Source organism: Sphingobacterium sp. MAE (assembly GCF_056711605.1).
This window is the reverse complement of sequence record NZ_CM160044.1, coordinates 4,899,652-4,957,322: the sequence shown is the minus strand read 5'-3', so window position 1 is coordinate 4,957,322 and position 57,671 is coordinate 4,899,652. Positions and strand designations below refer to the sequence as shown.

The 57,671-nt window shown below is 36.5% G+C and carries 57 protein-coding genes (2 of these 57 only partly in view); 53 read left to right on the top strand and 4 right to left on the bottom strand.

The window, feature by feature from the left end; genetic code table 11:
* Positions 1–931: the 5' portion of a UDP-glucuronic acid decarboxylase family protein gene (locus AC06G9_RS21090; RefSeq protein WP_480957147.1), read on the bottom strand. 5 nt of this gene lie to the left of the window's left edge; 931 of the gene's 936 nt are visible here — the first part of the coding sequence; the start codon lies at positions 929–931; its stop codon lies beyond the left edge, outside the window.
* A gap of 191 nt (positions 932–1,122) precedes the next feature.
* On the opposite strand from AC06G9_RS21090, the gene AC06G9_RS21085 reads away from it, so the two are divergent.
* Positions 1,123–2,505, top strand: a complete 1,383-nt coding sequence (locus AC06G9_RS21085; protein ID WP_434439094.1) for a nucleotide sugar dehydrogenase — start codon at positions 1,123–1,125, stop codon at positions 2,503–2,505.
* A 39-nt stretch (positions 2,506–2,544) separates the two neighbouring features.
* On the opposite strand, the gene AC06G9_RS21080 is transcribed toward AC06G9_RS21085, so the two are convergent.
* The 3 genes from AC06G9_RS21080 to AC06G9_RS21070 all read right to left on the bottom strand — a co-directional run bounded on the left by AC06G9_RS21080 (position 2,545) and on the right by AC06G9_RS21070 (position 5,046).
* Positions 2,545–3,156 carry a response regulator transcription factor gene (locus AC06G9_RS21080; RefSeq protein WP_434439090.1) on the bottom strand — a complete coding sequence of 204 codons (612 nt, stop codon included), beginning with the start codon at positions 3,154–3,156 and terminating at the stop codon, positions 2,545–2,547.
* The gene (locus AC06G9_RS21075) at positions 3,147–4,601 is read right to left on the bottom strand and encodes a sensor histidine kinase (protein ID WP_480957146.1); all 1,455 of its coding nucleotides are present in this window, start codon (positions 4,599–4,601) and stop codon (positions 3,147–3,149) included. The genes AC06G9_RS21080 and AC06G9_RS21075 overlap by 10 nt, the downstream gene beginning before the upstream one ends.
* Positions 4,602–4,764: 163 nt before the next feature.
* Positions 4,765–5,046, bottom strand: coding sequence for a hypothetical protein (locus AC06G9_RS21070; RefSeq protein WP_480957145.1), 282 nt, complete (start codon positions 5,044–5,046; stop codon positions 4,765–4,767).
* Positions 5,047–5,546: 500 nt separating this feature from the next.
* Here AC06G9_RS21070 and AC06G9_RS21065 point away from each other — a divergent pair, with 500 nt between their 5' ends.
* From AC06G9_RS21065 to porK, 52 genes are all read left to right on the top strand, one after another.
* Positions 5,547–5,840: a hypothetical protein gene (locus AC06G9_RS21065; RefSeq protein ID WP_434439084.1), complete on the top strand. Its 294-nt coding sequence runs from the start codon at positions 5,547–5,549 to the stop codon at positions 5,838–5,840.
* 397 nt (positions 5,841–6,237) lie between these two features.
* Positions 6,238–6,714, top strand: coding sequence for a hypothetical protein (locus tag AC06G9_RS21060; RefSeq protein WP_346568788.1), 477 nt, complete (start codon positions 6,238–6,240; stop codon positions 6,712–6,714).
* A 148-nt stretch (positions 6,715–6,862) separates the two neighbouring features.
* Entirely contained in the window at positions 6,863–7,915 is a 1,053-nt protein-coding gene (rfbB, locus tag AC06G9_RS21055) for a dTDP-glucose 4,6-dehydratase (RefSeq protein WP_480958200.1), read from the top strand.
* A 183-nt stretch (positions 7,916–8,098) separates the two neighbouring features.
* Positions 8,099–8,449, top strand: coding sequence for a four helix bundle protein (locus AC06G9_RS21050; RefSeq protein WP_480957144.1), 351 nt, complete (start codon positions 8,099–8,101; stop codon positions 8,447–8,449).
* Positions 8,450–8,549: 100 nt separating this feature from the next.
* Entirely contained in the window at positions 8,550–9,110 is a 561-nt protein-coding gene (rfbC, locus tag AC06G9_RS21045; RefSeq protein ID WP_480957143.1) for a dTDP-4-dehydrorhamnose 3,5-epimerase, read from the top strand.
* Positions 9,058–9,963 (top strand): dTDP-4-dehydrorhamnose reductase, encoded by a 906-nt coding sequence (gene rfbD / locus AC06G9_RS21040; protein ID WP_480957142.1) that lies wholly within the window; start codon positions 9,058–9,060, stop codon positions 9,961–9,963. The genes rfbC and rfbD overlap by 53 nt, the downstream gene beginning before the upstream one ends.
* Positions 9,964–10,163: 200 nt before the next feature.
* Complete coding sequence (gene rfbA, locus AC06G9_RS21035; RefSeq protein WP_480957141.1) at positions 10,164–11,024, top strand: glucose-1-phosphate thymidylyltransferase RfbA; 861 nt, start codon at positions 10,164–10,166, stop codon at positions 11,022–11,024.
* 35 nt (positions 11,025–11,059) lie between these two features.
* Positions 11,060–13,573, top strand: a complete 2,514-nt coding sequence (locus tag AC06G9_RS21030) for an SLBB domain-containing protein (protein WP_480957140.1) — start codon at positions 11,060–11,062, stop codon at positions 13,571–13,573.
* A 1-nt stretch (position 13,574) separates the two neighbouring features.
* Positions 13,575–14,648 (top strand): lipopolysaccharide biosynthesis protein, encoded by a 1,074-nt coding sequence (locus AC06G9_RS21025; protein WP_480957139.1) that lies wholly within the window; start codon positions 13,575–13,577, stop codon positions 14,646–14,648.
* Positions 14,649–14,651: 3 nt separating this feature from the next.
* Complete coding sequence (locus AC06G9_RS21020) at positions 14,652–15,839, top strand: UDP-N-acetylglucosamine 4,6-dehydratase (RefSeq protein WP_480957138.1); 1,188 nt, start codon at positions 14,652–14,654, stop codon at positions 15,837–15,839.
* Between the two features lie 2 nt (positions 15,840–15,841).
* The gene (locus AC06G9_RS21015; RefSeq protein WP_480957137.1) at positions 15,842–16,984 is read left to right on the top strand and encodes a LegC family aminotransferase; all 1,143 of its coding nucleotides are present in this window, start codon (positions 15,842–15,844) and stop codon (positions 16,982–16,984) included.
* Positions 16,974–17,600 (top strand): acetyltransferase, encoded by a 627-nt coding sequence (locus tag AC06G9_RS21010; protein ID WP_480957136.1) that lies wholly within the window; start codon positions 16,974–16,976, stop codon positions 17,598–17,600. The genes AC06G9_RS21015 and AC06G9_RS21010 overlap by 11 nt, the downstream gene beginning before the upstream one ends.
* A 1-nt stretch (position 17,601) precedes the next feature.
* Positions 17,602–18,612 (top strand): N-acetylneuraminate synthase, encoded by a 1,011-nt coding sequence (neuB, locus tag AC06G9_RS21005; RefSeq protein WP_480957135.1) that lies wholly within the window; start codon positions 17,602–17,604, stop codon positions 18,610–18,612.
* Positions 18,612–19,766: a UDP-N-acetylglucosamine 2-epimerase gene (gene neuC, locus AC06G9_RS21000; protein WP_480957134.1), complete on the top strand. Its 1,155-nt coding sequence runs from the start codon at positions 18,612–18,614 to the stop codon at positions 19,764–19,766. The genes neuB and neuC overlap by 1 nt, the downstream gene beginning before the upstream one ends.
* Positions 19,763–20,812: a nucleotidyltransferase family protein gene (locus tag AC06G9_RS20995; protein WP_480957133.1), complete on the top strand. Its 1,050-nt coding sequence runs from the start codon at positions 19,763–19,765 to the stop codon at positions 20,810–20,812. The genes neuC and AC06G9_RS20995 overlap by 4 nt, the downstream gene beginning before the upstream one ends.
* Before the next feature lie 86 nt (positions 20,813–20,898).
* Positions 20,899–21,627 (top strand): acylneuraminate cytidylyltransferase family protein, encoded by a 729-nt coding sequence (locus AC06G9_RS20990; RefSeq protein WP_480957132.1) that lies wholly within the window; start codon positions 20,899–20,901, stop codon positions 21,625–21,627.
* 202 nt (positions 21,628–21,829) lie between these two features.
* A complete protein-coding gene (locus AC06G9_RS20985) occupies positions 21,830–22,045 on the top strand; it encodes an SDR family oxidoreductase (RefSeq protein WP_480957131.1) in 216 nt (71 codons plus the stop codon).
* Positions 22,046–22,075: 30 nt separating this feature from the next.
* A complete protein-coding gene (locus AC06G9_RS20980; RefSeq protein ID WP_480957130.1) occupies positions 22,076–23,173 on the top strand; it encodes an N-acetyl sugar amidotransferase in 1,098 nt (365 codons plus the stop codon).
* A gap of 6 nt (positions 23,174–23,179) precedes the next feature.
* Positions 23,180–23,728 (top strand): acyltransferase, encoded by a 549-nt coding sequence (locus AC06G9_RS20975; protein WP_480957129.1) that lies wholly within the window; start codon positions 23,180–23,182, stop codon positions 23,726–23,728.
* 12 nt (positions 23,729–23,740) lie between these two features.
* Positions 23,741–24,889, top strand: coding sequence for a hypothetical protein (locus tag AC06G9_RS20970; RefSeq protein ID WP_480957128.1), 1,149 nt, complete (start codon positions 23,741–23,743; stop codon positions 24,887–24,889).
* Entirely contained in the window at positions 24,879–26,168 is a 1,290-nt protein-coding gene (locus AC06G9_RS20965; RefSeq protein WP_480957127.1) for a lipopolysaccharide biosynthesis protein, read from the top strand. Before AC06G9_RS20970 ends, AC06G9_RS20965 begins: the two co-directional genes overlap by 11 nt.
* 58 nt (positions 26,169–26,226) lie before the next feature.
* Positions 26,227–27,309 carry a glycosyltransferase family 4 protein gene (locus AC06G9_RS20960; RefSeq protein WP_480957126.1) on the top strand — a complete coding sequence of 361 codons (1,083 nt, stop codon included), beginning with the start codon at positions 26,227–26,229 and terminating at the stop codon, positions 27,307–27,309.
* Between the two features lie 2 nt (positions 27,310–27,311).
* A complete protein-coding gene (locus tag AC06G9_RS20955) occupies positions 27,312–28,403 on the top strand; it encodes an EpsG family protein (protein WP_480957125.1) in 1,092 nt (363 codons plus the stop codon).
* Positions 28,404–28,409: 6 nt separating this feature from the next.
* Positions 28,410–29,462: a glycosyltransferase family 4 protein gene (locus AC06G9_RS20950; RefSeq protein ID WP_480957124.1), complete on the top strand. Its 1,053-nt coding sequence runs from the start codon at positions 28,410–28,412 to the stop codon at positions 29,460–29,462.
* Between the two features lie 95 nt (positions 29,463–29,557).
* Positions 29,558–30,997: a DUF4838 domain-containing protein gene (locus tag AC06G9_RS20945; protein WP_480957123.1), complete on the top strand. Its 1,440-nt coding sequence runs from the start codon at positions 29,558–29,560 to the stop codon at positions 30,995–30,997.
* An 11-nt stretch (positions 30,998–31,008) separates the two neighbouring features.
* Complete coding sequence (locus tag AC06G9_RS20940) at positions 31,009–31,839, top strand: glycosyltransferase (protein ID WP_480957122.1); 831 nt, start codon at positions 31,009–31,011, stop codon at positions 31,837–31,839.
* Positions 31,840–32,512: 673 nt separating this feature from the next.
* Positions 32,513–33,514: an MraY family glycosyltransferase gene (locus tag AC06G9_RS20935; protein WP_480957121.1), complete on the top strand. Its 1,002-nt coding sequence runs from the start codon at positions 32,513–32,515 to the stop codon at positions 33,512–33,514.
* Between the two features lie 41 nt (positions 33,515–33,555).
* Complete coding sequence (locus AC06G9_RS20930) at positions 33,556–33,981, top strand: WxcM-like domain-containing protein (protein WP_480957120.1); 426 nt, start codon at positions 33,556–33,558, stop codon at positions 33,979–33,981.
* A gap of 242 nt (positions 33,982–34,223) precedes the next feature.
* Positions 34,224–34,742 carry an ArsR family transcriptional regulator gene (locus AC06G9_RS20925; protein ID WP_480957119.1) on the top strand — a complete coding sequence of 173 codons (519 nt, stop codon included), beginning with the start codon at positions 34,224–34,226 and terminating at the stop codon, positions 34,740–34,742.
* A gap of 13 nt (positions 34,743–34,755) precedes the next feature.
* Complete coding sequence (locus AC06G9_RS20920; RefSeq protein WP_480957118.1) at positions 34,756–35,724, top strand: SDR family oxidoreductase; 969 nt, start codon at positions 34,756–34,758, stop codon at positions 35,722–35,724.
* A 57-nt stretch (positions 35,725–35,781) separates the two neighbouring features.
* A complete protein-coding gene (locus AC06G9_RS20915; RefSeq protein ID WP_480957117.1) occupies positions 35,782–37,065 on the top strand; it encodes a nucleotide sugar dehydrogenase in 1,284 nt (427 codons plus the stop codon).
* A 64-nt stretch (positions 37,066–37,129) separates the two neighbouring features.
* Positions 37,130–38,161: a polysaccharide biosynthesis protein gene (locus AC06G9_RS20910; protein ID WP_480957116.1), complete on the top strand. Its 1,032-nt coding sequence runs from the start codon at positions 37,130–37,132 to the stop codon at positions 38,159–38,161.
* Positions 38,162–38,168: 7 nt separating this feature from the next.
* Positions 38,169–38,591, top strand: coding sequence for a WxcM-like domain-containing protein (locus AC06G9_RS20905; RefSeq protein WP_480957115.1), 423 nt, complete (start codon positions 38,169–38,171; stop codon positions 38,589–38,591).
* Complete coding sequence (locus tag AC06G9_RS20900) at positions 38,588–39,706, top strand: polysaccharide biosynthesis C-terminal domain-containing protein (protein WP_480957114.1); 1,119 nt, start codon at positions 38,588–38,590, stop codon at positions 39,704–39,706. The genes AC06G9_RS20905 and AC06G9_RS20900 overlap by 4 nt, the downstream gene beginning before the upstream one ends.
* A gap of 14 nt (positions 39,707–39,720) precedes the next feature.
* Complete coding sequence (gene wecB / locus AC06G9_RS20895; RefSeq protein WP_480957113.1) at positions 39,721–40,860, top strand: non-hydrolyzing UDP-N-acetylglucosamine 2-epimerase; 1,140 nt, start codon at positions 39,721–39,723, stop codon at positions 40,858–40,860.
* A gap of 13 nt (positions 40,861–40,873) precedes the next feature.
* The gene (locus AC06G9_RS20890) at positions 40,874–42,067 is read left to right on the top strand and encodes a glycosyltransferase (protein WP_480957112.1); all 1,194 of its coding nucleotides are present in this window, start codon (positions 40,874–40,876) and stop codon (positions 42,065–42,067) included.
* A gap of 5 nt (positions 42,068–42,072) precedes the next feature.
* Positions 42,073–43,197, top strand: coding sequence for an EpsG family protein (locus AC06G9_RS20885; RefSeq protein ID WP_480957111.1), 1,125 nt, complete (start codon positions 42,073–42,075; stop codon positions 43,195–43,197).
* Positions 43,194–44,330, top strand: coding sequence for a glycosyltransferase family protein (locus AC06G9_RS20880; protein ID WP_480957110.1), 1,137 nt, complete (start codon positions 43,194–43,196; stop codon positions 44,328–44,330). The genes AC06G9_RS20885 and AC06G9_RS20880 overlap by 4 nt, the downstream gene beginning before the upstream one ends.
* Complete coding sequence (locus AC06G9_RS20875; protein WP_480957109.1) at positions 44,323–44,871, top strand: acyltransferase; 549 nt, start codon at positions 44,323–44,325, stop codon at positions 44,869–44,871. Before AC06G9_RS20880 ends, AC06G9_RS20875 begins: the two co-directional genes overlap by 8 nt.
* 12 nt (positions 44,872–44,883) lie before the next feature.
* Positions 44,884–45,102, top strand: coding sequence for a hypothetical protein (locus tag AC06G9_RS20870; RefSeq protein WP_480957108.1), 219 nt, complete (start codon positions 44,884–44,886; stop codon positions 45,100–45,102).
* Between the two features lie 55 nt (positions 45,103–45,157).
* Positions 45,158–45,883 (top strand): hypothetical protein, encoded by a 726-nt coding sequence (locus tag AC06G9_RS20865; protein WP_480957107.1) that lies wholly within the window; start codon positions 45,158–45,160, stop codon positions 45,881–45,883.
* A gap of 89 nt (positions 45,884–45,972) precedes the next feature.
* The gene (locus tag AC06G9_RS20860; protein WP_480957106.1) at positions 45,973–47,493 is read left to right on the top strand and encodes an oligosaccharide flippase family protein; all 1,521 of its coding nucleotides are present in this window, start codon (positions 45,973–45,975) and stop codon (positions 47,491–47,493) included.
* Positions 47,494–47,508: 15 nt separating this feature from the next.
* Positions 47,509–48,777 carry a glycosyltransferase family protein gene (locus AC06G9_RS20855; RefSeq protein WP_480957105.1) on the top strand — a complete coding sequence of 423 codons (1,269 nt, stop codon included), beginning with the start codon at positions 47,509–47,511 and terminating at the stop codon, positions 48,775–48,777.
* Positions 48,774–49,346, top strand: coding sequence for an acyltransferase (locus AC06G9_RS20850; protein ID WP_480957104.1), 573 nt, complete (start codon positions 48,774–48,776; stop codon positions 49,344–49,346). The genes AC06G9_RS20855 and AC06G9_RS20850 overlap by 4 nt, the downstream gene beginning before the upstream one ends.
* Positions 49,339–50,511: a glycosyltransferase family 4 protein gene (locus AC06G9_RS20845; protein ID WP_480957103.1), complete on the top strand. Its 1,173-nt coding sequence runs from the start codon at positions 49,339–49,341 to the stop codon at positions 50,509–50,511. Before AC06G9_RS20850 ends, AC06G9_RS20845 begins: the two co-directional genes overlap by 8 nt.
* Positions 50,504–51,109, top strand: coding sequence for a sugar transferase (locus tag AC06G9_RS20840; RefSeq protein WP_480957102.1), 606 nt, complete (start codon positions 50,504–50,506; stop codon positions 51,107–51,109). The genes AC06G9_RS20845 and AC06G9_RS20840 overlap by 8 nt, the downstream gene beginning before the upstream one ends.
* Positions 51,110–51,119: 10 nt before the next feature.
* Positions 51,120–51,707: an acetyltransferase gene (locus tag AC06G9_RS20835; RefSeq protein ID WP_480957101.1), complete on the top strand. Its 588-nt coding sequence runs from the start codon at positions 51,120–51,122 to the stop codon at positions 51,705–51,707.
* A 20-nt stretch (positions 51,708–51,727) separates the two neighbouring features.
* A complete protein-coding gene (locus tag AC06G9_RS20830) occupies positions 51,728–52,864 on the top strand; it encodes a DegT/DnrJ/EryC1/StrS family aminotransferase (RefSeq protein WP_480957100.1) in 1,137 nt (378 codons plus the stop codon).
* A gap of 367 nt (positions 52,865–53,231) precedes the next feature.
* Positions 53,232–53,927: a polysaccharide biosynthesis/export family protein gene (locus AC06G9_RS20825; RefSeq protein WP_480957099.1), complete on the top strand. Its 696-nt coding sequence runs from the start codon at positions 53,232–53,234 to the stop codon at positions 53,925–53,927.
* A gap of 8 nt (positions 53,928–53,935) precedes the next feature.
* A complete protein-coding gene (locus tag AC06G9_RS20820; RefSeq protein ID WP_480957098.1) occupies positions 53,936–56,335 on the top strand; it encodes a GumC family protein in 2,400 nt (799 codons plus the stop codon).
* 261 nt (positions 56,336–56,596) lie between these two features.
* The gene (locus AC06G9_RS20815) at positions 56,597–57,280 is read left to right on the top strand and encodes a hypothetical protein (RefSeq protein WP_480957097.1); all 684 of its coding nucleotides are present in this window, start codon (positions 56,597–56,599) and stop codon (positions 57,278–57,280) included.
* Between the two features lie 50 nt (positions 57,281–57,330).
* Positions 57,331–57,671, top strand: partial view of a T9SS ring complex lipoprotein PorK/GldK gene (gene porK, locus AC06G9_RS20810; protein ID WP_480957096.1) — the beginning only. The gene runs 943 nt beyond the window's last position; 341 of the gene's 1,284 nt are visible here — the first part of the coding sequence; its start codon is at positions 57,331–57,333; the stop codon falls past the right edge of the window.

Genomic DNA, 57,671 nt, shown 5'->3' with positions numbered 1-57,671 from the left:
CGATGCTTTTAAAATAAGCAATCGTCTTTTTAAGACCTTCCTCCAACTGGATCTTGGGCTCCCAATTTAATTTGGATTTTGCCAGATCGATATCCGGTTTTCGTTGTTTCGGATCATCAGAAGGTAAAGGCTGAAAGATGATCTTTGATTTTGAACCCGTCAGTTCGATCACTTTTTCCGCAAGCTCACGGATACTAAATTCATTTGGATTACCCATATTGATCGGACCGATCGTGTCATTTGGACTTGCCATCATCTTGATCATCCCCTCGACCAGATCATCCACATATTGAAAACTTCGGGTCTGCGAGCCATCTCCATAGAGTGTGATATCTTGGTTGTTCAAGGCCTGAATGATGAAATTAGATACCACGCGCCCATCATTAGGATGCATGTTGGGTCCATAGGTATTGAATATCCGGATGATTTTGATCTTGACATGATTCATGCGGTGATAGTCCATAAACAGCGTTTCGGCACATCTCTTGCCTTCATCGTAACAGGAACGGATACCGATGGGGTTGACATTTCCCCAATACGATTCTGTTTGCGGATGCACGATCGGGTCACCATAGACCTCACTGGTAGAAGCTTGCAATATTTTGATGTTTAACCGTTTTGCCAATCCCAACATATTGATTGCGCCCATTACCGAAGTTTTCACGGTTTTGATTGCATTAAATTGATAATGTATAGGTGAGGCAGGGCAGGCCAGATTATAGATTTCATCTACCTCGATAAAGTAAGGCATCGTGACATCATGTCGGATGGCCTCAAAGTATGGATTTGATAATAGTGGCGCTATATTCTCTTTAGACCCTGTAAAATAGTTATCCAAAGAAATGACCTCATTGCCCTCATCGAGCAATCTTTTGCACAAGTGCGAGCCAATAAAACCAGCTCCGCCCGTTATCAATATTCTTTTTTTCATGTATATTCTTTTATAAGAAGTTGAACATTACGAAGATATAGATATAGCAGTTGTCAGACAAATTTATTCCGCTTCGTATTGAAATTTAGTAAATAATTCACTAATTTCGATACATGCACGTATCTACGGTAACCGCCTTATATGTTGAGAGTTAAAAATGGTTGCCGATGATGTTGTTTTAGTATACTTAGATGAGAGAAATTAAGAGAATAGCCTGTGTTGGAGCAGGGTATGTAGGTGGTCCGACCATGTCGGTTATTGCTCAAAAAAATCCAAATATTACCATCACTGTTGTTGATTTAAATCAGGCCCGTATCGATGCTTGGAATGACCCCGATCTAAACAATCTTCCTATATATGAGCCCGGTCTGGATGCGGTCGTTGCTGAAGCCAGAGGTCGCAATCTTTTTTTCTCGACCGATGTCGATAAAGCGATTGAAGAGGCCGACATGATCTTTATTTCGGTCAATACCCCAACCAAGACCTATGGCAAGGGCAAGGGACAGGCGGCTGATTTAAAATATATCGAGCTTTGCGCACGTCAGATTGCGCGAGTCGCCAAAGACGATAAGATTGTCGTCGAAAAATCCACCCTGCCCGTCCGTACAGCCGCTGCTCTCAAGAGTATCTTGGACAATACCGGAAATGGTGTTAATTTCCATATTCTTTCCAATCCCGAGTTTTTGGCAGAAGGCACAGCTGTGCCCGACCTGCACAGCCCCGATCGCGTATTGATCGGTGGAGAAGATCAGGAAGCCATAGAAGCTTTGGTGCAGATTTACGAAGCTTGGGTGCCCAGAGATCGCATATTGACCACCAATCTATGGTCTTCCGAATTGTCAAAACTCGTAGCCAATGCTTTCTTGGCACAGCGCGTATCTTCGATCAATGCCATTTCCGAGCTGTGCGAAGTGACAGGAGCCAATGTAGATGAAGTGTCACGTGCCATCGGTTATGATTCGCGTATCGGATCCAAATTTTTAAAAGCATCCGTTGGATTTGGAGGGTCATGCTTCCAAAAAGATATTCTCAACCTGGTTTACATCGCCCGCACCTATAATCTGACCGCTGTAGCAGATTATTGGGAGCAAGTGATTCTGTTAAACGATCATCAGAAAGACCGATTTGCGCAAAAGATCATCCAGACCATGTACAATACGGTCAATGGTAAGCAGATTGCATTCTTAGGCTGGGCGTTTAAAAAAGATACCAATGATACCCGCGAATCGGCAGCGATTTATGTCGCCGATCACCTCTTGGATGAAGAAGCCGAGATCGTGGTGTACGATCCCAAGGTTTCGGCCGAGCAGATCTATCGCGATCTGGATTACCTCGGTACGCGTTCTCCGGCAGAAAACCGCCGTTTATTGACGGTTGTAAACGAGCCTCATCAAGCCCTGACAGGAGCACATGCGGTAGCGATATTGACCGAGTGGGATGAGTTTAAACAATACGATTGGGCACAGATAAAAGAAGGAATGAAAAAACCAGCTTTTGTATTTGATGGCCGCAAGATTTTAGATAGAAAGCAGCTCGAAAGATTCGGTTTTCAGTACTATGCTATTGGCGAGTAGCAGTACGCAAGTTGTTTAGGATCCTGTCCTAAACAACTTTCAATTTTCCAGCATATGCTGATGTTCGATCGCCCAGGTCAATAGCGCATTATTTTCCTCCTCCAGAGAAAGCTTCCTGCAGATGCGGTGACGTGTGTTTTTGATGGTATATGGACTTAAGCACAGTTTATCTGCGATATGTTTGGTGGTGTAGCGATTGGCGATGAGTTTGAGTACCTGTATTTCGGCAGACGTCAGTTCAGACAGATTAGGGCTTATTTTTCGGTTTTTCTTATCCTGAGCGATACGTTGTATAGCGATATGGGTTCCAGCATATAGCCGACTTTCATTCAATGGTTTTATAATATAGTTTTCAGCATTGACCGCGATGGTCCGATCGATGCAGTGTTTCGAGTCATAAGAAGTGATGAAGATCAGCGAGAATTGCTTTTCAGCCTTATATTTCACCATCAGGTCGATCCCGTCGCAATCATCCTGCAGCTGAATATCGCAAAGCACCAGATCCGGCTGCTGCTCCCGCATGTAGTTGTCCACCTCTTCCACAGAAAGTGCGATATTGATCTCGATATTTTGGTAGAAGGCATAAAAATGTTGCTCGATAAAACGTGCAATGATCATTTCATCTTCAATAATTAAGATCTTTATTTCCATAGTCCTTTTTTAAATTCAAAATGATAGTGATACCCATTTTTAGGGTTGATACTGATCTCACCCTTGATCTGGCGGGCAAGATCCCTGATCAGCGCTATACCTAAGGACGAGTCTGCGACCAAGGTATCCGAACCTACGCCATTGTCCCAAAATACGATCGACAATTTGTCCGTTGACTGTGTGATCTCCAGCGTGATTGTAGGGGACTCCTGCCGTTCAGTCGGAAAGGCATACTTGTAGGCATTGGTCAGCAGCTCCGTGATGATCAGTCCCAGTGAAGTTGATATATGGGTCGGGATCCAATAGTCGAGCACACAGTACAGATCGATCGCTATCCTCTGTTTGGGATCATACAGCATCTGCAGGTAGCTGATGGTTTCCATCACCAATTGATCCAGTTTCAATTTATTGCCCTTGTTGTGCACCAGGAGCTGATTGACCAGCATCATGGTATGGATCCGGCTTTGCATCTCCTGAATAGCAGGGTTGCTGGTCACACTATTTTTATCCCCTTTTTGATATAGGCTGCCCAGACTGTACAGCAGTTGTAGATTATTTTTGACCCGGTGGTTGAGCTCATCGATCAAGGTTTCGATATATGTATTCTTTTCCAAGAGCTCCGATTGCTGCTTACTTAAGGCTGTATTGGCCATGTGGAGTTCAGCGGTGCGTTCTTCCACACGAATCTCGATCGATTTATGGTATTCCAGTTCCTGCTTACGGATGCGCAGTCGGATTGCAATCAGAAAGATAATCGTGATGCTCAGTACAAAAAGCTGGATCACGGCAGGGATATAGAGGAGTGATTTTTCATCCATTTTGATCAGCAAGATCACAATGAGCCCGATCCCTAATGAAAAACAGGTTGTGCCATAGGCAAGGAATCGCTGTGGTTCATCCACCTTTTTCCAGAGATATATAAATAGAGTCGACAGATACACAATATGTATCGCGCCCAAAATAAAATTAATACGGTTGGAAAGATAGTAATTTGACGTGGTATAGCAGTAGATAAAGCTGAAAACAGCAAAAGAGACCACCAATAAGCAGATGATGAGTGCCAGTTTATAAAACAGCGGGCTCAATTTTTTCAGATTTAGAAAATCCAGGAGCAGCAGATAGAAACTGATGGTTCCGAGCCGATAGAACAGCGGACCTATGGTCCATCCCAAGCGCGGGTTTTCAGCAAAAAACAAGTCTATAAAGTCTTTCTGCAAGGCAAAACTATACATGCCCACAGCCATTAAAAAGGTAAAGATCCAGATATAAGGTCGGTAGCGTGACACGATCCATGCCAGTGCAATATACAGGAGCAGTACGATGATCGCGCCTTCTAAGAAAGCGTAGATATTGGATTCCTTTTGCTCCCGTTTCAGGTAGCTCAGTTGATCTTCGATGTAAAAATCCAGCTGGGGGCTATAGCCTTTGATATGATGGATTTTCAACAGGCAGGTGTAGGTTTTGGTGACATCGATCTCCAGTGTAAAATGATTCCGGTCATCGCCTGGGGTGATCTCTTTGAGAGGTCTGAACAGTCCCGCTTTTCGGCTATCGATCGCGACACTGCTGCGGTCGTCGATCAGGGTCAGGTCCACATAGGTCAGGTTGTTAAACGAAAGAACATAAGTTTTCTTTTTTATAGTCTTTACTGGCCGGGATATGGATACGCAGCCAATAGATACCTTTCGCATCAAAATCATCCTGCTTGATTTTAGGGTTTTTGAAAATGGATTTATTATGGTAGTAAAACAGCGGACTGTCTTCGTTCAGCTGTTCCTGGGCAATGAGTACCGTTGGAATTTCATTTGTGCGCTGTATTCCTGCAGACCCTTTTAAAGATACTACAAGTAAAAAAAACAGCAAAAAAGGGGCAACGAGGTCAGGTTTCATTTGTCCCTACAAATGTGCATTATTTACCTGAATATTGAAGTTTATTACTGTGATTTTTTTTAAACTAAAGTTAAAAGAGACCCCAGGGTCTCTGTTATAACACCAATATTCACCCTACTTTTGATAGAAATTAGGAACTGTTTCACATTAAGTCTTTTAGATGTCTGGCAAAAGACCGCCAAAGTGGTGTATTATTTTTTATGAACAGCCTGATATGTTATTATTTGAGTGCGCTCACAATCGTACAAAGATTTTGTTTTATTGTTTAACATATACGAGGTATGATGATTTATGTTGTTATTTTAGTTTCCCTTGCTGCCTGTCTGCTATATTATATATATCAGGACAAGTACAGGCGTTCACAGTTTGAAGAGCACGTTACATTAAGTGCTCAGTACCGCATCCAAGATCACGCAGGTCAGTACAGCGGCAATCTCAAAAGTCGTTACGGATCCCTTATTTTCAATGCATCCCGCAGGGATGAGCAGCTCAGGGCCGTTGTGATTAGAAAAGTTAAGATATATCATAGAGGCGTATCGGTCAAATTAAATCAGTCCGCCATTATCCCCTTTGTAGAAAATAAAGATCAAGGATTAGCGATTTCGGTCCGTTTTCGAATCACTTCAGATCGGCAGAGCGTCGATCTTTCAGGTTGTCAAGTGTTGTTGGCTGGTGTATTAAACCTGAAGGGCGGCGACCGGGTTCCTTTCAAAATGAGCATGCCCATCGAAAATGTCTATCAGCACGAAGAAGAAGTCCATATCCAGCAGTTGGATCTACCGATATTCCATTAACCTAGTTTGTTTCCAAATTATGATTTAGTTGCTTAGTGCCTTGCTTGTCAAGGCACTATTTTTATGTTTCAACAACAGATCCACATCGCGATATCTGGAGCATTAAACGATGAATCCATGCTGATGATTTAATATTAAATAATGATTTGCTTCATGTTCAGCAGCTATATTTGTGATCGGAGGTACTGCAGTATTTCATCATCTTAACAGAAACAGTTTTTAGTTGAAGTGAAAACTTTATAAAAACAATTTGATTCGATACGATGTTAAACTTCACGACGTTAATAATATAGGTGATTGCAAGACAAAGTAGCCGTCCACTACGTTACTTGGTCACTGCGTCACTATTTTACTTGGTCACTGCGTCACTATTTTACTTTTTAATCCTTAAACCACCATGCTATTTATCCCATTGATCGCCCTATTGTTAATAGGCATTTATTACTTCTGGAACGCAAAGCAAACAAAAAACCAATTGGCTCAGCATGGCGCGATGTCCGTGAGCTATCTTTTTCAAGAACATCCGGGACAGTACAGTGGTGACCGGACTGTGAAGAGTGGGGTGATTGTGATCCATACCTCCAGTCACAATCAAAAATTAAAGCATGCTACATTAAAACGTGTTTCCGTCAAACATCCCGATCTACATATCCAGCTTGATCAATCGCTTTCACTTCCATTTCATTCTGAATTATTGCCCAAGCCCGAAGTCTCTATCCGTTACAAGTTGACCAATAAAGCACTGAGCAAGCTCGACTTGACCGGAGTCCCGACTTGTATTTCTGGTAAACTTCACTTTGAAGGCGGAAAGACCAGGCCTTTTCAGGTTATGGTTCCCATTTCGGGTTTGTACCATCAGCAGAGCAATCATTAGAGCGTTTGTCATCGTCCAGGCTAACTATTGTAGACGGTTTTACTCATCTCGCTTTATTGTTTGTTCATAAAATCTTATTACTTTTGATGCCATTCCCTTAATTACAGTTAGGGGGTTTTAAGCTGTTAAGAAATATTTGCACATCATGATGACTAAAACGATCATTATTACAGGTGGAGCGGGTTTTATAGGTTCGCATGTAGTCCGCACTTTTGTACATCAATATCCAGATTACCATATTGTCAATTTAGATGCATTGACCTATGCCGGCAATCTTGAAAATTTACGGGATATCGAAGATAGACCCAATTACACGTTTGTTAAAGAAGATATTACCGACGCTGCGGCCATGTTTCGTATTTTCACCACATTTCAACCTGATGGTGTGATCCATCTGGCAGCAGAGTCTCATGTCGATCGCTCCATTGCAGATCCTTCCGCGTTTGTGATGACCAATGTTATTGGTACGGTCAATTTACTAAATGCTGCCCGCGAAATCTGGAAAGATAATTTTGCAGGAAAACGTTTTCATCATGTTTCTACCGATGAGGTATTTGGTGCATTAGGAGCCGAAGGATTATTCACAGAAGAAACCGCTTACGATCCACATTCCCCTTATTCAGCCTCCAAAGCCAGTTCCGATCATTTTGTTCGCGCTTATCACGATACTTACGCCTTACCGATGGTATTGACCAATTGCTCCAACAATTATGGTCCCAATCATTTTCCAGAGAAACTGATTCCCTTATGTATTCACAATATCCTAAACAATCAACCCTTACCGATCTACGGTGATGGTAAGTACACCCGCGATTGGTTATTTGTGATCGATCATGCAACAGCTATTGATCTGGTATTTCATGAAGGAAAGAATGGCGATTCGTACAATGTTGGCGGATTTAACGAATGGCAAAATATTGATTTGGTCAAAGAACTGTGTAAGCAGGTAGATGAAAAATTAGGTCGACCAGTAGGAACTGCGGAGCAATTGATCACTTTTGTGAAAGATCGCCCGGGTCACGATTTACGTTACGCCATTGATGCCACCAAGATCAATCAAGAATTAGGCTGGTACCCTTCTGTTACTTTCGAACAAGGGCTATCCAAAACCATCGACTGGTTTTTAAATAATCAAGAGTGGCTGGACAATGTCACCTCAGGAGATTATCAGAAATATTTCGATCAGCAGTATAAAGGTTAGTTTAGTTAGTTAGTTAGTTAGTTAGTTAGTTAGTTAGTTAGTTAGTTAGTTAGTTAGTTAGTTAGTTAGTTAGTTAGTTAGTTAGTTAGTTAGTTAGTTAGTTAGTTAGTGAGATAGCTAGAAAAATTCTAACCTTCTAACCTTCTAACCTTTATCTAACCTTCTAACTTTAATATTTTAATTATGCTCGAATCTCATAAAGACTTAAAGGTTTGGCAGGAATCGATGATTCTTGTGGAAGATGTATATAAAATAACAGCTACATTTCCGAAAGAAGAGCTATTTGGTTTGACTAGTCAGTTAAAACGGTCGTCAGTATCAGTGCCATCTAATATTGCAGAAGGAGCTGGACGTAGGGGTAAAACTGAATTTATACGTTTTCTATATATTGCGATGGGTTCTTTAAGTGAATTGGATACACAACTTGAATTAGCAGAAAGACTTTCTTTTTATAAGCGAGACGAAGAAATATTTAAAAGAGTATATTATATAAAAAGTATGTTAGCGAAGTTGATTAAGAGTTTAGATAGGTAGAAAGTTAGAAAGTTAGATTGTTAGAAAGTGAAACTAACCTACTAATCATTTAACCTAATAACCTACTAACTTCTTCACCTTCTAACCATAATAAAAAACAATGCAATTCCTAGAAACAAAATTAAAAGGCTGCTTTATTTTAGAGCCCACTATAATTGAAGATGAAAGAGGATACTTTTTCGAAGCCTTCAATGACCGAAAGTTTGAGCAGATTGTAGGCGCTAAACCCCCATTTGTACAAGATAACCAATCCCAATCCCAGTACGGCGTAGTCCGTGGATTGCATATGCAAGCAGGTGAATATGGGCAAGCGAAGTTGGTGCGTGTACTCGAAGGAAAAGTATTGGATGTTGCGGTAGACGTGCGTCCCGGATCGGACACTTATGGCCAATCTGTCGCAGTAGAATTGTCCGCAGAGAATAAGCGACAACTGTATGTTCCACGTGGATTTTTACACGGATTTTCGGTCTTGTCCTATAGTGCGGTGTTCTTTTACAAATGCGATAATTATTATCATCAAGTAGCAGAAGACGGTGTTCATCCGTTAGATACAACAATAGGTATTGATTGGCAAGTTCCACGGGAAGATATGATTCTTTCCAAAAAAGATGAAGAAGCACAATCCTTTACAGCATTTAAAAATAAAAATGGAATCGGTTAATCAAAAGCAACGGATCGTTATTACAGGCGCATCAGGACAACTGGGACAGGAATTAAAAGTGCTGTTGGAACATGATGCTGCAAAAGAATGTTTCTTTTTAGATCGCAAACAGCTTCCGTTGGATCAGACCTTTATTATTCAAGATATTCTGGGGATGTATCAACCCGATGTGATCATCCATGCTGGAGCATATACCGCTGTCGATCAGGCCGAGTCTGAAGCTGATCTTGCTGATCAGGTCAATCACCTGGCTTCGGAAGAGATTGCGCAGTATTGTCATGTACATGGCACCAAGTTGATCGCCATTTCAACCGATTATGTATTCGATGGAAATAGCCGTATGGCGCTAACAGAAGACGCACCCGTGCATCCCATCAATGTATATGGACACACCAAGTTACAAGGAGAGCAGGCGATCCAAAAATGGTGCCCCGAAGCGATTATTATCCGTACCTCATGGGTGTACTCCACTTTTGGAAAAAACTTTGTCAAAACCATGTTACGGCTAATGTCCGAGCGCGAATCCATTGCTGTGATCAATGATCAGATCGGTTCACCGACTTCTGCAGCAGATCTGGCAAAAGCAATCGTCCATATTGTAGAGTGTGCAAAATGGGTGGGAGGTGTGTATCATTATAGCAATGAAGGCGAGATCAGCTGGTACGATTTTGCTGTAGCTATTCGCGATCTCAAAGGACTCGAGTGTGAGATCAATGCAATTCCCTCGACAGCTTATCCCACAGCAGCAAAGCGACCCAATTATTCGTTGTTAAATAAAACAAAGATTAAAGCGACATTTGGAGTAGAAGTGCCATTTTGGAAAGACAGTTTAAAGAACCAGTTTGTTAGTTAGTTAGTTAGTTAGTTAGTTAGTTAGTTAGTTAGTTAGTTAGTTAGTTAGTTAGTTAGTTAGTTAGTTAGTTAGTTAGTTAGTTAGTTAGTTAGTTAGTTAGTTAGTTAGTTATAGGGTGAGATAGCTAGAAAGTTAAGAAGTTAGAAAAATTCTAACCTTCTAACCATCATCTAACCTTCTAGCAATAAAAAACAAAAAAAATGAAAGGAATTATACTAGCAGGAGGATCAGGAACACGTTTACATCCCATGACATTGGCGGTGAGCAAGCAGTTGATGCCGGTGTACGATAAACCCATGATCTATTATCCATTATCCACCTTGATGTTAGCGGGAATCAATGAGATCCTCATTATTTCGACACCTCAAGATCTGCCGCAGTTTAAAAGACTGTTGGGAGATGGTTCACAGTTGGGTTGCCGATTTGAATATATCGAACAGCCTAGTCCAGATGGACTGGCGCAAGCCTTTATATTAGGAGAAGAGTTTATTGGTGATGATAAGGTCGCTCTGATCTTGGGTGATAATATTTTCTACGGTTCGGGTATGTCTAAGCACTTACAGTCCTGTGTAGATATTGAGGGCGGGATGGTGTTTGCTTATCAAGTCAATGATCCCGAGCGTTATGGCGTCGTGGAATTTGATGCAGATAAAAAAGCAATTTCGATAGAAGAAAAACCGGTAGCACCAAAATCAAATTTTGCCATTCCAGGATTATATTTTTACGATAATGATGTGGTCCAGATAGCCAAAGAAATTAAACCATCACCAAGAGGGGAATTGGAAATTACCGATATTAACAAAGTCTACTTGGAGCGAGAAAAGCTTCATGTGGCAGTTTTTGATCGCGGTACCGCATGGCTGGATACGGGTACTATTCAGTCTCTCATGCAAGCGGCACAGTTTGTACAGGTCATCGAGGAGCGTCAAGGGATGAAGATTGGTGCGATTGAAGAAGTGGCTTATCGTATGGGGTATATCGATAAAGCGCAATTGTTAAAAATTGCCGAACCGTTGCGTAAATCCGGATACGGGGAGTATCTCAATCTCTTAATTAAATAAATTTACCTACTTTTGTGAAAATTGCACTGTATAGAATGAGAAGAGTAATATTGTGGTTGTTTGTCATGAGCCTAATGGTTTCGGTACAAGCACAAACCAATCCAGCAAATATTAAAGTGGACGATTTAACGGATGCTCAAATTGAGCAATATGTGAAGCGTGCTGAATTAATGGGCTATAGTGAGTCACAATTGGATGGATTTGCACGTGCTCAAGGTGTATCAGCTGTCGAAGCTCAAAAGCTGAAAGACCGTTTACAGAAAATCAAACGCAATAAGCAACAGCCTAAAAATTTAGATGCAAGGCAACCGGCAGGAAATACGACTACTGGCCGTCAGGTCAATGGCGCTGCGCAGCAAGATTCTTTAAAAAATAAAAAATTACCTCAGGACTCCTTAGAGATCGATGAAAATAAATTAAAAGTATTTGGTTCAGATCTTTTCAAAAATAGTGATATTACATTTGAGCCCAATTTGCGTATGGCGACGCCAAGCTCTTATATTATTGGGCCTGATGATGAGATACTATTAGATATTTCGGGAGATAATGAAGCTTCCTATAAATTGCCGGTCAGTCCAGACGGAAATATAACGGTGGAGTATGTCGGCAAGATTGCGGTCTCAGGTTTATCGGTTACAGCTGCAAAAAACAAGATTCAATCTCGCTTGAGCAGTACCTATCCTGCCATTCGCTCAGGCAATACGCATGTGGATGTCAATATTGGTAATATTCGGAGTATCCGCATTACACTCACCGGAGCAGTCACCAAACCGGGCACCTATACTTTACCATCTCTAGCGACGGTTTTCAATGCTTTATATGCTTCAGGCGGTCCAGGTGAAAATGGCACATATCGTCAGATTCAAGTGATTCGTAACAATCAGGTGGTGACTACCATTGATTTATATGACTTTTTAGCGAATGGGATCCAACGGGGTAATATTCGTTTACAAGATCAGGATATTATTCATATCCCAGTATACGGCAGTCGTGTGCAGTTTGAAGGTGAGGTGAAACGACCTGCCATCTTTGAGACCGTATCCGGCGAATCTTTATTGGATTTAGTCAAGTATGCAGGCGGCTTTAGCGAAGATGCCTATACCGCCAAGATTAAAGTATTGCAAAAGACCGATAAGGAACGCAGTGTCAAAGATATTTATGCCGATCAGTTTGCCGATTACAGTCCCAAAGCAGGGGATCAGTTTACGGTAGAGCCTATCTTAGAGCGTTTTGCCAATCGTATCAGTATTTTGGGCGCGGTCTTCCGTCCAGGTTTATACGGTATGGAGCCAGGTATGACATTGAAGCAATTAATAGAACAAGCAGATGGTGTCCGTGAAGATGCCTTTTTAGAGCGAGGCATTATCAACAGACTAAGAGCAGATAACACAGCCGAGTTGATCAATTTCAATGTTCGCGAAGTATTAGCTGGAACTGTTGCAGATATTCCGTTAAAAAGAGAAGATAAAGTAGAGATTGCTTCTATTTTCGATTTAAGAGATGAATATAAATTTACGGTACAAGGTGAAGTACGTTTGCCCGGTGATTTTCCTTTTGCGAGCAATGCGACATTGGGCGATCTGATCCAAAAAGCAGGCGGATTAAATGAAGCCGCTAAAAATGCACGCATTGAGATTGCGCGACGATTAAAAAATCGCGATGTCAGCGATCCAAGTTCTTCACAAACCATCCAAGTCGATATTAAAGACGGTATTGTATCGGATTTGAACGTCGAGTTACAACCTTATGATGTGATCACGGTATTAGGTGATGCTGGTTTCCGAACCCAAAGACAAGTAAAGATTGAGGGAGAAGTTTTATTTCCGGGTATCTATACCATTTCAAGAGAAGATGAGCGCATCTCCGATATCATTAAGCGCGCTGGAGGTTTAACATCTTATGCCTACACAGAAGGAGCATCTCTAAAACGTACCGGAGTTTCTAAATTAAAGGCCGAAGAGAAAAAAGAAAAAGAACGCTTGAAAAAAGAGATGAGAAGGGATTCAGTTGATGAGTTAGAAGAAGAGGATGAATTTGATAAAGAAACAACAGCCGTTAATGCCAATGCTAAGAATAGTGCATTAGCAAAAGTATCACAGCAACAGGGTGCTTCGGCTACCGAAATTGAACCAAGTGATTTAGTAGGTATTGAGTTAAATAAAATTCTTAACAATCCTTACCAACGTGGAGACCTATTGGTATTAGATGGTGATATTATCACAGTACCTAAGGAGTTGGAAACGGTTAAAGTAATGGGAGAAGTATTAAACCCTAATAATGTGGTTTATGTCAAGGGTAAAAGCTTAAAATACTATGTCAATCAAGCAGGCGGTTTTACTGATAATGCTTTGAAGAAACGTGTATTTGTGCAGTATGCCAATGGATCTGTTAAAGGAAAAGATGGTGCATATCCCGAAGTAAAACCCGGAGCAGAGATTGTGGTACCTAAGCGTGCACCACGAGAAAAAATTAGTTCACAGGCATGGATCGGTATCGGTACTGGCGTAGCTTCAACTTTAGCGATTATTATCAGTTTGTTTAAAAATTAATATGAGCGGAACAAATAACACAGATGAGATCAGCTTAAAGGATTTCATTTTAAAAGTTCAAGAGTGGTCTAGGTATTTGTTTTCAAAATGGTATATCTTTATGATCATGGCACTTATTGGAAGTGGCTTAGGTATTTTTTACGCCTATACGCAAAAACCCAATTTTAAGGCATCGACGACTTTTGTTATGGAGTCCGGAGAGGGTACTAGTAGCGGAATGGGACAAATGGCAGGACTTGCAGCTCTCGCAGGAGTCGATTTAGGCATGTCTGGTGGAGGCATCTTCCAAGGAGACAATTTATTTGAATTGTACAAATCTAGAAAGATGATCGAATCTACTTTATTGTTACCGTCTGCCAGCGATAGCTCACAACTTTTGATAGATCGGTATTTAGCATTAACAGACACACGGACCAAATGGAAAGAAGAACATCCAGCATTATTACATATTGATTTTTCAAAGAGCATATCTAAAGATCTAGTACGTGCTCGGGATAGTATTTTACAGCGGGCTACATCAGATATCAATCGAAATAATTTAGTTGTTGGCAAGATGGACAAGAAATCAGCCATTATTAAAGTAGACGTTAAATCTACCGATGAGATTTTTTCAAAAGAATTTAATGAAGCACTAGTTGCTCAGGTCAATGATTTTTATATCAAAACGAAGACAAAAAAATCGTTAGATAATATTGCTATTTTACAAAATAAGACCGATTCAGTGCGGGCAGTTATGAATGGAAACATTGCTACCGCTGCAGTTGTTATAGATGCCACTCCTAATTTGAATCCTACTCGGCAAGCACAGCGTTTGGTCCCTACCCAAAGATCACAATTTTCTGCAGAGACCAATAAAGCTATCTTAAGTCAGCTGGTTCAGAATTTGGAAATGTCCAAAATGGCATTAATGAAAGAAGCACCTTTAATTCAAAAGGTCGATGAGCCCGTATTGCCGCTTGAAATCGATAAAATTGGCAAAGCTCAGGCAGCCATTATCGGTGGGCTTTTATTTGGTTTTTTAACGCTAATTATACTCGTATCTAGAAAGATATATTTAGATATCATTGAAAGTTAATATATGGATACCCTAAAACTTATTGGACGCACAAAGCAATTATTTGCTTTGGATATTGAAAACCATCAGGAACAACTTTCACAAATTGTTCAATCTTCCAGATTCTTAGTTATAGGAGGCGCTGGTTCTATCGGGCAAGCTACCGTTAAAGAGATATTTAAACGTTGTCCACGTAAACTCCATGTTGTGGATATCAGTGAAAATAATATGGTTGAGCTGGTTAGAGATATACGAAGCTCCTACGGTTATATTGATGGAGATTTTCAGACTTTTGCTTTAGATATTGGATCAGTCGAGTATGATGCCTTTTGGGAATCTGATGGCGAATATGACTATGTACTTAATCTTTCGGCACTAAAACATGTACGTAGTGAAAAAGATCCTTTCACCTTGATGCGCATGATTGATGTGAATATTTTTAATACGGATAAGACTTTGAAGCAGGCTATTTCAAAAAATGTAAAAAAGTATTTTTGTGTATCCACTGACAAAGCCGCCAATCCTGTCAATATGATGGGTGCCTCCAAACGTATTATGGAGATGTTTCTGATGCGTAGAAGTAAGGAAATCAACATCTCTACTGCTCGTTTTGCTAATGTTGCGTTTTCTGACGGATCTTTGTTGCACGGATTCAATAAACGTATTGAAAAAAAACAGCCCATCGTTGCTCCAAATGATATAAAGAGATATTTTGTTATCCCAAAAGAATCGGGAGAACTTTGTTTGATGTCTTGCATTTTTGGTGAAAATAGAGATATCTTCTTCCCAAAACTAAGTGAAAATTTACATTTGATCACCTTTGCTGAAATTGCCATTAAGTATCTTAATGCGATCGGTTATGAACCCTTTTTATGTCAAGATGAAGACGAAGCAAGAGCTTTAGTACATACTCTACCACAAGAAGGAAAATGGCCATGCCTATTTACAGAGAGTGATACTACAGGAGAAAAAGATTTTGAAGAATTCTTTACCGATAGCGAATTTTTGGATATGGATCGTTTTGAAAATCTTGGTGTTATCAAAAATGGATTAGTAGTAGAAGAAGAAAAATTACAGATTTTTGAAGATACCATTTCTTCAATTAAGGGAAACCGTAAATGGGGAAAAGAAGAAATTGTAGATTTGTTTCTTAAAATGATCCCTGATTTTGGGCATAAAGAGACAGGTAAATATTTAGATGCCAAAATGTAGATATGGATTATATCAATGATTTTATCTCTTTCGTAAGAGAACAGTATAATACGGATAAATTTATTCCATTACATGAACCTCGATTCAGAGGTAATGAGAAAGTCTATCTTTTAGATACGATTGATTCAACTTTTGTATCTTCAGTTGGCGCATATGTGGATGATTTTGAACGTAAAATGGAACATTTTACGGGAGCTGCTAAAGCAGTGGCAGTGGTCAACGGTACTGCGTCATTACAAGTAGCTTTACGTATCGCCGGGGTATCTTCAGGAGATGAAGTGATTACTCAAGCATTAACATTTATTGCAACAGCAAATGCTATTGTTTACAATAATGCCTCACCCATATTCTTAGATGTGGATCTGGATACTATGGGACTTTCCCCTAGAGCTGTCCACAATTTTTTAGAAGAATTTGGTGAATTACGAGAAGGTGGCTGTTATAATAAACTTACAGGAAAAAGAATAGCTGCCTGTATGCCCATGCATACTTTTGGCTTTCCTGTTCACTTGGACGAGCTAATTGCCATTTGTGATCAATGGCATATTCCTATTGTTGAAGATGCGGCAGAATCCTTAGGGAGCTATTACAAAGGTAAACACACGGGTACTGTTGGTCTTATTGGAGGATTTTCATTTAATGGAAACAAAACGATTACCAGTGGCGGTGGCGGTGCTATTATTTCTAATCATGTTGACTTAGGGATTAAAGCAAAATATCTGACGACTACGGCTAAAAAACCGCATCCATATGAATTTTTTCATGATGAAATAGGGTATAATTTCAGGATGCCCAATCTGAATGCAGCTTTAGCCTGCGCACAAATGGAAATGTTGGATACGTTTTTAGCTGATAAAAGAATTTTGGCAGATCAGTACGCCACTTTTTTTAACAGCTTAGGAGTCAAGTTTAGAACAGAAACAAAAGATACAAAAGCGAATTACTGGTTGATGTGTATCGAATTGGATGATCCAAAGGATCGTGAGCTCTTTCTGAAGGTGTCGAATGAAGATGGAATCATGACACGTCCTATCTGGACATTAATGACCCGTCTACCGATGTATCAACATTGCCAGAAAGATCATCAAACCAATGCGGAGTTTTTAGAACAGCGTATCATTAATATACCAAGTAGTGTACGATAAACTCGAAATAGCAGTTGTTGGGTATTCAGGCCACGCTTTTGTTGTACTAGACGCTGCGACAGAAATGGGATTTGCTATCAAATATTATACTGAAAAATCGAGCTGTGCTGCCAACCCATTTGCGCTAGAATATATAGGTGACGAAGGAAATGAATTTTTTGACTGGAGCCGTGTTGATGCTTTTGTATTAGGCATAGGCGATAATCAAATTAGAAAAAAAATTGCACATTTAATTCAAGCAAATAATAAAGAGTTTCCTAATGTTATACATCCTTCGGCAGTAGTCAGTAAGCGATGCCAGATGGGTATAGGAAATTTTATAGGCGCTCGCGCATGTATCAATACATTCTCCCAATTAGGCAGTTTCTGCATTTTAAATACGGGCTGTATCGTCGAACATGAATGTGTGATAGAAGACGCTGTACATATCGCACCTGGTGCAGTTTTGGCTGGTCATGTTCAGGTTGGGAAAATGACATTTATTGGAGCTAATGCTGTTGTAAAGCAAGGAATTACCATTGGTGAAAACGTAATAATTGGCGCAGGGAGTACTGTTATTTGTCATGTGCCAGATAATGAAGTATGGGCAGGAAATCCTGCTAAGAAGTTGAAATAGAATGAGTAAAGTAATTATAATAGCCGAGGCGGGAGTCAATCATAATGGAGATTTGAATAAAGCATTTCAATTGATCGATGCAGCGGTACAAGCAGATGTCGATTATGTCAAATTTCAGACATTTAAAGCCGATAAGCTTGTTTCAAAACTGGCTAGAAAGGCAGATTATCAAATTCAAAATACGGCAGATGGCGATGATTCCCAATTTGACATGTTAAAGAAATTGGAATTGTCACATCACGATCATGAGAAGTTGATCGCCTATTGCAAACATCAGAATATCAATTTCTTTTCAACGGCATTTGATCTTGAATCATTGCAATATCTCCAAGAAATTGGTTTGGATGTAGTTAAAATTCCTTCTGGCGAAATCACAAATTTGCCCTATCTAAGAAAAGCAGCGAAATTGTTTTCACGGGTTATACTTTCCACGGGGATGTGTACGATGGAGGATATCGAAAAAGCGGTTTCCGTATTTTTAAAGGAAGGAATTCACCTCCAAAATATTACAATTTTACATTGTAATACAGAGTATCCCACTCCTATGCTAGATGTTAATTTGAAGGCTATGAATACTATTCAGGAAAAATTTGGAACGAACGTAGGTTATTCAGATCATACATTAGGAATTGAAGTGCCGATTGCGGCGGTTGCGTTAGGAGCCACCGTTATCGAAAAGCACTTTACGCTGGATAAGACGATGTCGGGTCCTGATCATGCCGCTTCCTTAGAACCAACTGAGCTAACGGCAATGGTAAAAGCTATACGTAATATCGAACAGGCGATGGCGGGTAGTGGTATTAAAGAACCGAGTACTTCTGAAATTAAAAATATAACTATTGCTCGAAAGAGTATTGTAGCTGCTCACCCTATTTCGAAAGGAGAATTTTTCTCAGAGCAAAATATCACGGTCAAAAGACCTGGTAACGGTGTTTCACCTATGTTGTGGGATCAGGTAATTGGGCAAATTGCTCCGAAAGACTTTAAAGCTGATGATCTAATTGAATTGTAATGAAGAAAATTTGTATTGTTACTGCCACAAGGGCAGAATACGGTTTATTCAAACCATTGATGGATTTACTCCAGGCTGCTGAAGATCTTGAACTTCAAATTATTGCAACAGGAGCGCATTTGTCTCCTGAATTTGGATTAACCTATAAGCAGATTGAAGCTGACGGATTTACGATCAATGAAAAAATAGAGATTTTACTTTCATCAGATACCCCTTCTAGTATTGTTAAAACAATGGGTTTAGCGATGAATGGTCTAGCTGAAGTTATTCCGCGTCTTCAGCCTGATATGTTTGTAATATTGGGGGATCGCTATGAAATGTTAGCCATAGCAGCAGCTATCACCATATTTAAAGTTCCTATCCTACATTTACATGGTGGTGAGATTACAGAAGGAGCTTATGATGACGCCATCAGACATGCGATCACAAAATTAAGTCATTTGCATTTTACATCTACAGAAGAATACAGAAGTAGAGTCATTCAAATGGGAGAAGCACCTGATCGGGTTTTTAATGTTGGCGCTATTGGATTGGACAATGTTGCAAATTTACAACTTTTAGATAAGGCTGAATTAGAGCAAGATTTGGGTATTAAATTTTTAAAATATAATTACCAAGTTACATTTCATCCAGAAACATTAAGTAATTTAAGTTCGAAAGACCAATTTCAGATTTTGTTGGATGCTATTGAACAGCAGGATGATAGCTTTTTTATTTTTACAAAAGCAAATGCAGATACGGACGGAAGGATTATCAATCAAATGATTGATCAATACGTCAGTAAAAATCCAAATAAAGCTAAAGCATTTTTATCCTTAGGAACTTTGCGCTTTTTATCTGTTGTAAAACAAAGTACTGCTATTGTAGGCAACAGCTCTAGTGGCATATTAGAAGCTCCTTCTTTGCATACTGCGACTATTAATATAGGCGATAGACAAAAAGGTCGTACTCAGGCAAAATCCATCGTTAATGTTTCCTGCGACAGGAATGAAATAATGGATGGATTTGAGGCGGTTAAAGAAAGCAGTTTTAAAGATAATTTACAAAACTTGGACAATCCTTATTACAACGGAGGTGCTTCACCTAAGATTGTCAAAGTCATTCAAGATCTGAACCAATTATCTTCATTAAAAAGATATTATAATTTGATATGAATATAGTAGATAAACATATCCTTCATCAGGACAAAACAGTTCGAGATGCATTAGTCCGATTGGATTTGATAGCACCCGCTTCGATTGTATTTGTTGTTAACGAAGACAACGTGCTATTAGGTTCATTGACCGACGGCGATCTCCGTAGAGGTTTTATTAAAGGACTCGGATTTGAACATCATTTGTTAGATTTTGTGCAATCTAATCCTATTTACATTTATGAGAATGAGTTTGATTTAAAAAAACTGGATCATTTTAGGGAAAATAATTTAAAAATCATTCCGATCGTCGATCATGATTTGCGTATTATAGATATATTAGATTTTAGTTTGCGGAGTACCTTAATACCTGCCGATGCCGTATTAATGGCTGGCGGCGAGGGCAAGCGATTACGTCCGTTAACGAATAATACGCCCAAACCGCTATTGTTAGTGGGCGATAAGCCTATTATTGAATATAATATAGATCGATTAAAAGAAGTAGGTATCCGCAATATAAATCTTAGTATCAATTATTTGGGGGATCAATTAGTTGATTATTTTGGAGATGGCAGTATCAAAGATATTAATATTAAATATGTCAGGGAAACAAAGCCTTTAGGTACTATTGGTTCTATTTTGTTGGTCGACTATTTTCAACATGAAGATATCATTGTGATGAATTCGGATTTATTGACAAATATTGATTTTAATGATTTTTTCAAAACCTATAAAGAACGTCAAGCTGATATGATTGTTGCAGCAACATCTTATCATGTCGATGTCCCTTATGCTGTTTTAGAAGTTAATGAAACCAATTCAGTAAAGTCATTAAAAGAAAAGCCACGTTATACCTATTATTCCAATGCAGGTATCTATATATTGAAGAAGAGTCTATTAAATATGATACCCGCCAATCAATTCTTTGATATCACAGATTTAATGGATCGTGTTATTGAGATGAACCTAAATTTAGTCACTTACCCGATCAATGGGTATTGGTTAGATATCGGGAAGCATGAAGATTTTAAAAAAGCTCAAGAGGATATTAAGCATATTAAATTATAATATATGGAATAGCCACGGGGCTTTAGTCGTTTAATCACGAATTAATATAATTATTTAAAAATCAGTAATTTACAAGTTTCATACATATGAAAGGTTTAATAACAATCTGCGCCCGAGGAGGATCTAAAGGTATTCCAGGCAAAAATATAAAATTGATTAATGGAAAGCCTCTAATAACTTACTCTATTGAAGTTGCGCTAGCCCTTGCAAAAGAGCGAAATATTGATATTTTCTTATCTACTGAATCATCAGAAATCAAGGAAGTCGTACGTTTATTAGGGTATTCATCTATCAATATATCATATGATAGGCCAGATTTTCTTGCAAATGATACTGCTGGTAAATTAGATGTCATCGTAGATGTTAAAAATTACGCAGAAGCAGAAAACAGTATTAGCTACGATTTCGTTATTGATTTAGATGTAACCTCTCCTCTTCGTACGGTAGAAGATGTAAATATTGCGATTGATTCACTATTTAGTAAAGAAGAAGCTATAAATTTGTTCTCTGTAAGTCCTGCTAATAGAAATCCATATTTTAATATGGTAGAAGAGCAGTCAGACGGGTTTTATGGATTGTGTAAAACCGGTCAGTTTCTCACAAGACAGTCTGCACCTAAAGTGTACGATATAAATGGATCTTTTTATATTTTCAAGCGTAAGTTTTTTGATCAGGAGCATCGAACTGTGATTACAGATCGTAGTATGGTGTATCAAGTTCCGCACTTATGCTTTGATTTAGATCATTCCATTGATTTTGAATTCATGGCCTTTTTATTGGAAAACAAAAAATTAGATTTTAGATTTAATTATTGATAAGATGAAAGTACTCATAGTTGGTTTAGCTATTTACGGAGTTATAGGAAACGACTTTATTTAGATAAGGAATATGGAGCAACCTCTCCGGCAGCGTATTCTGCCATAAAAAAGAGGAGTAATTATTTTTATAAAGTATTTGCTTCCTATTATGGCCGTTATCATGTTCGAATAAATTGTATTTCACCGGGGGGGATCATTGATGAAAAAAAAGCATGCTTCATTTATTAAAAGATATAGTGACAAATCTCCACTAGGCAGACTGGGCAGGCCAGATGAAATTGCTCCGGCCATTAGCTTTCTGCTGTCTAATGATGCATCTTTTATCACAGGACATAATTTAATGGTTGATGGGGGACTGCTATTTAAGCCGTGGTTGCCACTGAATAATCATTTATTGCGCGTTTTGTTAAGTTAAAAATGAACTTAATTATAAAGAATAAAATATATGAATTATTGTACTAAATGTGTTATGCCGGACACTAGACCGGGAATTAGTTTTGACGAAAAGGGTAAGTGTTCTGCTTGTCAAGCTTATGAAAACCGAATAAATGTAAATTACGATGCACGTTTTGAGGAACTTAAAAAATTATGTGACAAATATCGCGGTTACAATGGTCCTTCGGGATACGACTGTATGATTGCAGTAAGTGGAGGGAAAGATAGTCATTTTCAAGTACATATGTTTAAAGAAGTACTAGGAATGAACCCTCTTCTGGTTACAGTTGAGGACAATTTTCCCATGACTGCAGCAGGAGTGCATAATTTGAAGAATATTTCTGAAGCTTTTGGATGTGATATTATCAGTATGAAACCTAATATCAAAGCACAAAAATTAGCCATGAAATTTACTTTTGAAAAGTATGGGAAACCCACATATTTTGTTGACCGGTATATCTATACCTATCCCTTACACATGGCTGTTAAATTCAATACGCCATTATTGATCTATGGCGAAAATGTCGGCTATGAGTATGGAGGATCTGGAGCGATTGAAACCTATTCTGCAAAAGATCAGATCAGTAATGGTGTTGGGTCAGGTGTTCCAACTGAAGAACTCCTTGAACAAGGGCTAACAATGAAAGATTTAAATTTTTTCGAACCACCTGCAGCATCTGAAATCGAAAACTTGGAACCTATCTATTTAAGTTATTTTGTAGAGTGGAATAGTTTTTATAATTATGAGCTTGCTAAAACTAAAGGTTTCCATGACTTAACACATGAATGGGATAGAACACACCATGTCGAAAATTTTGACCAGATTGATTCTAGAGCTTATTTAGTACACTCGTGGATGAAATATCCTAAGTTTGGACATGCCTCTGCGACTGACTATACAGCACGGATGGTACGCTACGGTTTACTGACAAGAGAGGAAGCTTTTGATTTGATCCAAAAACATGATCATGCATTAGATCCTCTTGCAATAAGAGATTTTTGCGCTTTTGTTGGATATTCAGAACGAGAATTTTGGGAAATTATTAACAAACAATATAACCTGGATCTTTTTAAGAAAGATAAATTAGGAAAGTGGAGTTTAAAATAATAATGAATGAGTTTTTTCAAAGAAGTTCTAAGGAAAATCAAATTTGATGGAGGGACCGACCGTATCGGTCCCGATATTTTGTTTACTTACTGGAAGCTATCTTTTAACAATTGGATGGTCGATCTGTGTAAAAGAGAATTTAAAAAATTTGAAATAAACTCAAAAATTAGACCTGGAGCCTATATTGTTGGATGTTCTCAGATTGAAATCGGCGATAATGTTGTGATCCGTCCTGGGACAATGATCCATGCCGAAACGGATGTTCAGGAGGTCACTGTCATTATAAAAGACGATGTGCTCATTGGATCCGGAGTCCATATGTACGTTTCTAATCACAATTTCCATGATCCGTCGGTCTCCATCTGTCATCAAGGTCATACCGAGGGTACTGTTATTTTAGAGAGGGGCTGTATTGGTGCTAATACTATTATTCTTCCTGGTGTCGTAATTGGTGAAAATGCGGTCTTTGGAGCTGGTTCGGTCGGTACGAAATCTATTCCAAAACAGGTCATAGCAGTCGGAAACCCTGCTAAGGTTATTAAAAATATTATTTAATATCTTTTAATTATGAGAATAATAATCTTAGATCATGAACCCTTTCATGATCGCAAAATTAATCATTATTATATCCATGATTTTTTATCACGTGGGCATCAGGTCGAATATTGGGCTTTGTGCGATATTCTTCCTTATATGAAAGATGCACCTTTCACCTATCGGATGGAGCAGGATTATGTAAAGTACCTGTTATCTATGGGAGATCTTTACTCGAGATTAAACGCTCTAGATCCTAAAAATGATCTATTGATCGTAGAAATTTGGTTTTTATATAGTACTAAAAATATTTTCAAAGCGATTGCTGACCGTGGTATGAGGTGGATTAGAATAGATTATTATTTAAATCCAACAAAAGTGTTGGAAACACCTCAATCCCTCAGCTCTCGATTTAAAGACCTTACTATTGGTTCTTTTTTTAAAAAAATAGTGAATTGGGGTTTTAATAGAATTTCAGGACGGCATTATGGGGTTCCTAATATTTTCTACATAACTGGTCAATCGCAACAATATATGCCTAGAGCGAAGCAGGTCGTCTCATTAGATTATTTTGACGTAATTGAATATCATAAAAAGAAAACTGAAGCGCCGTTATTCGATTATCCTTATATGGTGTTTTTAGATATTATGTTATTAGATCATCCGGATATCGTCATGTTTGGAATGAAAAATCGGATTTCAGAATCAGCATATTATGAAGCGATCAATCAAGTTTTTGACCAGATAGAAAAGTGCACGGGTTTACCTATTATTATTGCAAGTCATCCCAAAGCGCGCTATACAGATGAATTTGGACAAAGAGTGGTTGTCCGAAATAAAACCGCTTCGCTCGTCATACACTCAGATCTAGTGCTTACCCATGGGAGCTTATCTGTGAGTTATGCGCTTTTATCCAAGAAGCCCATCGTATATCTTTACTTAGAGAAATTCTTTTTTGAAAATGAGTTTTTAAGAATGATTTACAACAGTATGCTTAGAGCAAAGGAACTTTTCGGAGCAAAAGTAATTTCTGAAAATTTTGATTGTAAGGATTTGCAGAGCGGAGTGGATTTAGAAAAATATTCGAATTATTTATCTAACTTTTATTGTAAAAGCGATAAAAAGTCCGATAATTTTAATGTTATAAATAGTGGAATTTTAGATTTGATGAATGAAGATTAGTACTATATTTAGAAGCTCCTTACTAAAATCCAGTTTAATTTATACATTTTGCGATGCTATAAACAAGGCCGTTCCCTTTTTGATATTGCCCTTCTTAAGCTATTATTTAGCGCCTAGTGATTATGGTATTATCGCAAATTTTAATGTATTATTGGCTATAGTGAGTATTTTTATTATGCTCGGGGTAGATGGAGCCATAGGCGTAAACTATTATAAATTTAATAAAGCAGAAATGTCACGCTATATATTTAATGGCGTACTCTTGACTTTATTTACTACAGGTACGGTGCTCATCATTTTCTTACTATTTCATCAATTTATATATGAATTTGTAAAAGTGCCACAACGATATCTTGTGCTGTTAGTTGTAATGGCTTTTGCGACCAGTATGACGTCGATTAATTTGTCATTATGGCGTTTAGAAGAGCAACCTGTCAAATTTGGTATCTACGAGATATTGCAGACCATTGTTAATATCGGTATTTCTTTGATTTTTGTAGTCAGCTACAAGATGGGATGGGTAGGTCGTGTCAATGGGATGTTGATTGCCTCTCTATCATTTGGTATTTTTAGTTTAATTATTTTATACCGCAGAGGATATTTAAAGTTGAATATTGACCGGGTCTATCTTCGGGATATTCTGTATTTTGGTCTTCCTTTAATTCCGCATGCACTGAGTTTCTGGATCCGATCTGGTATTGACCGTATCTATATTACAACATTTATAGGCGAGAGCGACACCGGGCTTTATGCTACAGGTTTTCAGTTTGGCGTACTGGTTTCATTTTTGACGCTGTCTTTTAATAATGCTTTTGCACCCTATTTATTTAAAAGCTTAAGTACGGAAGATCCGGCCCAATTGTACGATAACAAACTCAAGCTGGTGAAAATCACTTATTATGGAATCGCCGTGTTAATAATCACGTGTTTGCTCTTTACCCTTTGTTCCAATTTTATATTGACACATTTTTTCTCCGAGCAATATATAAAAGCAAAGGAATTTGTGTTTTGGGCTATATTATCGCAAACGTTTCAGGGTATGTATCTGCTTTTCGTAAATTATATATTCTTCGTCAAGAGAACAAAAGCGCTGGCCACGATCACGTTTTTTTGTGCTTGTTTACAGTTGATCTTGAGTTATTTTGTTATTAAACAATTTGGAGCTATAGGTGGTGCCTATTCAACTGTTATTATTAGTTTTGTTAATTTTATTCTTGTTGCTTATTTAAGTAATCGTGTTTATAACATGCCCTGGACAAAATTTCTATCCAGCAAGTAAAATAGTTTGGTATCTATTTTTTTGAAGATGACGTTATGAATTATTTAATCGTATAAAAATGAATGTTATTCTAATAAGTAGTAATATCACGAATTCTGGAGGAACAGAGCGTATTGGTATTGGCTTAGCCAATGAGCTGGTCAGGGATCCAGATACACAGGTGACTATTATTAGTCTTTTTGGTTCGGGTAAACCTTTTTTTGAAGTTCATCCGAATATCACCATCCATACTTTGTTTCATAAACATGTGAGTTTGTTTCTACTACTCCCGACAGTAATTTGGAAGATCCGCAAAATTCTAATGACAGCGGAGGAGAAATCCGTCATCATAAATATAGGTGCATTGTTAAGTGTTTTTTCCATTGTCGCCAATTTTGGACTTAGACATTGTAATATCATTTGGGAGCATTTTAATGTCTCTTTAGCTTTTACTAGTAAAAAAGAAAAATTTGCGAGGTATATGGCCAGTCGTTATGCAGATGCTGTTGTTACACTGACGCTTAAGGACAGGGCGATGTATTTGGAACATTTTAGCTGTCGTGCACAGATCGTCTGTATCCCCAATTTCTTGACGTTTAGTCCTCAAATTGAGGCCGTGGACCAGAGGCAGGTAGCGCTTGCTGTTGGTAGATTGACCGAGCAGAAAGGTTTTGATCGATTGCTTCGAGTTTGGTCACAGCTGGATGATAGATTTAGAGATTGGCAGCTCCATATTATTGGAGATGGTGAAGACCGTGAGAAGCTAGAGCAGCTTATTGTCCACGAACAATTGCATCATGTACATCTGATCCCGACGACTAAAAACGTGGATCACTACTATAGAGAAGCTTCTATTTATGTCATGACCTCGCGTTGGGAGGGTCTGCCTATGGTTTTAATCGAAGCACAATCTTTCGGATTACCGATTATCAGTTACGACTGTCTGACGGGGCCTCGAGATGTCGTTTCCAATGGTACCAATGGTTTTCTAGTTGAGGATGGAAATGAAGTTGGTTTTTTAGCCGCTTTAGAAAAGTGCATGGATGATCATGATTTGAGAGCTTCTTTGTCTAGCCAGGCGCTTAAGGATAGTAAACGATTTGATAAAGTTCAAGTGGTACAGATGTGGAGAGATTTGTTTAGCACATTAATGGAGCAATAAATATGGTAGCGTACTGGATCGTTTTTGTCATTATATTATTTTTCTGTATAACCGATTTTTTTAAAATTGCGGTTGCAGAAATCTATAAAAAGGCCATTTTGATTTTCCTATTGATATTATTAGGCCTATTTGCCGGCCTACGATACAAATGTGATAATGATTATGACGAATATATCCGTATCTATAACCAGGTACCCACTTTGCACGAATTTTTTACAGGTGGATATCAACTTAGTGATATTTATGGAGAACCATTATTTGTCATCACCAATATCGTGTTTAAGACAATTGGCGCAGCAGACTATGTCTATTTAACTTTTATATCTTTTCTCAATTTATTTTTCTTGTACAAAAGCATCACGGCTTTTTCCAAATATTGGTTTCTGTCCTTGTTTTTATACTTTTCCTTGATGTATCTCGGTGGCGGCTTTACACAGATCAGATTTGGAGTAGCCACTACATTAGCCTGGTATGGAATAGTGCAGTACTATCAGGGCAAGATAAAGGTTTCTATTCTTGCTATTTTTTGTGCTTTAATGTTCCATGTCAGCGCTCTTTCTATTTTAATCGTATTTATGGCCAATCGTTTTTTAAAAACAAATACATATACCGTTTTAACGATTTCATTTTTATCCGTTTTGATCACGTTGTTCTCATTTGGGGGCATGCTCGGGAGCTTCATAACACTATTTGCAGGAGATAGCCGGTACGAATCCTATTTAGACTCCGAGGTTTATTCAGAAAAAGCAAATAGTATCGCGATCTATTTTTACTGTATCAGTATTTTGATTTTTTGGTTTTTCAGAGCACAGATGATCAGAGAATTGGGCGAGCAACGATTTTATTTTCTTTTTAAGATCGGCTTAATGGCTGTTTTATTTGGCGCATTGTTCAATCAGATGGCCATTCTATCCCGATTTGGACTTATTTTACAATTCTGCTATATCTTTATTTTGCCCCATACCTTTGGTTTGAAACCAGTGCGACTCCTTATGCTGCTATTTTTATTTATGTACGGCATGTTCAGGTATAGCCAATTTTTAGGAGAAGAATCCTTTATACAAGATTATAAAACTGTCATCACCAATAAATAGTAACATATGATCCTATCATTTATAATTCCTGCCTTAAAAAATACAGGGCCGATACTAGTCGTTCGTGATATCATCGGTCACCTGGTACAGCAATATCCCGATGATCAGATTACTGTTTTCTACCTTGATCAGGTGGAGGATCCTATTGCTGTCGATTGTTCTGCTTTTTGGCTAAAAGCTGCGGGAAGCGAATCTTTGCTTTTGGAGAGTGATATTATCCACAGCCATGGTATACGTCCGGATTATTATGTTTTTAAAAATCGAAAGAAGATAAAAGGTAAATGCGTCAGCACGATCCATAGTCTGCTGTTTAATGAATATCGTTTCAAATATAATAGACTTGTGGCCTATCTTATCCAATTCATATGGTCCCGGCTTGTGAGTCGTCATGATAAAATAGTTGCTTTAACCGCAATTATGAAACAACATTACACGCATTTGGTGCCAGAGGCAAAACTGATCGTTATCAATAACGGGAGGAACGTTACGACACAGGATATTGATCCAAATGATCGAGGTATTTTTGCTGAGTTAAAAGAAAAATATAAAATAATTGGTATTGCCTGCGTTTTAAATAAAGGCAAAGGTTTACATCAAGTTGTAGAGATTCTACCACAATTACCCGATTTTGCATTCGTCATTATAGGAGATGGTCCCGAAAGAAGTATTTTGGAAGATCAAGCTGCGCGTCTGGGATTAGGAGATCGGTGTTTGTTTTTAGGAACACGGTCAGAAGGCTATCGGTATAATCGTTATTTTGATTATTATGTATTTCCGTCATATACGGAGGGTCTCCCACTTTCATTATTGGAAGCTGCTGCGCTTAGTAAAGTTGTTATCTGTTCGAGTATACCCGTACATCATGAAATTTTTACCGACCAAGAAGTTTCATTTTTCCGTTTAGATGATCACGAAAGCTTAATTCAAGCCATTCATGATGCCCAATTGAAAGGCAGAGATTTTCAAGCTAATATCTTTAAAAAATACAATGAGCGGTATACCGCACAAATTATGGCCCAGTCATATTATACACTTTATTCTAGTTTAGCTCGATCATGAAATATCTATATGCCTTTTTTGTAATTGTTTTTTGTTCGTGTCAACAAGTCCAGTCCCAGCGTTTAGTCGAAAACGGGCGGACTGACTTTGTCATTATGACTCCTTCTCTGGCATCAGATTCGACCCTTAAGTCTGCGCAGATCTTACAGCAGTACGTACAACTCAAATCAAACGTCCTGATACCGATCCTTGCGGAAACGCATATCAAAGATAAAACTCCCGTCATCAGTATAGGGAATACGAGTTTGTTTAAAATTGCAGACAGCAATAAGGTTGATCGTTTAGGTTATGTAATCAATAAAACCGATCGCGCTATTGTCTTAGGAGGCATCACAGAAAGAGGGATCCGTAACGCCGTCTACGGGTTTCTTGACCGATACTTAGACATCCAGATGTTGGCTGCAGATGATATCCATTGTGTACCGTCCAGTACGATCGATCTGGATATTAAACAAGAGCTGGTCAATCCGATCTTTAAGACATTTGATATTTATAATCAGACCTCATATTCAGCTTCCTATACCGAATGGTATTCTTTAGAGCACAATTATAAGGAACCTACCCGTTGGGGATTTTTTGACCATAGTTTTTTTAGATTGGTTCCACCTAAAGTATTTCAAAAGACCAATCCCAATTTCTATTTATATGAAGGAGCGTACGCGACTCAGTTAAATCTAGCAGATGTTAAGTTGCGTCAGTACATGGTTGATACTTTGACCAATTTGTTTAGAGGCTATGCCCACAAAAAATACTGGTTAATTGGACAAGAAGATATTGGTAAATTTGGAACTTTATTTGGATCACAAAAAACGCTGACCAGCTTTTATCCCTCAGAGACAGATGCCCTTATTCATTTTATAAATACTATTGCCGGTCATTTTCCACACCATGTGATCGGAACATTTGCTTATCATGAAACCCTCCCTGCACCACAAAAGGAACGGCCCATATCCAATGTACTGATCTGTTTTGCGCCAATAGATGCTTACCGTCATTTAGCTCTTTATGAAGGTGTTAATAAGCGTTATGGGGATGAATTGGTCAAATGGAGTCAAATGACGGATCATGTAATGGTGTGGGATTATTTAAGTAACTTTTCTGCACCTCACCAATTTTACCCTAGCATACTGAAACTCAAAGAGAATCTCGATTTTTATAAACAGTTGCATGTAAACAGTGTCTACCTCGAAGGTATCCATTCCGATGAGGAGCCCTTATCCGAACTATTAACCTTTGTTGCAGTACGTATCATTTGGGGAGACCAGCGGCCAGTTAAAGATATTGTACATGAATTTTGTAAAAAATATTATGGAAGTGCCAGCCAGGAGGTCGAAGAGCTAGTCTGGGCTATCCAGCATCATGTCGTCCAAAACAAGGATCAGATTCGTTTTTTTGGAGGCACACGCCAATATTTAGGTGAAGCTCAGCTCCAGCAGTATCGTGCTCTTTTGGAGGCTGCAGATCGAAATGCCAAAGGCAATACCGTTTTAGAAAAACGAATTGCAAAAGTAAAATTAGGTCTTTTAAAAAATTAATAATTTAAGATATGAAATTTTCTGTTTTAATGTCGGTGTATTTCAAGGAACAAGCGGATTATTTGAGGCAAGCCCTTGAGAGTTTAATGTGTCAAAGTACTCCACCTAGCGAAATTGTGCTTGTCAAAGATGGTGCTCTTACAGAGCCATTAGATCAGGTGATCGACGTCTTCAGCCAACATAATCCAGGCATTTTGATCGTGATCGCCCTCCCTGTGAACAGCGGACTTGGCCATGCTTTGGCGGCAGGATTAGCAGCATGTAGTTTTGATCTGGTGGCCCGTATGGATTCTGATGATATTTCAGATTATTTTCGATTTGAAAAGCTCCTTAGTTTCTTAAAAAATAATCCTCAAATTGATATTGTGGGAAGTACCTTACAGGAATTTTCAGAGCATGTCGGCGATTCAAACATCATTAAAACGTGTGCAGCGGAACACGAAGATATGATTAAGGGCATAAAGCTTCGGAGCCCCATGAACCATGCTACTATTCTATTCCGAAAATCTCGGCTAGTAGAGGCGGGCGGATATCAGGGCAATACGATCTTTTTTGAAGATTATGCGCTATTTATCCGTTTATGGCAAAAAGGTTTAAGATTTCACAACCTTCCAGATATTCTGTACCATATGCGGGTGGATTCAGGCTTGAATTCTATTCGAAGAAGATGTGGAGTTCATTATATCAAAAAAGAGATCAATTTCTTAAAACATGTATATGAGATAGGAGCCTTTACAAGGATGGATCAGATCAAATACGGGATATTGAAGTTCCCCATACGATTATTGCCGCCACGCCTGGTCCTGTTTGTCTATAATACATTCCTACGCAAGCAGCTTTAGCTCCCTGTTAACTACCGCTCATTGCCCATTGGAAAAAGATTGCTATGCGTCACACTTGACCCGTTCTGATGCGAGTCACTACAGCTGGCAGGTTTAAGCAAGATCTACGATGGTCTATTTATTTCCAAATCATTTGAAATAAGACTATTAAAAACCATCGCCCCATGATTGTGATTTATGATCAGCACAGATGGCGTTGCTGATTCCATGTTAAATTCATGTTCTATGACGGCCGATTCTGCTCCACAGAATTGGCCGTCATTTTTTTGTTTTGCTTACAACGAAATAGGGAGGCTTTTTTCTAAGAGCATCACGCACTCTTCGCAATCGGTTGCTTTTTTGCCATTTTTCGGTATATCGACATGTCCAACATAACGGATTTTTGTGCGGTATTTTTATTCCGCATATGGCAGTTCGTTTATTACTGATAAGGCGCTAAAAGGTACTAGAAGTTGCATAATTTTTTAATATCGGCTTTGTCGACATACAAAAAATAGTCTTCAATATCAATTTTTGCAGCAATTTTGTGAGCTTACACCGCTTAAAAGCGTTTAAATTCGCATTAAAGAGAAATTTTTCATTTGACCTGTAACGTTTTCATTAGATTTAACGTTAAGTAAATAAATAGCGCAATTTTCGCTATATTTGCAACTTTAAATATTTAACTAGATTTATGGCGTATATCTTTACCGTTATATTATTATTTTTACTTGAACTACTATATTTCAAGATTGCTGATCGGTACAATATCATTGATAAACCTAACCAACGTTCATCGCATACGACCATTACTTTGCGAGGAGGGGGTATTATTTTTTATATCGCGATACTTATATTTTTTATCCAGTCCGGCTTTTCTTATCCCTGGTTTATGTTGGGTCTGACCCTTATGGCCACGATTTCTTTCTTGGATGATATTGCCGAAATTACTAGTCGGCTAAGATTGGCTGTTCATTTTACTTCGGTTTTATTGATGGCTTTTCAGATGGGTATTTTCTCACCACCTTGGTATTATATTATAGTCACTTTTATTATTGTGGTAGGGGCTATCAATGCCTATAATTTTATGGATGGTATCAATGGTATTACTGCGCTGTACAGCCTAGTAGTATGTGGGCTGTTGTACTATGTCAATAGAACCGTTGGGTTTATCGAGCAGGATTATCTGATTTATGCCCTTTTAGGAATAGTTGTATTTGCATTTTTTAATTTTCGCAATCAAGCCAAGTGCTTTGCCGGCGACGTCGGATCGGTTGGTATTGCCTATATCGTATTGTTTGCCTTAGGTACTTTGATTTTTAAAACGGGTGATTTTATTTATATACTATTCCTTGCTGTTTATGGTCTCGATGCCGTTTGGTCCATTGTACGTCGACTTTACCTTGGAGAAAATATTTTGGAAGGGCACCGTACCCATTTGTACCAATATCTTGCCAATGAAGTTGGATACAACAGGCTTGCTATCTCTGGGCTATATGGCACGCTTCAATTATTGATCGGTATATTGGTGATCACCTTCGCGCGTTATGATCATACCACACAGTTGGTGTTTGCCATCGTTGTTCTTGTTGTACTGAGCACGGTATATTTAATATTAAAACAGTATATCATCAAAACCTATGTTTCCAACAAGATGGTCCAAAGTCACCGATACGCTACAGATATTAAAACTTAGGCTTACGATAGTCTTTTCCCACTGACTTCATTACATTTACCATGATCAAGTATATTCAAGGCGGCAGTGCGCAAGATGAGCGCGGAGGTATTCGATTTGTCAATGATTTTGACATGACCCCGGTCAAGCGTTTTTATATTATCAAAAATTTGGATACCGTATTAATTCGAGGATGGCGAGGACATCGTATCGAGCAGAGGTGGTTCTATGCATTATCCGGTTCTTTCTCGGTAGATCTTGTGAAAATCGACGATTGGGATCGCCCTTCTCCAGATTTAGAAGTTCAAAATGTGGTTTTAAAGTCTACCCATCTGCAAGTACTTTATATTTCTGCAGGCTATGCAACAGCTATCCGTGCACTCGAGCAGGGAAGTGAACTTTTGGTACATGCTGACTATCCGGTTGTACATGCTTCCGAAGATAATTATACCTATCCAGTCGATTATTTTGTCAGTATGATTAGATAAAGGACTTATCTAAATCTACCCCTACTTAATTTTACACCGACCGATAAGCAGCTGTTTTTTTTAATAGCAGCTTTTTTTTTGATCTGTTCATTCTTCGTTAATAGCGTCCTAAGCTTACTCATACTTCCATTTAATCAACTTTTACGTATTGATCAAAGCGTCGAGGGTTATTTTAACAATTTTTTAATTTGGAGATTTAATACTTGTTGAGTACTTTTGTTACTCAAAGACTAATCAACCCGATGTTGGATTCGCTTATTACATCCAAGACAAGACTCAAGCTTCTGATCAAATTTTTTGTTTCAGCTAGCAATCAGGGCTATTTGCGTGGATTGGCAGATGAGTTTCAAGAATCAACCAATGCGATAAGAAAAGAATTAAATCAACTGGAAGATGCGGGTTTTCTGACTAAAAAATCAGATAAAAACAAGATCTTCTATCGTGCCAATACCACACACTCCTTATTTAAGCCGCTTCAAAAATTAATTCATACTTTTTTAGGAATTGATGAACTCGTGGATCATGTTCTTGCTCAAGCAGGTGATATTCAGTCGGTCAGCTTGATCGGTGACTATGCCAAAGGGCTTGATTCTGGACAGATTGAAGTACTTATTTTAGGAGAAAATCTAAATGAGGCATATTTATTGCGGTTAGCGGCAAAGGTTGGAGCGAAGCTGAAAAAAGTGGTGATACTTTATTGCAATGTTCCCCAGCACGATGGGCATTGCATTCAGTTGTATACCAGCAATGTAGTAGTATAATTATTTCAGATAAATGAGTAAAATATTAATAACCGGAGGAGCCGGATTTATCGGATCCAATTTGACAGAACATTTCTTAGGAAAAGGTTTTCAGGTCGTTGTTTTGGACAACTTTGCAACTGGTCACCGTCATAATCTGTCGCAGCATGCAGATAATCCTAATTTTTCTTTAATTGAAGGCGATATCCGCCATACTGCAGACTGTGAGTTGGCTGTACAAGGTGTAGACTATGTGTTGCACCAGGCAGCTTTAGGATCCGTTCCCCGTTCGATCAAAGATCCACAGACGACCAATGAAGTGAATGTCACGGGTTTTTTAAATATGCTGGTTGCTGCCCGTGATGCAAACGTAAAGCGTTTTGTCTACGCAGCATCTTCTTCTACATACGGTGATTCTGAAAATTTACCAAAAGTAGAAGATATTATTGGTAAGCCTCTGTCCCCTTATGCGATTACGAAATACGTCAATGAGCTTTATGCAGATATCTTCTCCAAAAATTATGGTTTAGAGACCATTGGTTTACGTTATTTTAACGTATTTGGTCGTCGTCAAGATCCAAACGGAGCTTATGCTGCTGTTATCCCCTTATTTGTGAAGAAATTTATGAATCACGAAGGACCAGTGATCAATGGAACTGGTGATTTTTCACGTGATTTCACGTATATCGACAATGTGATTCAAATGAATGAATTGGCGATGCTGACGGAGAATAAAAACGCTATCAATACGGTTTATAATACAGCAGTAGGTGACCGCACCACATTAAATCAATTGGTGGCACACCTAAAAGAATATTTAACCGCATTTGATGCCGAGATAGCACACGTTAATGCTTCTTATGGACCAAACCGTCAGGGCGATATTCCCCATTCATTGGCATCCATTGAAAAAGCAAAAACGTTATTAGGTTACCAACCGACCCATACTATTGATAAGGGTTTGAAGGCGGCGGTAAAATGGTATTGGGAAAACTTAAAATAGAATAAGTATCGAAGCATATTAGTTGTAAAAAATTTAGAACACCAAAATTATAAATAGATGAAAAAAATTGCAGTTATAGGCTTAGGATACGTAGGATTACCACTAGCTCGCTTGTTTGCAACAAAATTCCCCGTGGTCGGTTTCGATATTAACCAAAAGCGTATCGATGAGTTACGTACAGGAAAAGATTTAACATTAGAAGTGGAAGATGATATTTTGCAAGCTGTTTTGGCTGAATCTAATCCGCTTTCAACAGGTACTAATGGTCTATGGTGTTCTAACCAACTGACTGATATTGATGATGCGAACTTCTATGTCGTCACGGTGCCTACACCAGTTGATAAAAACAATCGTCCAGATTTGACACCTTTATATAAAGCTTCCGAGACAGTTGGTAAAGTATTGAAAAAAGGCGATATCGTGGTTTACGAATCTACGGTTTATCCAGGTGTTACAGAAGAAGAGTGCATTCCAGTTTTAGAGAAAATATCAGGATTAAAGTTTAATGTAGATTTCTTTGCAGGTTATTCTCCAGAGCGTATCAATCCAGGAGACAAACAACATACCGTAGAGAAAATATTAAAAGTAACTGCAGGTTCGACGCCAGAGATTGGTATTGAAGTCGATGAAGTGTACAAAACTGTGATTACAGCAGGTACGCATTTAGCACCTTGTATTAAAGTCGCTGAGGCAGCTAAAGTAATTGAAAATTCACAACGTGATATCAATATTGCTTTTGTCAATGAGCTAGCTAAGATTTTCAATATCTTAAATATCGATACCCATGCTGTTTTAGAAGCAGCAAGTACCAAATGGAACTTTCTTCCATTCAAACCAGGATTGGTAGGCGGTCACTGTATTGGTGTTGACCCTTACTATTTAGCACAGAAAGCACAAGAGCATGGCTACCATCCCGAGATTATTTTGGCAGGTCGTCGTTTGAATGATTCGATGGGCGAATATGTTGCATCGCAAGTCATCAAGACCATGATCAAAAAAGGTATCAATGTTAATGGTGCAGAAGTATTGATGTTGGGTGTGACTTTTAAAGAAAATTGCCCAGATGTTCGCAATACCAAGATTGTGGATGTTATTGCAGCATTAGAAGATTATGGTGTGCAGGTGACGGTATATGATCCATGGGCAAATCCAGTTGAAGTACAACATGAGTACAAATTGTTGAGTACGAAAGAGCTACCGACAAATAGGTTTGATGCTATTGTTTTAGGTGTAGCGCACAAGGAATTCTTAGATTTGGATTTGGATGCGTTTAAGAAAGACAGTGCGATTGTATATGATGTAAAAGGTGTTTGGAAAACAAATGTAGATGGTCGACTTTAAATATTGGTTGATAAAGGTTATGGTCTAAGAAGCAAATTATATTTAGGAAGTTAAATAAAAGGAAATGTTTGAAAATAAAACGTTATTAATTACCGGAGGGACAGGTTCATTTGGTACTGCTGTTTTAAATAGATTTTTGGATACAAGTCATTTTAAAGAGATTCGTATATTCTCACGCGATGAGAAAAAGCAAGATGATATGCGTAACCTTTATAGAAGTGATAAAATTAAATATTATATCGGTGATGTGCGTGACTATACATCCGTTGAACCAGCAACTAGGGGAGTGGATTATGTGTTTCATGCGGCAGCTTTAAAGCAAGTTCCGTCTTGTGAATTTTTCCCTATGCAAGCTGTTAAGACTAATGTTGAAGGTACACAAAATGTAATTCGTGCAGCTGCATCAAATGGTGTGAAAAAAGTAATTTGTCTGAGTACAGACAAAGCTGCTTATCCAATTAATGCGATGGGCATTTCTAAAGCAATGATGGAAAAAGTTGCTGTTGCCGAAGCCCGTAATCTAACAGAAACTGTTGTTTGTTTGACCCGTTATGGAAATGTGATGGCCTCAAGAGGTTCTGTAATACCTTTGTTCCTTAATCAGATTCAAAAAGGTGAGCCTATTACCATTACGGATCCCAATATGTCTCGTTTCTTTATGTCCTTGGAAGATGCTGTTGATTTGGTATTATTTGCTTTTGAACATGCTAATCCAGGTGACCTTTTTGTTAACAAAGCTCCGGCAGGATCAATCGGCGATTTAGCGAAAGCATTGATTGAATTAACTGGTAAGGAGGTTCCTGTTAAAGTGATTGGTACACGTCATGGAGAAAAACTTTATGAGACTTTATGTACCCGTGAAGAAATGATGAAAGCCGAGGATATGGGCGATTTTTACCGTGTGCCAGCGGATAATAGAGATTTAAACTATGCGAAGTATTTTTCGGAAGGTGAACAAGATGTATCTAAGATTGAAGATTATCATTCGCACAATACGCAGCAACAAGGTGTAGAAGGGCTTAAAAAGCTAATTTCAACATTGCCTCTTATCAGAAAAGAAGTTTTTGGCGAAGACGTGATGCAATATCCATACTAATTTTATTATGATTGATTTTATAAAAGGTGGAATAGCCAAAGACGATAGAGGTCAAATTCGGTTTGTCAATGATTTTGATATGTCTTTGGTTAAAAGGTTCTATATCATTAAGAATGTAGATTTAACGTTAGTTCGGGGCTGGAGAGCACATCGCATCGAACAGCGTTGGTTCTACATTCTTTCTGGTTCTTTTGCCATTGATATTGTGAGAATTGATGATTGGGACATTGCTTCTACAGATTTACCTGTAGAACGCTTGTTTTTAAGTACGAATGAAAATCAAGTACTGCATCTTTCGACAGGTTATGCTACAGCTTTTCAGGCACTAGAAGAAAATTCTGAATTATTGGTTTTTTCAGATTTTGGAATAGAAAATGCTCCAAACGACGATTATACATATCCGCTGGATTATTTTATAAATAGAAAATGATAAGAATAGGAATTACAGGTCAAAATGGTTTTGTAGGAAGTCATTTGTACAATACGTTGGGATTATTCCCAGAGGAATTTGAAAGGGTCGATTTTAAGCGTGATATTTTTGAACAGGATCAAGAATTAGATGCTTTTGTTTCAAAATGTGATGTCATTGTACATCTAGCAGCCCTCAATCGTCATGAGTCTGATGAAGTGTTGCACGATACTAATATAGCTTTGACGGTGAAATTGGTTCATGCTTTAAAAAGAACAAATTCGCAAGCACATGTATTGATTTCATCTTCGACCCAAGAGGAGCGTGATAATCTATATGGAAAATCTAAAAAAGCGGCTCGTGAAGCATTAGTGCAATGGGCGAAAGCCAGCGGAGGAAAAGCAACAGGATTAATTATTCCAAATGTGTTTGGTGCTTTTGGTAAACCTTTTTATAATTCTTTCATTGCTACTTTCTGTTACCAGCTGACACATGGTGAAATACCTTCGATTGCCCATGATGGGGAAGTGAAATTGATTTATGTGCAAGAGTTGGTAGATACAATCGTTAAGATCATAAGAAGTAATGAAGGTACAGCTGAGTTATTTATTGAACCAACGGCGACTAAAAAAGTATCTGAAGTACTCACGTTATTAAATGAATACAAAGCAAAATATTTTGATGGAGGAGAGATACCTGTTATTCATAATACTTTTGAACATAATCTATTTAATACTTACCGTACTTATATCGATCACGCAACACATTTTCCCGTAAAGTTTACACAACATATTGATCCAAGAGGAGCATTTGTAGAAGTTATTCGTTTAGGAATTGGAGGACAATGTTCGTTCTCGACAACTGTGCCTGGGATAACAAGAGGAAACCATTACCATACCCGTAAGATTGAACGATTTGCTGTAATTAAAGGAAAGGCCCTTATTCAACTCAGAAAGATCAATACCGATGAAGTAATGGATTTTTATTTAGATGGGGAAGAACCAGCTTATGTGGATATGCCGATTTGGTATACTCATAATATCAAAAATATAGGAGATGAAGAGCTTTATACTATTTTTTGGATCAATGAGCCGTTTAATCCAGAGGATGCAGATACATATTTTGAAACTGTCTAAGCGTTAAACATATCATGAAAAAATTAAAAGTGATGACGGTCGTTGGTACACGACCTGAAATTATTAGACTATCAAGAGTATTAGCGGCACTTGATGCTTCTGATGCTATAGAACATACTATAGTCCATACAGGACAGAATTACGATTACGAATTGAATCAAATCTTTTTCGAAGATCTGGGTTTGCGTAAACCGGATTATTTTTTAGAAGCTGCAGGAAAAACAGCTACCGAAACGGTTGGAAATATTCTAATTAAAATAGATCCATTATTAGAAGAGTTGCAACCTGATGCTTTTTTAGTATTAGGTGATACTAATTCTTGTTTATGCGCAATTCCAGCAAAAAAACGTCATATTCCTATTTTTCATATGGAAGCAGGAAATAGATGTTTTGATCAGCGTGTTCCGGAGGAAACCAATCGTAAAATTGTGGATCATACATCTGATATCAATTTAACATATTCAGATATTGCGCGTGAGTATTTGTTACGTGAAGGTTTACCTGCTGATCGTATTATCAAAACTGGTTCACCGATGTTTGAAGTACTACATCATTACCTTCCTGAAATTAATGCATCTCAAGTTTTAGAGAAGTTGAACTTGGAGAAAGGTAAGTTTTTTGTAGTTTCATCACATCGTGAGGAGAATATCAATTCGGAGAAAAATTTCCGTGGATTGATGACATCTTTAAATGCTATTGCTGAAAAATATCAATATCCGATTATTGTTTCAACTCATCCTCGTACACAGAATATGATTGATAAGATGAAAATTGAAATGCGTCCGGAGATCCAATTTTTGAAACCATTAGGTTTTCACGATTACAATGCTTTGCAAAAAGATGCTTATGCAGTATTGTCAGATTCAGGAACAATTTCAGAGGAATCTTCGATTCTAAATTTCCGTGCTTTGAATATCCGTCAGGCGCATGAACGCCCAGAGGCAATGGAAGAAGCATCCGTGATGATGGTAGGTCTTTCTCCTGAACGTATCTTACAAGGCTTGTCGCAGGTATTGCAACAGCAAGTAGGTGAAGAAAGGAACTTTAGACCGGTTGCAGACTATTCGATGCCAAATGTTTCGCAAAAAGTAGTACGTATTATCATTTCATATACAGACTATATCAAAAGAACAGTTTGGTCTGAGGAAATTTAATATGCGAGTATTAATGATAAATACTGTATGTGGATTTGGAAGTACTGGATCTATTTGCGTTGATATTGCAACTATGTTAAAAGAAGATAATCATGATTGTTACATTGCCTATGGTCAAAGTACTACTGATTATCCTCAATCTTTTAAAATAGGATCAGTAATAGAAAATTATTGGCATAATGCAGGTTCGAGAGTTTTGGGAAAACAAGGGTATTTTACTAAAAGAGGAACTAAAAAACTGATATCATTCATAGAAAAATATGATCCTGATGTTATCCATTTACATAATTTGCACGGTAATTATCTAAATTTGGATGTTTTATTTACATTTTTAAAGACTTATTCGGGTAAGGTAGTTTTAACGCTACATGATTGTTGGGCATTTACTGGTAAATGTGCACATTATACCGATGTCGCGTGTTATAAATGGCAAACGCAGTGTGACAATTGTCCTCAGGTCAAAAAATATCCATCTAGCTTATTTTTTGATCGTTCTAGAGTAATGTTTGAAGATAAAAAATTATGGCTTAATTCTATTCGTAATTTGACAATAATTCCTGTTTCCAATTGGTTAGCTGATCAAGTTGGAAAATCTTTTCTAAGTAAATTTCCTGTAAAAATGGTTTATAATTGGGTTGATTCCAATGTTTTTAAACCATATAATAAGGTACACTGCGAGAATGAATATGGTTTAGATAATGGTAAATTTACTATTATCTTAGTTAGTGCTTCTTGGGCAGTAAATACAGTCAAATGGCAGGATTTAATTTCTTTAGTATCATTATTAGATACTGAGATTTACCAGATTGTTATTGTTGGTAAAAATAACAGTAAAAATCTGTTACCAGGTAATTGCATTTCCATCAATTATGTTGATGGGAAAGAAAAATTGGCAAAATTATATAGTACTGCTGATGTATATGTACATTTATCAACTGAAGATACCTTTGGAAAGGTTATTGCTGAGGCTATGAGTTGTGGCACCCCCGCTGTTGTATACAACTCAACAGCGTGTCCAGAAGTAGTTGGTGAAAATTGTGGATACATTGTCGAAAAAAGAAATGTGCTAGGAGTGAAAATTGCAATTGAAAAAGTAAGAAGTAATACAAAAGATTTTTATACCCACTACTGCAGAAACCATGTATTAAGTACATTTGATTACCAAGAAAATATTAACCGAATTATTGACATTTATAAAAAGTCTTAAGTAGTATGTTAGTTAATTTATTTGTCATATTCCTTATTGTTCTTATTGGATTTCATTTTAAAAAAGAATATGGTAATAACTGTGATTTATATTTTATTAGAAAGAGATTTATTAAGATTATTTGTATTATATTAATACTGCAATCTGGAATGAGAAATGTAGCAGTAGGTGCGGATACTTATGCTTATTTTCTAAAGTTCGAAGATATTAAATCTAGGACATGGCGAGAAATCTTTGAATCTATTTTTGATTATTATCAATTGGGTATAGGTAAAGATGTTGGCTACTCCGTATTTCAAAAACTTGCCCAATATATTTCTAGTGAATACCAGGTTTTTCTTTTTGTTATAGCTATCTGTTTTTTTTTATCATTAGGCTTTTTTCTATATAGAAATACTAATCATTTAAACGATCTAATTTTAGCTTTTGTAATTTACTCTGTACTTTTTTATGAATTTTTTTCTATTACGGGGCATAGGCAAACCATAGCAACTGCAGCGATATTATATAGTTTTGAAATGATAAAAAGAAGGAAAATAGTTCCTTTTCTTATTATTGTTTTATTAGCATCTTCTATACATAAATCTTGTTTGATATTTTTACCATTTTATTTAACCGCTTATGTTAAAAAACCAATATGGGTATATCGCTCTGTTTTAGTATTGTTTCCAGTATTTTTTATTTATAGAAATACTTTATCTGATTATTTTAAAGTCTTGGGTGGTTATGAGGTTTATGATCAATATGAAGGTGCGGGTACGTACGTTTTTACAGCAATGTTTTTGTTAATTGCTATAGTTGGATTATGGCGTAGTAAGGTTATTTTAACAAATAATCTGAATGCTCAGTATTATTTTAATGCATTTGCATTAGCAATGTTATTTGTCCCTTTAACTTGGGTAAACCCTACTGCAATGCGTATAGTACAATATTTTTCCATATTTATGCTTTTATTAATACCTGAAATTATATATTCATTTAATTATGTATCCGTACGTATTAGAAAGGAAATAACTGCTTTAACTATATTGGTACTACTTGTTCTTTTTATGAGATCAAATTGGAATTCTCCTCCATATGGCTTCTTTTGGGAAGAAATGTCTTTAGGCGATAATTATTTTACAAGATGAGTAAGCGTATTAAATATATAGGGTTTTATAACCATCTGGATTCTACAATTCAAAGAGTTTCTGCATTATCTGCAGTGAATAAAATGAATTACGTAATTGAATGTCTTAATGAATTAGATTATGAAGTTGATATTGTTTCTCCTTCTTGGGTTATTAACGGGGGTAATAGGTTTTTTATTCCTTCTAGTAAGGACAAAATAGGGAGGAACAATTATATCTACACACCTTCTATAGATGGGAGTCTTAAATTTTTTCAGTATTTGGCAATTTTAATGGCGTCTTTTTGGCTCTTTTTTTATTTAGTTTTTAAATCTAATAAAAATGAAAGAATTATTGTCTATCATTCTCTTTGGTTGAGCGTTCCCTTGTTTTTTGCTAAAATCATTAGAAAGTTTTATACAATTTTAGAAGTTGAGGAAATCTATAGTGATGTTTCTGCCTTACATAAAAAATTTGCGAAGTACGAATTACGGGTAATAAATCAAGCTAATTCTTATATATATTCAACGGAGTTGTTGGAAGAGAAAGTGAACAGAAGTAAGCCATCTATTATTTTATATGGTAATTATAAAGCATTTGATAGGTTAGGCAGTTTTCCATCTGACGGGAAAATTCATTTACTTTATGCTGGTATAATTGATTCGCATAAAGCTGGTGCTTTTAATGCTATAGAGAGCGCTATCTATTTGAATGAAAATTATGTGTTGCATATAATAGGTTTTGGGGAAGTTAGAAAGTTAGAAGATCGAATTTTGAAAATAAATGAAATTTCAAAATGTAAAGTTTATTACGATGGTAGTAAGTTTGGAGAGGATTTTATTGAATATTCTCAAAAATGTCATGTTGGATTAAGCACTCAAAAGATGTCAGGTAGCTATCTTGACACCTCGTTTCCTAGCAAGATATTAACTTATTTAAGTTTAGGATTAAGAGTTATATCTTGTAGGGTTAAATGTGTAGAGATGTCTAAAATAAACACTGCTATGGTGTACTATTCTGATGATAATCCCAAATCTATTGCGCAAGCAATTATGAATATAAAATTTGATGTAAATTTTGATAGTGTAAAACTAATTCACGACTTAGATATGCAGTTTAAAGTCGATTTAAAAATTATATTGGAAAATGAATAAAATGATTTATTGGGTTGATCGTATATTGGAATCATTCCTATTAAGGTATAGAAAGTGGGTCTTTTTAATTGGTATTGGTAGTAATGAAAATAGTATTTCTATTTTGGGGCCAACATCAATAAAGCGTGCTAAAAGTATCTCGGTGGGAAAGAACGTCACTATTTATCCTAACGTCTCTTTTAGTGGTTCTGGTGAGATAATTATTGGTTCTAATGTTCAAATTGGTGAAGGAACTATAATATATTCACATAGAAAAATAGTTATTGGAAATAATGTAGCAATTGCGGGTCAATGTTATATAATAGATTGTAATCATGGAATAAGTATAAGTGAACTTATGCAAGATCAAGAATTAATTTTCGATGAGGATGGAATATTTATAGGTGATGATGTATGGATAGCTGCTGGCAGTAAAATAATCAAAGGAGCTAAAATTAATGATGGAGCAGTAATTGGTGCTCTAAGCTTAGTAAATTGTGAAATTCCTGCTTATGGAATTGCTGTTGGAATTCCTGCAAAAGTTAAAAACTATAGAAATTAATCTTAATTAAATATGAAAGCGTTTAAAATTGATATTCCCGTTTTAATAATATTTTTTGCTAGGCCAGAACCATTGGCTAAAGTTTTTGAGCAAATAAAATTAGCAAAACCATCAAAATTATATTTGTACCAAGATGGTCCTCGGTTAAATAGACCAGACGATATTGACAATATTAATCAGTGTAGAGAAATTGTAAAAGACATAGACTGGGATTGCAAGGTTTTCTTATAAATATCAAGAAAAGAATTATGGTTGTGATCCCTCAGAATTTATTTCTCAAAAATGGATGTTTGAAAGTGAAGAATATGGAATTATTTTAGAAGATGACGATGTTCCTTCTCAAAGTTTTTTCCCTTTTTGTAAAGAGCTTTTAGAAAAATATAAGGACGACGAAAGAATGGGGGTAATTTGCGGTATGAATAACATTGGTTCTATTGATAGCCCATATTCATATACTTTTGCACGAACTGGTTCTATTTGGGGGTGGGCTACATGGAAAAGAAATGTTGATTTATGGGAAGAAAATTACGATTGGTTAAGCGATGATTATTCGCTCAAATTACTAAAGAAATCGATTGGTGATTCAGATTTTAAAAGTTTGATTAAGACTAGTTTAAGACATAAGGAATCTGGTAAAGCTTACTATGAAACTATTGTAGGATCTTCTGTTTTAATGCATTCGAAGTTGAATATCATTCCATCTAAAAATTTGATTTCAAATATTGGTATTGGAGCAAATGGCACTCACGCCCTTGATTCTTTATCTAAGGTACCTAAAGGTATTAGAAGGGTTCTGTTTATGAAAACATTTGAGTTAAATTTTCCTTTGATCCATCCTAAATATGTTATTGAAGATGTTAGTTATAAACAAAAACTCGACAAGATAATGGGGAATGGATATCCATTAATAAGATTTTCTAGATTAGTGGAATCCGTTTATTACAGGATAATTGAAGGTGACTTCAAAAGCATTCTTAGTGGGATGAAACGACGATTGAATATTAGAAAATAAGGGGTGCTTTTTTCATTTTAAATTTTATGTATAGATATATTTTAAAAAAATTGAATTAGTTAATATTATGAAAATTACTTAATGTAAAAATGGATAGTTCGCAACAAATTAGAAAGGGCGCTTTGTTTTCTTACATCTCTATTATTTTCAATGTAATAGTTGGTTTATTGTATACGCCATGGATGATTAAACAAATAGGAATTTCAGACTATGGATTATATGTATTAGTGACGTCTTTTTTGACTTACTTTATTATGGATTTTGGACTAGGAGAAGCTATTGCAAGATTTGTAAGTAAATACAGAATAGAAAATGACCAAAATAAGATTAATCAAATATTAGGGCTCACTTCTAAGATTTATTTGTATATAGATTTGTGTATATTATTTATTTTAGTTGTTATCTACTTTTTTATAGAAAAAATATTTATTGAATTAAAGGTCGTTGAGTTAGAGAAATTTAAAGTAATTTATATTATTGCAGGTTTATTTAGTTTGATTTCTTTTCCTTTTTCGTCGTTAAATGGTGTAATTATTGCGCATGAGAGATTTGCTTTTTTGAAACTATGTGATCTTATTAATAAAGTTTGTACAATCCTATTGATGATTACGGCCCTTTATTTGGGCTATAAACTTTACTCATTGGTTTTTATTAATGCTGTTGTAGGAATTATCCTTATTTGTATAAAACTTCATTTTTTAAAAAAAGAAACGAAAATTAAGGTTGACTTTAAGTTTAGGAGTAGTGTTTTAGCGCGTCAAATTTTTGGTTTTTCAGTTTGGGTTACAATCATTGGAATTGCTCAAAGGTTGTTAATAAATATTGCACCGACTTTATTAGCCGCTAATTCAGGTACAATCGCTATATCTGTATTTTCAATTGGAACGATAATGGAAGGCTATATTTGGACGTTTGCTGGAGCATTAAATGGTATGTTTTTACCAAAAGTAACGGCTTTGAATGAAAATTCAAAAGATCGTAAAAAAATTACAAATTTGATGATAAGAGTAGGGAGGATTCAATTATTAGTAGTTGGTCTATTAGTTGTTGGCATAATTGTATTTGGTAGAGACTTTATTAGATTATGGATGGGTAAGGGTTTTGAAGATTCTTATCTTGTTGTATTATTATTGATTCTTCCAGGATTAATCCCTTTAACTCAAAATATTGCGGCAACGTTAATGTATGTAGAGAATAAGTTGAAGTATACAGCATGGATATATTTAGCTTCATCAACTGTAAGTATATTGATTTCACTTTATTTTATTCCTGATTTTGGTGCAATTGGTGCTGCAATTGGAATATGTGTAGGGCTTACATTATTTCAAGTAATTGCAATGAATATTGTTTATCATAAAGTAATGAAAATTGATATTTTTTCTTTTTTTAAAGAATCTTTTTTAAAGATGCTCCCTTCTTATTTTGTCATCTTAATTTTAGGATTCATCCTTGATAAGTATATTCCAACAACTAATTTTTTTATATTTTTTGCAAAGGCCTCTTTGCTGGGGATTATTTATGTAGCTGTTATGTGGAAATTGAGTTTAAATAGAGAAGAAAAGAATATTTTTTCATCTTTGATTGTTAGACTTTTTGCAACTAAAAAGTAGTATTATATGTGTGAAATGAAGGATAAGAACATATTAGTTATATGCAGAAGTGCTTGGAGAGATGATAATAGTATCGGCAATACTTTATCTAACTTTTTTAAATATTATGATAGCAATAGATTATCAAACTTGTATGTTAGGGAAGAAGAACCTCAAAACAATGTTTGTACAAATTATTTTAAATATTCTGAAAAGGATATATTAAAAGGACAGGCTGGAAAAGTATTTGAAGGCAATTATAATCAAAATACAATCAATACGTCAAAAGATGTAACAAAGAATAAATGGATTCGTATTTTTCGGTCATATTTACTTTTGTGGATTAGAGAGTTAATTTGGAATTTTAGAAAAAGAAATAATCCGGTTTTGGATTCTTTTATTGAATTAAATAGGCCAGAAATAATTTTTGCCCCAGTTTACGATGCTATTTATATGCATAAAATTATTAAATATTTATCTTGTAAGTATGATTTAAAGGTAGTTTTATACCATTGCGATGATTATTTGTCATATAATTGTTATTCCTTTTCTCCTTTATTTTGGATTAATAGATTTCTCATTAGAAATTCAATTATGGGCTTAGTTAAGAAGTCACATATTAACTTTTGTATTTCGGAGGAACAAGTTACTGTTTATACCAAAATCTTTAATAATGAAGTGAATTTTGATATTCTTTATAAATCTATACAAGACATAGATAAAAAGGTTAATAGAAAAATTTCTTTTAGAAATGAATATAGTATTATTTACGCCGGTAATCTGGAAGGTGGTAGAAATGTGACTATAAAGAATTTCATTGATGTAATCAAAGAGATAAATTTTAATTCCGAAATGCAACTTCGTCTAGATATCTTTTCTCAATCAACGAATAAATTTTTTGAAACAGGAACTGATTTGATCTCATTTCATGAATCCATTCCTTATGTTGAAATTAGAAAAAAGATTAGAAATGCTGATTTTTTATTACATATTGAATCTTTTAGTAGGCAAGAGAGACTGTCAACAGCACTTTCTTTTTCAACGAAAATTGTAGATTATTTAGAAGCGCAGAACTGTATTATAGCAATAGGCTGGGAAAAGTCAGCTTCAATAAATTACCTCAAACGAAATAATTGTGCTATTGTGATCTCAGATATAAATAACATGGAGTTGCAAATTTTGTCTGCTGTTCAAAACTTCAAGGATATTCGTGAAATCGAAGATAATGCATATAGAGTGCTTGTTGAAAAACATTCCTCAAATCGTGTGATCACAAATTTTTATAATATACTTAATAAGTTATGACAGGTAGACAACAGTTTGAGAAATTTAAAATGATTATAAATTTCTTTACGTTTTTTTTTCAAATTTTCGGAAAGGGTTTTAATAAATTTTTATTATCAATTTTAAAGAATACTCCAGGGAAATTGGGTTTATTTTTTCGTTATATTTTTGTAAAAAATTTGACAAAAAAAGTTGGTGAAAATGTATCAATAGGACCTGGTGTATATTTTTTTAACCTTGAAAATTTAGAAATTGGTAATAACGTAAGTATTCATCCAATGTGTTATATTGATGCAGCGGGAGGAATCATAATTGGAAATGATGTTTCAATTGCTCATGGCTCATCTCTTATTTCGACAAATCATACATGGGACGATTCTAAAGTTTCTATTAAATATAATAAAGAAAGTTTTTCGCCGATTCATATAGAAAATGATGTTTGGATTGGATGTGGTGTTAGAGTTTTATCAGGTGTTATAATTCGAAAACGTACTGTTGTTGCTGCAGGTGCTGTTTTGAATAAGAGTTATGATGAAAACTGCCTTTTAGGTGGAATTCCAGCAAAAATTATAAAGAAAATTAATGTTTAATTATAAACTTATTCGTATTGCGACTGTTCCTATCTCTCTTAAAGTTTTACTTAAGGGGCAGCATCGCTTTATGAAATATCAAGGATTTGATGTTTTAGGTGTTTCTTCTTCAGGGAATGAATTGGAAGAAGTAAAGAGCGAAGAACAGATTCCTGTGCATGCGATAGAGATGACAAGAACGATTTCTCCTCTTCAAGATTTAAAATCGCTATGGAATTTTTATAAGTTATGTAAGAAAGAGAAACCTATCATTGTCCATTCGCATACTCCGAAAGCGGGTATTGTAGGTATGCTGGGAGCTCGTTTGGCAGGTGTGCCTATTCGTTTACATACAGTAGCTGGAATGCCATTAATGGAAGCGACGGGGATGAAAAGAAAAATTTTAGATTGGGTAGAAAAATTGACTTACAGTGCGGCGACTGGAATTTATCCAAATTCTAAAGGTTTGTACGATTTTATTATCCAGCATCACTATACGTCAAAGGAAAAATTAATGGTTATTGGTAATGGATCCTCAAATGGTATTGATACCTCTTTCTTTTCAAGAGAAAAATTGGACGAAACGGATTTAATTAAATTAAGGACTTCGCTTTCGATTAAAAACGACGAGTTTGTCTTTGTCTTTGTTGGTCGTTTGGTGGGTGATAAAGGAATTAATGAACTTGTGTCTGCTTTTGTACAGTTAAATAAGCCTAATGTTAAACTTTTGCTTGTAGGGTCATTAGAATCAGATCTTGATCCTTTAGCAAATGAGATACAAATTGAAATTGATAGTAATCCTAATATCATTACAGTAGGATTTCAAAAAGATGTGAGGCCCTATTTTGCTATTTCCAATGCTTTGGTGTTCCCAAGTTATCGGGAAGGTTTTCCAAATGTTGTGATGCAAGCTGGAGCTTTAGAATTGCCAAGTATTGTATCCAATATAAATGGTTGCAATGAGATTATTATTGAAGGGCAAAATGGTACGATTATTCCTGTTAAAAATATGGAAGTGATTCGCGATGCGATGATTAAGTTTGTTGATGATAGTCTTTTTTACAATAAACTAAAATCCAATTCAAGAAAAATGATTACAGATCGATATGAGCAAAAAGTAGTATGGGATGCTTTGTTTAATGAATATAATCGTCTGATACAAAAGAAAGGATTTAAGCATGTATAAACACTTTTTTAAAAGGATTTTCGATTTTTTTGCTGCTTTATTTGGTCTGATTCTATTATCGCCTATATTTATCGTAGTTGCCATTGGACTTTATTTTGCAAATGCTGGTAAACCTTTCTTTTTTCAATCACGCCCAGGTAAAAATGAACGAATTTTTAAGATTATAAAGTTCAAGACTATGAATGACAAGAAAGACCCAAATGGAAATTTATTGTCAGACGCTGAACGTTTAACTTCCATAGGAGCTTTTGTAAGAAAGACTTCATTGGATGAGATTCCACAATTGATCAATGTATTGAAGGGTGACATGTCTTTGATTGGACCTCGCCCGCTATTGATACAGTATTTACCTTTGTATAATGAAGTTCAACGTCGTCGTCACGAAGTTAGACCTGGTATTACAGGTTGGGCACAGGTGAATGGTCGGAATGCAATTTCTTGGGATAAAAAGTTTGAATTAGATGTGTGGTATGTGGAACATATTTCTTTAGTTACTGATCTAAACGTATTCTTTACAACCTTTAAAAAGGTGTTTAAAAGTGAAGGCATTTCAGCTGATGGGCATGCCACCATAGAACCTTTTAATGGACATAATTAATGATTGAAATATGTATTTGTTAGGTGCAAGTGGTCATGGTAAAGTCATAGCAGAAATTGCAGAGAGCAATGCTTTACTAATTGATGGTTTTATCGATACCGATATCAATAAATTATCTTTATTGGGATATCAGGTTTTTCACCAAATCCCACCTGAAATTATAGAGGTTATTATCGCCATTGGAAATAATAAAATTCGTCAAAAATTAGTCAATAATAATGCTAACTTTAAGTATTCCAGGTTGATACATCCGAAAGCTAATGTGTCAAATCGAGCTCTTTTAGGAGAGGGAACGGTGGTGATGGCAGGAGTGGCATTGAATGTCGATGTGACCATTGGGGATCACTGTATCATTAATACCAATGCTTCTGTTGATCATGATTGTGTTATTGGAGATTTTGTGCATATCTCTCCCAATGCTGCTTTAGCTGGAAATGTAACTGTAGGTGAGGGAACACATATTGGAATTGGCGCAAGCGTAATTCAAGGGATTAAAATTGGTAAATGGTGTACCATAGGTGCTGGTGCCGTTATAATAAGAGATATTCCGGACGGATGTACCGTCGTCGGAAATCCAGGAAAAATAATCAACAAATAGAACCATAAAATTTAAATATCATGTCAGATAAAATTTGGCTTTCGTCACCACATATGGGTGGCCATGAACTGCAGTATATTCATGAAGCTTTTGATGCAAATTGGGTTGCACCTTTAGGACCAAATGTAAATGGTTTTGAAGAGGATTTACAGAATTTTCTACGTGAAGACGTTCAGGTAACAGCATTATCCGCTGGTACTGCGGCATTGCATTTAGCTTTGATAGAATGTGGAGTTGGCTATGGTGATGAAGTGATCTGTCAATCCATGACCTTTTCAGCTTCTGCCAATCCAATAGCATATCAAGGGGCTATCCCAGTTTTTATTGATTCCGAAACGGAAACTTGGAATATGTGTCCTATCGCGCTTAGAGAGGCTATAACTGATCGCTTGGCCCAAGGAAAAAAACCGAAAGCAATTATTGTTGTTCATTTGTACGGCATGCCCGCAAAAATGGATGAAATATTAAGCGTTGCACATGAATTTCATATTCCGGTTATTGAAGATGCTGCTGAGGCTTTAGGTTCTACTTATAAAAGTAAGGCATGTGGTACTTTTGGTAAGTTTGGTGTATTGAGCTTTAATGGTAATAAAATCATTACCACTTCCGGTGGAGGTGCCTTAGTTTGTAAGACAAAAGAAGATAAAGATAAGGCTGTTTTCTTGTCTACTCAAGCTCGTGATGATGCTCCACATTATCAGCACTCGCATATAGGTTATAATTATCGTATGTCTAATATCTCTGCAGGTATTGGGCGTGGGCAAATGGAGGTTTTAGCGACTCGTGTTGAAGCACGTCGTGCTATGACAGATTTTTATGTTGATTTATTTTCTGGATATAAAGGTGTTAAAGTGTTAACTGCACCCTCTTCAGATTTTTATTCAAATCATTGGTTGGCAGCAATTACGATCGAACCACTTGAGGCTGGTCTTACTCGTGAAGATATAAGATTGGCCTTGTTAGAGTTGAATATTGAATCTCGTCCTTTATGGAAACCTATGCATTTACAGCCTATTTTTGATGGTTCACCTTACTATGGAGCTAAGGTAGCTGAGGAATTGTTTGAAAAGGGATTATGTCTACCGTCTGGATCAAATTTAACTAATATGGAGCGTGAGCGAATTAAGGAGGCTATTGATCAGGTTTTTTCTAAATAGCATTTCAAAGTTTTGATAGCTATTCGAAGCTCTATATATTAATAGTAGAGCTTCTTAATAAAATTCTAATGACTGAATTTTTAATTATTTTGAATAGACTAAAGTAAGTTTATAAAAGTGTGATTAGAAATATTTGGTTGATTAGGCATTATCTTTGCTCTAATGCAACAACTTTCCTAATATCTTTTTTAATATTATATTAAATGGGGGTAGTTTGGTTAAAATAATATATTTTTGTCATAATATTAAGCATAATAAATTTTTTAAATTTGAATAGAACATGCGATTAATTTTAAAGTGTGGTTTTGCATCAGGAGTGTTTACAGCTATCCTAATGATTTTTAGTTCTTGTGGATCACGAAAAAATATGGTATATTTACAGCCGGATTCCACACTTTTGAGTACGGTTTATGATCAACATATTCCGACCATCCAGCCTAATGATATTTTGACAATTGTAATTTCAGCTGCTGATCCTAAAGTTACGGCACCTTTTAATCCTGTCAATTCAATGTCTTCGGGAAGTTTAGCTCAATCTGCTGATATGGCTTTACGTCCTACATATACTGTTGATCAAAATGGAGATATTACCCTACCTATGTTAGATAAAGTTTATGTAAAAGGATTGACTCGATTGCAGGCGATTGATAAAATACGTAATGAATTGAGTCGGTATATAAAAGATCCTGGAGTAAACATCAATTTTAATAATTTTCGAATATCTGTTTTAGGTGAAGTGGCGCGCCCGGGCTCTTTCGTATTGGAAACGGAACGTATTACTATATTAGAGGCTCTTGGTTTAGCAGGGGATTTAACTATTCGAGGTGTACGTCAAAATGTGATGCTAATACGTGAGATTGATGGTCAAAAATCTACACATCGATTGGACTTGACAAAGCAGGAAACCTTAAATTCACCATATTATTATCTAGCACAAAATGATGTGATCTACGTAGAACCCAATAAATCACAAATTAATAATTCTAAATTAGGTGCGAATACGAATATTATTATTTCAATTGCAGGCCTTATTATAACCGTAATTTCAGTATTGACACGATAATTATCATAATGGAACAGAAATCTATACAACATAAAGACGATCAAGAAGGAGAAATTAATTTAAGACAGCTTTTTGAGCAATATGCCTTTTATTGGAAATGGTTCCTCCTATGCGTTTTGCTGTCCTTGGGAGTGGCATTATTTTATTTACGTTATGCGCAAAAGACCTACATTACTACTGCTAAAATCTTGTTGAAAGATGAACGTAGTGCTTCAGCAGGAGAATTGGCTGGAATTGCGGAATTAAGTAGTAGCATGGGGTTAGGAGGTGGGAGTCGTGGCTCATTTGTGACCGATCAAATTGCCGTTTTATCGTCAAGACGTCTAATGCGGAAAGTCGTTGATCTACACAATTTGAATATTTCCTATTCACAAAAAGGACAAATTCGTTCCTCAGAAATATTGGAAAAACATATGCCTTTCACTATTCAACTGCAGGGTGCACAGGACAGTGTGAGTCTGAGTCTTCAAGTTCGGACTAAGGATAATAAAGAACTTGAAGTAATCAATTTGATTGATGGTCAAAAGTATATTACAGGATTTGATAAAATTTTGAAAATTGGTGCCAATAATGTGATTTTTAATAAGAGCGATAATCCAATTATAAATTCCTTAGATTACGTGATTTTGGTAACGCCTAAAAATCAAGCAGTTGACGCTACGCTTGCTGCTATCAATATTTTTCCGGCTAAAGAAATTCAATCGTATATTGTCAATTTCGCTATGATCTCTCAATTGAGTAAAAAGTCTGAAATGGTTTTGAATAGTTTGATTGAAATATATAACGCTGATTTGACTAATGATAAGTTACGTATGACTCGTGCAACCTCCGACTTTATCAATAAAAGGCTGTTGTTGATTTCTAAGGATTTATCGGGAGCAGATGAGCAAGCTGCAGACTTCAAGTCAGCCAATTCGATGGTAGACATGGCAACGGAAGCTGGTGTATTCTTAAATAATGCTTCCGAAAACGATAAAAAAGTACTGGAATATCGTACACAACTGCAACTGGTTGACCATATGAACGATTACTTGAAAGGTGAAAAGCAAGGTCGGTTATTACCTTCTAATATAGGTTTACAAGATGTATCTATTGTTTCAGCAATTGAAGGATATAATAAATTAGTTTTAGAGCGAGATGACTTGCTTAAGTCTGCATCGGACTTAAATCCGACGGTGATTGGCCTTAATGAAAGTATCAATGAAAGTCGAAATAATATCCGACGTTCTTTAGAAAACTATCAACAAGTAACAAAATTAGCTTTAAATAATATTGAACGTAAATCGAATGAAATTAAGGGTCGTATTAATTCAATTCCGAGTCAAGAGCAAGGGTTTAAGAAAATTTCCAGACAACAACAGATTGTAGAGTCACTTTATTTGTTATTATTACAAAAGCGTGAAGAATCTGAAGTGAAAGCAGCCGCTACTCCAGATAATTTGAAAATTATTGATGCAGCTTATGGAAATGGTGCACCCGTATCTCCTAATAGGAATACGGTCTTAATGGCCTCTTTGATTTTTGGTTTACTTGTTCCTTTTGGTATTTTATATATTAAGTTTCTTCTTGATAATAAAATTCATTCACGCAAGGATATAGAAGATGCTGTTAAAATACCAGTTCTTGGTGAGATACCATCTGCGGAAGATACTATTATTCATCAAAATGATCGCTCATCTCTGGCTGAAGCTTTTCGAATTTTGCGTACCAATATGAACTTTATGTTTGGCGCTGATAAGAAAGATAGTTCTAAAGTTGTCTTTGTAACATCTACTATTGCGGGGGAAGGTAAATCTTTTGTGACCACTAATTTAGCACAAATACTTTCCATGTCTGGGAAACGGGTATTGTTAATTGGTGCAGATATTCGTAGTCCGAAAGTATTGGATTATTTAGGATTATCACACTTACAACATACTAATGTCGGAATTACACAGTTTTTGATTAATCCAGAGATGGATGTGGATAATATTATTATCAAGAAACCTGGAAATTATGATTTTGATGTGGTTTATTCGGGATATATTGCTCCGAATCCCGCTGAATTGTTGATGAATGGACATTTTGATGATGTTATTAAATATGTTCGTCAGTATTACGACTATATATTAGTCGATACGGCTCCAGTAAGTTTGGTAACGGATACCTTATTAATCGCTCATAATTCCGATTTAACATTATATGTTTCTCGTGTGAACTTCTTGGATAAGCGTCTTTTACAAGTGCCTCGTGAGCTTTATGTGGATGGGAAATTGAAAAATTTAGCATCTGTTGTCAATGATGTGGATTTTGCTCGTGGTTATGGCTATGGTTATGGCTATGGCTATGGTTACGGAGATAAAGGAGATAAAAAAGCTGGTTTTGCTAAATTTTGGCAAAATTTTAAAAGTAAAATTGGTTCAAAATAAATAATAATTAATATTATAAAAAACGCATTTCTTTTTATAAGAATTGCGTTTTTTTGTGTTTAATTAGGATTTTAAATAAATGAAGGTTTCTTAATTTTCAAAATTAAAAGTACACTATTCTAGTGTATGGCTCAAAAATTGCTTGAAACCTTCGTGGAAAACAAGACTTGGTCACATACAATTCTTTATTTGCAACAACAATGTGACTAATAAACCGTTTTTTTATAAGGTGTCTACAATAAAAACAAATTAATTAATATAATGAAAAAGTTATTTTTTACGTTTATTTTACTTAGCTGTCTGGCGACTGCTTCCGCTCAGTTTTCTCGTCCTATTAGTATAGGAGCCGGAGCGGGAGTTTCGTACGGTCTTACAGATTTTAAAAACACAAAAGTACATTTTGCTTGGTATGGCGAAGGAGATTATTTAGTAAGTCCTTTTATATCCGTTGGATTACAAGCACAAAAAGGTGAACTGAGTGGTCATAATGGTGAAAACTCTTATAATAATAGCTACTATGCTGGAAATGCAAATGCTAAAGTACGATTAGGGCAATTTATGGATTTACCCGATAATTATAGCAATTATACCTTAGGTGCGAGTAATTTGCAAAGGATTCTATCCAATATATATGTTGGTGCAGGAGTGGGATTAATGAAAAATCGGATAAAGAGTAATCTTACTGCTGCTTATCGTGAAGGAGTAGTTAATCAAGGTGGTGAAATTGCTGAGGATCGATCGGGCATTCACTTTATTGTTCCAATGAATATTGGAGTCGATATTCCTTTTGGCAGAACCCTTTATGGACCTAAATGGGCGATCAATGTCAATTACCAACATGGACTGACCTTTAATGATAATGTGGATGGGGTTGTGCTTGGAAAAAATGATCAGTATGGAGTGATGACCGTAGGTGTGAAGTATGCATTTTTTAACCGTAATTAATTTTGACACTTACTTAATTAACATTAATAAGAATAGTAATGATGAATAATATGAAAAAATACGTTCCGAATTTTACCATCGGTCTGGTTTTTTTAGCAGTTTTGATCGGTATGCAGGCTTGTAAATCAAGTTCATCCCTATATCAAGCTCCTAAAGTAAATGCTTTTCGTGCCGGAACGCTTCCTGCGCCTCCGGGAATGGTCTATGTCCCCTCTGGAACGATCCTTTTTAAAAGTTCTCTGGATACGGCTGATACCGGTAAAAATGTAAGTCTAAGTGCCTTTTTTATCGATGAAGCCGAAGTCACCAATAAACAATATCGTGAATTTATCAACTGGGTGGCCGACTCCATTGCCGTAACCGATTATTTGCAAGATGAACAATATTTTAT

Bases quoted from the DNA above. Each gene is read 5' to 3' on its own strand.
- AC06G9_RS21085 (WP_434439094.1), top strand. From the start codon at position 1,123: ATGAGAGAAATTAAGAGAATAGCCTGTGTTGGAGCAGGGTATGTAGGT.
- AC06G9_RS21080 (WP_434439090.1), bottom strand. From the start codon at position 3,156: ATGGAAATAAAGATCTTAATTATTGAAGATGAAATGATCATTGCACGT.
- AC06G9_RS21070 (WP_480957145.1), bottom strand. From the start codon at position 5,046: ATGAAACCTGACCTCGTTGCCCCTTTTTTGCTGTTTTTTTTACTTGTA.
- AC06G9_RS21060 (WP_346568788.1), top strand. From the start codon at position 6,238: ATGCTATTTATCCCATTGATCGCCCTATTGTTAATAGGCATTTATTAC.
- rfbB (WP_480958200.1), top strand. From the start codon at position 6,863: ATGACTAAAACGATCATTATTACAGGTGGAGCGGGTTTTATAGGTTCG.
- AC06G9_RS21050 (WP_480957144.1), top strand. From the start codon at position 8,099: ATGCTCGAATCTCATAAAGACTTAAAGGTTTGGCAGGAATCGATGATT.
- rfbC (WP_480957143.1), top strand. From the start codon at position 8,550: ATGCAATTCCTAGAAACAAAATTAAAAGGCTGCTTTATTTTAGAGCCC.
- rfbD (WP_480957142.1), top strand. From the start codon at position 9,058: ATGAAGAAGCACAATCCTTTACAGCATTTAAAAATAAAAATGGAATCG.
- rfbA (WP_480957141.1), top strand. From the start codon at position 10,164: ATGAAAGGAATTATACTAGCAGGAGGATCAGGAACACGTTTACATCCC.
- AC06G9_RS21030 (WP_480957140.1), top strand. From the start codon at position 11,060: ATGAGAAGAGTAATATTGTGGTTGTTTGTCATGAGCCTAATGGTTTCG.
- AC06G9_RS21025 (WP_480957139.1), top strand. From the start codon at position 13,575: ATGAGCGGAACAAATAACACAGATGAGATCAGCTTAAAGGATTTCATT.
- AC06G9_RS21020 (WP_480957138.1), top strand. From the start codon at position 14,652: ATGGATACCCTAAAACTTATTGGACGCACAAAGCAATTATTTGCTTTG.
- AC06G9_RS21015 (WP_480957137.1), top strand. From the start codon at position 15,842: ATGGATTATATCAATGATTTTATCTCTTTCGTAAGAGAACAGTATAAT.
- neuB (WP_480957135.1), top strand. From the start codon at position 17,602: ATGAGTAAAGTAATTATAATAGCCGAGGCGGGAGTCAATCATAATGGA.
- neuC (WP_480957134.1), top strand. From the start codon at position 18,612: ATGAAGAAAATTTGTATTGTTACTGCCACAAGGGCAGAATACGGTTTA.
- AC06G9_RS20995 (WP_480957133.1), top strand. From the start codon at position 19,763: ATGAATATAGTAGATAAACATATCCTTCATCAGGACAAAACAGTTCGA.
- AC06G9_RS20990 (WP_480957132.1), top strand. From the start codon at position 20,899: ATGAAAGGTTTAATAACAATCTGCGCCCGAGGAGGATCTAAAGGTATT.
- AC06G9_RS20985 (WP_480957131.1), top strand. From the start codon at position 21,830: ATGAAAAAAAAGCATGCTTCATTTATTAAAAGATATAGTGACAAATCT.
- AC06G9_RS20980 (WP_480957130.1), top strand. From the start codon at position 22,076: ATGAATTATTGTACTAAATGTGTTATGCCGGACACTAGACCGGGAATT.
- AC06G9_RS20975 (WP_480957129.1), top strand. From the start codon at position 23,180: ATGAGTTTTTTCAAAGAAGTTCTAAGGAAAATCAAATTTGATGGAGGG.
- AC06G9_RS20970 (WP_480957128.1), top strand. From the start codon at position 23,741: ATGAGAATAATAATCTTAGATCATGAACCCTTTCATGATCGCAAAATT.
- AC06G9_RS20965 (WP_480957127.1), top strand. From the start codon at position 24,879: ATGAAGATTAGTACTATATTTAGAAGCTCCTTACTAAAATCCAGTTTA.
- AC06G9_RS20960 (WP_480957126.1), top strand. From the start codon at position 26,227: ATGAATGTTATTCTAATAAGTAGTAATATCACGAATTCTGGAGGAACA.
- AC06G9_RS20955 (WP_480957125.1), top strand. From the start codon at position 27,312: ATGGTAGCGTACTGGATCGTTTTTGTCATTATATTATTTTTCTGTATA.
- AC06G9_RS20950 (WP_480957124.1), top strand. From the start codon at position 28,410: ATGATCCTATCATTTATAATTCCTGCCTTAAAAAATACAGGGCCGATA.
- AC06G9_RS20945 (WP_480957123.1), top strand. From the start codon at position 29,558: ATGACTCCTTCTCTGGCATCAGATTCGACCCTTAAGTCTGCGCAGATC.
- AC06G9_RS20940 (WP_480957122.1), top strand. From the start codon at position 31,009: ATGAAATTTTCTGTTTTAATGTCGGTGTATTTCAAGGAACAAGCGGAT.
- AC06G9_RS20935 (WP_480957121.1), top strand. From the start codon at position 32,513: ATGGCGTATATCTTTACCGTTATATTATTATTTTTACTTGAACTACTA.
- AC06G9_RS20930 (WP_480957120.1), top strand. From the start codon at position 33,556: ATGATCAAGTATATTCAAGGCGGCAGTGCGCAAGATGAGCGCGGAGGT.
- AC06G9_RS20925 (WP_480957119.1), top strand. From the start codon at position 34,224: ATGTTGGATTCGCTTATTACATCCAAGACAAGACTCAAGCTTCTGATC.
- AC06G9_RS20920 (WP_480957118.1), top strand. From the start codon at position 34,756: ATGAGTAAAATATTAATAACCGGAGGAGCCGGATTTATCGGATCCAAT.
- AC06G9_RS20915 (WP_480957117.1), top strand. From the start codon at position 35,782: ATGAAAAAAATTGCAGTTATAGGCTTAGGATACGTAGGATTACCACTA.
- AC06G9_RS20910 (WP_480957116.1), top strand. From the start codon at position 37,130: ATGTTTGAAAATAAAACGTTATTAATTACCGGAGGGACAGGTTCATTT.
- AC06G9_RS20905 (WP_480957115.1), top strand. From the start codon at position 38,169: ATGATTGATTTTATAAAAGGTGGAATAGCCAAAGACGATAGAGGTCAA.
- AC06G9_RS20900 (WP_480957114.1), top strand. From the start codon at position 38,588: ATGATAAGAATAGGAATTACAGGTCAAAATGGTTTTGTAGGAAGTCAT.
- wecB (WP_480957113.1), top strand. From the start codon at position 39,721: ATGAAAAAATTAAAAGTGATGACGGTCGTTGGTACACGACCTGAAATT.
- AC06G9_RS20890 (WP_480957112.1), top strand. From the start codon at position 40,874: ATGATAAATACTGTATGTGGATTTGGAAGTACTGGATCTATTTGCGTT.
- AC06G9_RS20885 (WP_480957111.1), top strand. From the start codon at position 42,073: ATGTTAGTTAATTTATTTGTCATATTCCTTATTGTTCTTATTGGATTT.
- AC06G9_RS20880 (WP_480957110.1), top strand. From the start codon at position 43,194: ATGAGTAAGCGTATTAAATATATAGGGTTTTATAACCATCTGGATTCT.
- AC06G9_RS20875 (WP_480957109.1), top strand. From the start codon at position 44,323: ATGAATAAAATGATTTATTGGGTTGATCGTATATTGGAATCATTCCTA.
- AC06G9_RS20870 (WP_480957108.1), top strand. From the start codon at position 44,884: ATGAAAGCGTTTAAAATTGATATTCCCGTTTTAATAATATTTTTTGCT.
- AC06G9_RS20865 (WP_480957107.1), top strand. From the start codon at position 45,158: ATGTTTGAAAGTGAAGAATATGGAATTATTTTAGAAGATGACGATGTT.
- AC06G9_RS20860 (WP_480957106.1), top strand. From the start codon at position 45,973: ATGGATAGTTCGCAACAAATTAGAAAGGGCGCTTTGTTTTCTTACATC.
- AC06G9_RS20855 (WP_480957105.1), top strand. From the start codon at position 47,509: ATGAAGGATAAGAACATATTAGTTATATGCAGAAGTGCTTGGAGAGAT.
- AC06G9_RS20850 (WP_480957104.1), top strand. From the start codon at position 48,774: ATGACAGGTAGACAACAGTTTGAGAAATTTAAAATGATTATAAATTTC.
- AC06G9_RS20845 (WP_480957103.1), top strand. From the start codon at position 49,339: ATGTTTAATTATAAACTTATTCGTATTGCGACTGTTCCTATCTCTCTT.
- AC06G9_RS20840 (WP_480957102.1), top strand. From the start codon at position 50,504: ATGTATAAACACTTTTTTAAAAGGATTTTCGATTTTTTTGCTGCTTTA.
- AC06G9_RS20835 (WP_480957101.1), top strand. From the start codon at position 51,120: ATGTATTTGTTAGGTGCAAGTGGTCATGGTAAAGTCATAGCAGAAATT.
- AC06G9_RS20830 (WP_480957100.1), top strand. From the start codon at position 51,728: ATGTCAGATAAAATTTGGCTTTCGTCACCACATATGGGTGGCCATGAA.
- AC06G9_RS20825 (WP_480957099.1), top strand. From the start codon at position 53,232: ATGGTATATTTACAGCCGGATTCCACACTTTTGAGTACGGTTTATGAT.
- AC06G9_RS20820 (WP_480957098.1), top strand. From the start codon at position 53,936: ATGGAACAGAAATCTATACAACATAAAGACGATCAAGAAGGAGAAATT.
- AC06G9_RS20815 (WP_480957097.1), top strand. From the start codon at position 56,597: ATGAAAAAGTTATTTTTTACGTTTATTTTACTTAGCTGTCTGGCGACT.